This window comes from Streptobacillus felis (assembly GCF_001559775.1).
GTDB lineage: Bacteria > Fusobacteriota > Fusobacteriia > Fusobacteriales > Leptotrichiaceae > Streptobacillus > Streptobacillus felis.
This window is the reverse complement of sequence record NZ_LOHX01000287.1, coordinates 756-58,426: the sequence shown is the minus strand read 5'-3', so window position 1 is coordinate 58,426 and position 57,671 is coordinate 756. Positions and strand designations below refer to the sequence as shown.

The window sequence follows — 57,671 nt, the reverse complement described above, 5'->3', positions numbered from 1 at the left end:
GAAATCCCATCAAGTATTATAGACTTACCAGCTCCTGTTTCTCCTGTTAATACTGTAAGTCCCTTATCTAAATTTATATCTATTTCATCTATTATAGCTAAATTCTCAATCTTTAATTCCTTTAACATAATCTCCCCTAAGTCCAATGTAGTTTTTGTTTTAATATATTATAGTAATTTAAATCATCAACATAAATTAAGTCTATACCAACATTTGATAATTTTGCATCAACATATTCTTCTGGATAAAGTTTAAAATGTAGATTACCATCTATATTTAATCCAACATATTCACTTCTTCCATATGCAGAAATTGATAACTCCTTATTTCCATCTAATATTATTGATCTAGCTGTAAGACTTTGTGATGCAAGTGGAGTAATACAAATTGCATCTAACTCTGGTGAAATAATAGGGCCACCAGCTGATAAAGAATATGCAGTAGATCCTGTAGGACTAGCAATAATAATACCATCTGCTTTATATATATTTATAAGTTGTTTATTTTGTTCTACTTTAACATTAATTAATTCAGAATTTATAGCAAATTTTAATATACTTATTTCATTTAGTGCAAAATAAGTTTTATTCCTAAAATTAACTTCTAAAAATTTTCTATGATCTATTCTATATTCACCTTTTAAAAACTTATCAAAAGAAGAAATAGCATCTTTATTGCTAATTTTAGTCATATATCCTATACTTCCATAATTAATAGAGAAAACTGGAATATTATGAACTCTCAAATATTCTACAGTTGAAAGTAGGGTACCATCTCCTCCAAAAGTTATTAATATTTCTGCATCTAACATATCTTCAACTATATCTATATTTTTATTATTTAAGTATTCTAAAAAATATGATATTTCATTATTGCTTAGTGTAGCTTTTTTAATTATTTTTACCTTCATCTACATCACTCAATTCTTCTAACATGTCTTTATATATACCTTTATATGATAACAATGTAGCATAACAATCAGTAAGACTATTATGAAAATCATCTTCTTTAAACCCATAATAGCTTGAACATTCTATTAATTTTGGTCTCTTAAGTTTTGGATCATTTAATATTTTTCTATATAAATATTTAAAATAGTCTGATATATCAACTTTTCTAATATGTTCTACATTAAATCCATGCCTAATTAATAACTTATAGTCAAAATCTATTCCATATCCTATCATATAGTCTGTCATATCTAATATTTTTTGTATTTCTTCTCTAAAATCTTCTATACTAGGCTTATCATATAACATTTCTCTACTTATCTTATGTATCTTATATGCATCTTCCCATTCAGTTACGTTTATAGGTTTAAAATATTCATTTAATAAATTATTACCATCAGAATCAATAATGCTTAACTGAATAATTTCATCATTTTCTCTTATACCTGTAGTCTCTAAATCTAATACTATCTTATTACCTATGCTTTCAAATATTTTTATATATTTTTTTGCAAGTTTTACTAATTTATCTTCCTTATATTCCTTCTCTTCTATTTTTTCTTCTTGTTCTAGAAACTTCATTGCTTCATTATCATATTTAAATACTAGCTTTTCTCTTTTTTCTACTAATATACTTTTAAAACAATGCAATGTGGCTATACAATCACTAAGTGCATCATGTGCATTAAAATCAAAGTTATAGTATTTAGCTGCTTCTGATAAACTTGGTCTAATTTTTCTGTCTATTAAATTTTCATTTTCAAATAACAATGAAAAAAGATAGGCTATATCTAATACTATATTAGATTTTAATTCTATTCCTGATCTCTTTAAAAATGCAATATCAGAATTAACTTCATACCCTATTATTAACTTATGTTTTTTTTATATTTTTTCTATATCTCTTTTATAATATGATATATTTTTCTTATTTTCTACCATTTCCTTAGATATGTTGTGTATTTTAAATGCTTCATCCCATTCATTAACCTTCTTAGGTTTAGTATATTTATCAAAAACTATATTACTACCTAAATCAATAATGCTTAATTGTAATATTTCATCTTCTCTTCTAATACCTGTAGTTTCTACATCTAATATTATGGGATTTAATATGAATATATTTTTTCTAACATATTCAAATATCTCCATAAATGCATCATATCTTTCTAATTGTTGTTTTAATTTTTTAGCTTTTCTTCTAAGACTTTGTAATTCTTTTTCTTCCATTACTCTTCCTTAATTCAATTTATACATATATTATACAATATATATATAAAAAAAGGAACATTAAAGTTCCTATTTTCTTTTATTATTTTTAAATATAAAATCTAGTTTTGTTTCTGATGTTATTATTCCTAAAAAAACTAATACAGAGCCTACTAGTATAATAAAATGAAATTTATCATATCCTAAAAATATAGACAGTATAGTTGCAAAAACAACTTCTAAAGATAATATTACTGCCACCGTAGATGAACTTAATCTTTTTTGTCCTATTATTTGTAACGTATAGGCTACAAAGGTACAAAAAACACCCATGTAAATAGATGAAAGTAATCCTACAGTAGATATGCTAGTTAAATGTCCATAATAGATAGCAAGTATTAGTGATTCAATAGTTGCAACTAAAAATTGTACATAAGCTAAGACTACAGTATTAATTTTATTTACATAATATCCAGTTATAACTATGTGTAGCGCAAAAAGTACTGCACATAATATAGTATAAAAATCTCCTTTATTAAAACCATCAACTGATTCTAAAAAGTTACCTGATAACATATACATTCCTATAAATGCAAGTATAGATGCAATAAAAGTATATTTATCAACCTTAGTTTTAAATATTAAATATGACATATATGGAACAAAAATTACACTTAATCCTGTTAAAAGAGAATTTTTAGCAGGGGTTGTATAATATAGTCCAAAAGTTTGTGTTAAATATGCAAGAACTAATACAGTTCCTAAAATTGTACCTGCAATAAAAGAACTTTTATCTACTTTTATTTTTCTAAACTTTAACATTAAGTATAGTAAAATTGTTGATATTAAAAATCTTATAAACATAATATTATATGTTTGCATTCCATTATCTACAGCTACCTTAGTAGCTATAAATCCAGTACCCCAGATTATAGCTACTATAAACAGTATTAATTCAGATTTCAAATTATTTATAAACGTTTTCAAACAGTTTCAACTCACTTCACAACTATATTTACTAATTTCTTAGGTACTACTATAGTTTTAACAACTTCTTTTCCTTCAATATTTCTAATTACATTTTCATTAGATAATGCTTTTTCAATTAGTTCTTCATTACTTGCATTTATATTAGTTAAGAATTCCCCTCTAATTTTTCCATTTACTTGTATCATCATAGTAATTTCTGAAACATTAGTTAACTCTTCTATATATTCTGGCCAATTTGAATCAAATATATATCCTTCCATTCCACATAATTCCCATATTTCTTCAGATATATGAGGAGCTATAGGAGATATCATTAATATTAAGGAAATCATAGCTTCTTTAAATACTTTATTTGACTCAGTTGATTTATTATCTAAATCTAATACATTTTGCTTATATGTAGTTAATTCATTTAAAAGCTCCATAGTAGCTGCTATTGCAGTATTAAAGTGAAAGTTATCTTCCATACTATCTGTAACTCTTTTAATAGTTTGGTGAGTTTTTCTTTGAAGATTTTCATCTTCTTTATTTCTCTTATCTAATTCTATTTTTGAATAATCAGCTTTTAAAATATCTAAGCATTCTTGTGCCATTAAGAATATTCTATTAACAAATCTATAAGCTCCAACTACACCATTTGCATTCCATTCTAATTCTTTTTCAGGTGGTGCAGCAAATAAAGTGAAGACTCTTGCAGCATCTGCTCCAAATTCTTTTATTATTTTTTCAGGATCTACACCATTATTTTTTGACTTAGACATTTTTTCTAATTTAGATACTAACTCTTCTCCTGTTTTAATAGAATATGGTTTACCATCTTTTATTTCAACTTCTTCTCTAAATAAGTACTTTCTTTCATTATTTGAATAATATGAGTAATCTAATACCATACCTTGAGTTAATAATCTCTTAAATGGTTCATTAGTAGATACATATCCTAAATATCTAAATACTTTATGGAAAAATCTTGCATATAGTAAATGCATTACAGCATGTTCTATACCACCTATATATTGATCAACAGGAGTAAAGCTATCTGCATCTTCTTTTAAGAAGGCTATTTCTTCATTTTTAGGATCTAGATATCTTAAATAATACCATGATGAATCAACAAAAGTATCCATAGTATCTGTTTCTCTATATCCTTTTTTACCATTAGGTAATATTACCTCTTTGAAAGTAGGTGAAGTTTCTATAGGGTTACCTTTAACACCAAAGTCTATATCTGTTGGTAAAATTACAGGTAAGTTTTCATCTAAGTATACATTTCCTTCTTCATCATATATAACTGGTATAGGTGTTCCCCAGTATCTTTGTCTACTAATTAACCAGTCATGTAATCTATAGTTTACAGTTGATTTACCTTTAGAAATTTTTTCTAATTTTTCAACTATTTTATCCTTAGCTTCAATATTGTGTGTACCATTAAATTCTTCTGAATTTATTAATATTCCTTTACCTAAGAATGCTTTATTTCCATCAAAATCATCTTCTGGATTTTTAGCTTTAATAACAGCTTTTGCAGGTAAGTTATATTTCTTTGCAAAAGCAAAATCTCTATCATCATGAGCAGGAACAGCCATAACAGCACCTGTACCATAGTCCATTAATACATAATTTGCAATATACATAGGTATCATTTCATTAGTAAGAGGATGTTTTACATAAAATCCAGTAAATATACCATTTTTATCTTTATCTTGTGATTCCCTAGAAATTTTATCCTCATTTATCATTTCATCTACAAAAGATTTAAGTTCTGGTTTTTCTTTTAAAATTACTTCTGAAACCAATGGATATTCAGGGGCAATAGAAATATATGTTACACCATAAAGTGTATCTACTCTTGTTGTAAATACAGGTATTTCTATTTCTTTACCATTATATTCTAAAGTAAATATTACCTCAGCTCCACTAGATTTCCCTATCCAGTTTTTTTGCATAGCTAATACTTGATCTGGCCAGTATCCTTTTAATTCTTCATGTCCAGTTAATAATTCATCAGCATAATCAGTAATTTTAAAATACCATTGTGATAATTCTTTTTGTATAACTGATGTTTTTCCATGTCTCCAACATTTACCATCTTCTACTTGTTCATTAGCAAGTACAGTATTACAATCTGGACACCAGTTAACATAAGATTTTCTTTTATATACTAAACCTTTTTTATACATTTCTATAAAGAATTTTTGGTTAAATTTATAGTATTCTTTTTTATAAGTTGCAAGTTCTCTATCCCAGTCATATGAAAGTCCCATTAATTTTAATTGTCTTTTCATATTTTCAATATTTTGAGCTGTCCAAACTGCAGGATTTGCACCATTATCTATAGCTGCATTTTCTGCTGGTAATCCAAAAGAATCCCATCCAAATGGATGTAAAACATTAAATCCTTTCATCTTTTTGTATCTAGCTATAGCATCCCCTATAGTATAATTTCTTAAATGTCCAGCATGTAACTTACCTGAAGGATAAGCAAACATTTCAAGTGTATAATAGTTTTGTTTACCTTCTACTTTATTTTTAGTTTTAAAAACCTTATCATTTTCCCATTTTTCTTGCCATTTTTGTTCTATCTCTTTAGCATTATACTCTCTTGCCATATTTTCCTCCTATTTACTCATTTCAGATAATAATATACCTGCTGCAACTGAGACATTTAATGAATTAATTTCTCCTTTTAAATGTATCTTTAATATACTATCACAAGTTTCTCTTACTCTTTTTCTCATTCCCTTACCTTCACTACCTAATACTAATGCTTTTTTCTTAGGGTATTTTTCTTCGTAATAGAATTTTTCTCCATTTGCCTCTGCACCATATACAAAATATCCATATTTTTGTAATTTTTCAATAGTATCAGCAATATTAGTGACTTGAACGATATCAACATGTTCTATAGCACCAGTTGAAGATTTAACAACCGTTTCTGTAACTTTAACATTATTTCTATCTTGCATAATTATTCCACTTACACCAAAGCATTCACAAGATCTAATTATTGCTCCAAAATTTCTAGGGTCTTGTATTTGATCAAGTATAACTATAGTTGATTCTTCCTTCATTAATTCTTTTTCTAAAAATGCAACAAAGTCTACATAGTAATCATATTCTGAAATATATGCAACTACACCTTGAGAGTTATCATCTCTTTTATCAGTATAAAATATCTTTAAATTTCTTTTACTTGCAAGTTCTAGTACTTGTTTAATATGAGATTTATTAATCCCTTTATATACCTCTAATTTTTCAATAGTAGTTTGACTTTTTAAAACTTCTATTACTGGATTAATACCTTTAATTTTTTCCATTATTCTTCTCCTATAAAATCTAGCATTAAATATTCTTTCATTATATCTTGTATTTCTAAATCTGTATCATTTTCAAAATCTAAATCATCTAAAGACTTACTTATTTCTAAATTTTCTTTTTCTAATTTTTCTATTTTTTCTTCTAATTCTTTTAAAGTTTTTTCTATTTTATCCATATTTTCTCCTAATTTTCATTATACTTTAGATGATAGATATTGTCAATTTTTCAAACTATTTTTTTTGATATTCTCTAAAGCATGTTGGTGTCATATTTTTATTCTTTTTAAAGTTATTGTTAAAAGACTTAATATTGTTATATCCAACTTCAAAACATATATCTATAATTGGAGTATCAGTATTAATTAATAACTCACAAGCTTTATTTATTCTTATATGGTTTAAATATGTACTAAAGTTTCTATCTACATATGAAAGTAATAATTTATTTATTTTTATTTCACTAATTTCAAATTTCTTAGCTATAGTTTCTATTTTTAAATCTTGCATATATTCTTTATCAATATAGTTTATTAGTTCAAATACAACTTTTCTATCTTCTTCACTTATTGCTTTAAAAGATTCTTTATACGAATTTCTATATGCTGTAGGCGTCATATTTTTCTTCATATTCCATATTTTTGTAATATGAGAACCATCTACAAATCCTGATAAGTTAGCTATTTCATCTAAACTCAAATTAGTATATAGTAGTAAATCTTCAGTTTTAGATAACCTTATTTTATACAGTAATTCATTAAAAGTTAAATCAGTAAATTCTTCTATATACCTTCTAACTGTAGATTCACTCATAAAGAATGTTAGTGCAAGTTTATTAATAGTAAGTTTTTCATTTGAATGAGCATGTATGTATTTAATTAAAAGTTGAGCTTCAGAATAATTATTATCCTCAACTTTATTTTTCTTATTATTACGAGAAATTACTACAAAAAATTCTAAAAATTTTGAAATAATAAAAATTTCAGAATATGCTTCAGCAATAAAATTATCAACACATTCTAAAATATTATCATCACCTATTTCATTTCTAATTTCAAGAAGTATCTTCTTTATTTTTGTACCTTCTCTACCATCTAAATCTATTTCACCCATCTTCTCTATATTATTAAATATATCTATGTATTCTGGTCTAATATGATTTACTATTCTTGAAATATATGATTTATTATACGAAAAAATTAATACATTCATAGGCTTACTTACTTCAGTAATTTCTGTAGTACTCCAAGGACTAATACTTATTAAACTATTCTCCTTAATAATATATTCAATTTCATTTAACTTTACTTTCCCTGATCCAGAAACTATAAAAGCAAATCTATGTGTTGTATGTATGGTCTTATCTCCTACTTCATCAATTAATTTTGTAACTATACTTACAGACCTTTTTGACTGATTGAAGGTATTGTCACTAAAGTATCCCATTTTTCACCACAACTTTCTAATTTTTTTTCACTTTTATATATTATACATTTACTTTACTACATTTGCAATGTTTAGTATATATATTTTTTAAAAACTGTAGAAATTTTAATAAAAAAATGATATCATATACAAAACTAACTTAAGACTAACTATTAAAAGTCAAGTCTAAATTTAAAAATAAAAATATATATTTTAATCTTAAATTTAGGCACAACAAAATGACCTAAAAATATGGTATTTTTTAAAATTTTTATCTTTGATCTACAAATGATTCATTGTATTTTAAAATACGATAAATTACATGGCACATTTTACGAGCAACGGCATTAAGAGCAACAAGGTGATGTTTTCCTTCTTTACGTTTTTTATCGTAAAACTCTTTGAAAATATTATCATTATATGAAGCTATAAATGCAGCTTGGAACAAAGCTTTTCTTAGGTGGGAATAGCCACGTTTACTTAAATGTCCATTAAGTCCATATGAGTTACCAGATTGACTTATTGTAGAATCAAGACCAGCATAAGCAACAATTTTTTTATCGCTTGAAAATCTATTGATATCACCTAATTCAGCAAGGATTGTAGCTCCTGTTACAGGGCCTATACCTGGTATAGTAAGAATAGGTGTGTTTAATTCATTAATAATATTTTCAATTTTAGATTCAAGTAATCCTATTTGGTTATCAATAACTTTGATTTGTTCAATTAAACATTTAATTTGAATAGAATAAGAATCAAGAGCAAAGTTAATTCCAAAATAATTTTTAGATATTTCTTTTAAATTATCAATTTTAGTTTTTGCAGATTTTTTTAAAGTAATATTTTTAAGAATCTTTCTAATATCAGCTGATTTAAGTTTTCTAAAATCTTCAGCAGTATTAAAATTTAAAAGAATTTCTTTAGAAGTTTGTCCAAATACATCACTAAAACAAGATGATTATTCTGGAAATACTTGATCTAAATTAGAAATAATCTTTCTTTTTAAATTAGATGATTCTTCTATGAGATAATATCTAAATCTAGTCATATTACGAAGATTTAAATATTTTTCATCAGAAAGATAAGTAGACTCATAATTACCATAACGTATAAAATCAGCTATTAGTAAAGAATCGATAGTATTAGTTTAACGTTTTCTTATTTCAGTTGCTTTTCTCCAACCATCTGTTTGAATTGGATTAATTACGATAATGTCATATTCTTTTTCAACTAGGTAAGAATAAACAGAAATCCAGTAATGACCTGTAGATTCCAAACCTAATAGAACTTCTTTAGTTGGAAGATCTTTTAATTTATCGATTAAAGAATCAATTCCATCAATTGAATTAGAAAATGAATGAGATTTAAAAATTGTCTTTCCATCACCATCAATAAGTGATGCAACATGGGTATTTTTTGCGATATCAATACCTAAATAAAACATAAAAACCACCTACTACAAAATATTTTAGATAGAAACCCTCAAATGCTGATAAAAGTAACAACCTTGTTCTACATGCGAAGTACACTGATGTGTCAACATCCAACTAATTCGTAAACACTTTATCAGAAGAGGCATCACTCTTAAACTACGTAGTCAAGCTACAAGGAGATCACGATGTCACTCTATCTAATTAAATATATTATGTATATAAATAAATATATAATCAAATAACAATTAGTATATTATATTAAGATTATTTAAAATATAATATAACTTTATTATAAAAGGAGATGCTATGCAAAAATTAAAAGATAAAATATTAAAAGAAGGTACATTAAGAGAAAATAATATATTAAAAGTTGATTCGTTTTTAAATCATCAAATAGATATAGATTTTATGAATGAAATAGGAGTAGAATTTAAAAATAGATTTTCAAATGTTATAGTAGATAAAATAGTTACTGTTGAAGCATCTGGTATTGCAATTGCAAGTATTGTTTCACAACACTTTGGAAATGTTCCAGTTGTATTTGCTAAAAAAACAGAATCAAAAAATTTAGATAATGAAGTATATAAGTCTAAAGTATATTCGTATACTAAAGGCAGAGAATACGATATAATGATAGCTAAAAAATATATATCTGAAAATGAAAACATATTAATACTTGATGATTTTCTTGCAAATGGAGCTGCAGCACTAGGACTTATAGACTTACTAAGACAAGCAAAAGCTAATATTGTTGGAGTTGGAATAGTAATAGAAAAATCATTCCAAGTAGGAGCAGAAAGAATAATATCTGAAGGATTAAGACTAGAATCATTAGCAAGAATTAAATCATTAGATGGAAGTATAGAATTTAAGTAGAGGCAACTCTACTTTTTTAGTTAATAAACTAGGACATTTACAATTGTAGTAATATCGTTGTTAATAGCAATTTATTAAATAAGTAGTAAAATATCTAAGTACTTTTTTTAGTTAAATTATTTTGAAACTATATCTTTTAACCTTATATTATTAATATACAGTATATTTAACTTAGAAAGGATGATTTAAATGAAAAGAATGATTTTAAATGAAACATCATATTTTGGTAAAGGTGCAATAGAAGCAATAGTTCCAGAATTTAAAAACCGTGGTTTTAAAAAAGCTGCTGTAATTACAAGTGATGACCTAGTTGAATTAGGTCTTGCTGGAAAAGTTACTACTTTATTAGATGCAGCTGGGATAGATTATGAAGTATTTGGAAAAATAGTTCCAAATCCTACAGTTAAAAATGTTAAAGACGGTGTAGAATTCGTTAAAAATTGTAAAGCAGATTGTATAATTACTGTAGGTGGTGGATCACCTATGGATACAGCAAAAGCTATTGCTATAATAATAACTAACCCTGAATTTGAAGATGTGTTATCACTTGAAGGTGTTGCAGATACTAAGAAACCTTGTTTACCAATATTTGCAGTTCCAACTACTTCAGGTACTGCAGCTGAAGTTACAATTAACTATGTAATTACTGATGAAAATAAAAATAGAAAATTCGTTTGTGTTGACCTACATGACATACCTATAGTAGCATTTGTTGACAGTGATATGATGGCTAAAATGCCAGCATCACTAGCTGCAGCAACTGGTATGGATGCAATGACTCATGCTATAGAAGGATATATAACTAAAGGTGCATGGGAAATGACAGATATGATGCATATTAAAGCTATAGAAATAGTTGGAAGATCATTAAGAGACTCAGTTAAAGGTTGCGAAAAATGTAGAGAAGATATGGCATTAGCTCAATATATAGCTGGTATGGGATTCTCAAATGTAGGATTAGGACTAGTACATGCTATGGCACATCCTTTAAGTGCATGGTATGACACTCCACATGGTGTTGCTTGTGCTTCATTATTACCAACAGTTATGAAATTTAACAAAGACTTCACTGGAGAAAAATATAGAGATATAGCTAGAGTACTTGGAGTAAAAGACTGGGAAACTTTAAGCTTAGAAGATGTTAGAAATGAAGCTTGTTTAGCTGTAGATAAATTATCTAAAGATGTTGGAATACCAGCAACTATATCTGAATTAGGTGTTAAAATGGAAGATATACCTAAAATAGCACAAGATGCATTTAATGATGTATGTGCACCTGGAAACCCTAGAGAAGCTACTTTAGAAGAAATAATTGAATTATATAAATCATTAATGTAATAAAACTTCACCCTCTCAATGAGAACATGTACCTCCAAACTTTTTCACATTTCTGTGTCCAGTTTATTGGTACATGTTCTTTCTGTACTCTTAGTTTTTCAGCCTCTTTTATCTGCATCAAGCAATCTCTCCCAAATTGCACCTATAATTTCATCATCTTCAAAAGCAACTAATACTACTTCTCGATCTAAATCAATCGACTACTTCTGCCAACACGATTTTACAAAGAGCCAGTACTTACATCTCTTTTTTTCCTGTAAAACTATTGTATCTTGATACTTTAATGAGTTTCAATCATTCAATTTGTTAACCCTTATTTTTTGGATCTAAACTTAATAACATAGCATTAATGGCGACGATGACTGTTGACACAGACATTAGGATTCCTCCTAATGCAGGGCTTAATGTGATACCAATAGGAGCCAAAATTCCTGCAGCTAGAGGGATAGCTATAAAGTTATAACCAGCTCCCCAAAATAGGTTTTGTTTCATTTTACGAGTTGTTTTGTGTGCTAATTCAATGAATGATTCAATATCTCCTGGATCGGATTGAGTCAATATGACATCAGCTGAATCCAATGCAACTTGAGTTCCAGCACCTACAGCTATACCAACATCTGCCAAGGCAAGAGAAGGAGCATCATTTACACCATCACCTACCATGATAACTTTCTTTCCTTCATCTTTAAGTGTTTTAACTAACTCATATTTGTCTTGTGGAGATTGATTTGATCTATACTCAATCCCTAAAACTTCTGCCGTGCCTTGAGCCGCTTTTTCATTATCACCTGTTGCCATAATTGGTTGAATATTGTTCTTTTTAAGAGCTTTAATTAACTCTTTACTCGTTGGTTTTAATTCGTCCCCTAAAGCTACAGCACCAATGGCATCATCGTTTTCTACTAAGACACTAAGAGTTGCTCCTTTTGGAATATCCATATCAAGATTACGTCCATAGGCTTTTTGACTGATTAATTGGTAACGGTGCCCACCTGCTTTACCCTCTACTCCAGAACCGGAAATCACATCAATCGAATCAAAAGATGCTGGACGTATATCTTGCTGCTCGGCGAACCTTATAATTGATTGAGCAATCGGGTGGCTAGATCCTCCTTCAATACCTGCCAATAAGGCAATGATTTCCTCTTTATTATATTTGTTATTAAAAAGTTCAACGTTTAATACTTTAAACTCACCAGTTGTTAAAGTACCTGTTTTATCTAAAATCATCACATCTGCATCTTGAGCTATTTCTAAGGCTTGGCGGTCTTTCACTAGTAACCCACGACTGGCTCCTAAGCTTGTGCTACGGGCGGTTACCAATGGAATAGCCAGACCCAATGCGTGCGGACAAGCAATAACTAATGTAGTAATAGTGAATATAACTGCCGTTGGGATATCTCCAATAATCATCCACACTACAAAAGCAATTAGCGCGACAATAACAGCAATATAGAAGAGCCACCCTGCAACCTTTTGCGCAATATTTTCTGCCCTGGAAGGCTGGTTTTGAGCTTGGCTAATTAAAGTCTGTACTTGAGAGATAAAGGATTGATCACCTGTCTCATTCACTTTAATATAAAGAACCCCTTCTCCATTTGTTGAGCCTCCGATTACTTCATCGCCAGGGCCTTTTTTAACTGCTTTTGATTCTCCAGTCAAAAGAGCTTCATTTACACGTGATTCGCCACGCTCGATAGTTCCATCTGCTGGCACATTTTCTCCGGCTTGAACACGAATTAAATCGCCTACCTGTAAGTCAGCAACTGGACGTATTTCAATTGAATCATCTTCTAACACAACGTGAGCATCTTTTGGTACCAACTTAGCCAATGCTGCTTGTGCGTCTCCTGCTTCTCCAATAGCTTTCATCTCAATCCAGTGACCTAATAACATGATTAATAATAATGAAGCAAATTCAAAGAAAAAGTCCATCACGTGTCCACCCGTTACGTAGGTAATGATAACAGCATAAATACTGTATAAATATGAAACACTTATACCTAAAGAAACTAGAGCCATCATTCCAGGTTCTTTTTGTTTAAATTCGTCAACTGCGCCTTGATAGAATGGACGTCCACCATAAATAATTAATATAGTAGATAAAATAGCTACTACAATATCAGAATATGGAAAAGTAAACTGGAATGGTAGGTCAAACCCAGCCATAGGGGATAAGAGCATAATAATGATTCCTAGTGGCAATGATTTTAAGAAAAGTTCCTTAAAGTTACCGTGATGATGGTGTTCATGCCCTCCGTGGTGCCCACTGTGGTCATGTCCACTGTGCCCGCTGTGATCATGCTCAGCATGATGTTCTTGATGTTGATTCTTATGGTCTCCATGTTCTTCCGTGCTTACGTGCTCATGTTTTGAATGATCCATGTCGCCATGATTATGGTGACAGTGGGATAAATGTTTGTTGTTATTGTTCATTTTAAATTCCTCCTTATGTTAATGATGATATAAATGACACTCGCATTGTCCTTCTGGACAATTGCAAGCCACTTCTTCTGCTGCGAAAGATTTTTTTATCTCTAATATTTTTTCTAGTCGATCTATATCATCGAAGCTTAAGACATGATCTTCAATGATGCTTCCTATTACATTTCCAACTTTCTTTTTGCAAATACGGTTAAAAATATCTTCTACAAAATCCCTTACGGCTTCTTTCTCTACAATATTGGCAGTGTAAATAAACTTTCTACCTTCTTTCTCTGTATTTAGTACGCCTTTTTCAACTAATCGACCTAAGATTGTTTTGATAGTGGATTCTGTCCAGTCCATTTTTTCTTTCAATACAGAGATGACTGTTTTACTAGTTACTAGATCATTTGCCCAAACTACACGCATTACTTCCCATTCAGCATCTGTGATAGAAGTATTAAGTTCTATTGTGCTCATTTTCCTTTCCTCCTTGTCGTTTACAGATATAAACTAATATGTTTAAAATAAGTTTACCATTGTAAACGAAATATGTCAAGTCTTTTTTATAAATGTAAACAACGATATTATTGTAATTAATGTTAATATACAATTAAATCCTTATACGATTAATATAAAAGCCATATCACATGGATATGACTTGTTCGTTCTTGAAATGTACATCTATCTTCTCCATCTTCAGATACAGCCTTTGAATAACCGATATGACGATTATGTCTGTGCCAGTTGTTGTAGTCAGGACGATTAAATTCAACATTAATAATTTTTTTCACTCTTTCTTGAAAGTCTGAATCAGATTCTCATTCAACTATATCGATGTCATTATATTATCATTATCCGAACACAAACTTTCTCAAATCACTTAATAAGCAGTTTAGTTCAGAGTATACAGATTGTGAGAATATTAGTGATATATGGGATGATTTAATTAACAACGGAGTACTCGAAACAGCTATTGCTTCTTTTTTAATTACCAAAGGTTCTCTTAATTTAAATGCTTCAACCGCTACTAAAGAGGAAATCATTGATGCACTGGAATATGCTTGTCGAAAATGAAATAAAAAAATGCTTGGGTCCCGGTGCAATGTCAAATTTTCCAGATCGATATGATGGATTCCATACTTATAATCGTTGTTGTAGAGCTATCCAAGATAAAGGACGTTCAAAAGAAAACTTAAAGTCTTACACTAAAGATAGACGTGCATATGAATATTGGAGTGATGGTAATATTCACGCGGCTAACCAATTCATGGGAAGCAGGTTCTTTGATGGAACATCAGCTGACCACATCGGTCCAATTTCTTTAGGTTTTGTACATGCTTCAAGATATTTACAACCAATGCCTAGTGGGGATAATTCTTCAAAACGTGACCGTTTACAAATAGTGGACATAGAAGATATCATTGAAACAGAAAAATGTACAGGTATATATCCTATGTCATGGCAGTCAAAACTTATATGGGAGTTTACCAAAAACAATTACAGCAAACATCCCGATAAAGTTCCTACTTTTTACCGTGATGCACTTAAGCAAAACATGGCTAATTTCATGTACATCTTAAGAACTATACTTGAAAAATGTCCTAATAACGGAGAAGATTTCCTCGTTAATGCCTTCTTAGCTACTAACTATGATTATTTCAAGTATTCTTATACATTTAATGACAAAGTCGAAATAGTATCACAAGAACCAAGACATTATACTTATAGAAATCAGCACGAAACCGATAGATATAAACGAATTGCTATTTCTGGCTACTTTTAACCAATATCTAAACTCCCAACGTAAACACCTCTTATTCTTGACCCCCTTACAAAAATTCACACACCCCTTATTTATTCTTGACACCCCTAAACATTATCTGCAAAATAAAAAAGCCTTCAATCTATTTCAAAGTTAAAAGCTAGTCAACAAAAGCTGTATTTCAAGGATTTTCCACTATTTAATTGTATCATTTCGGATAAAATCATCTCGTATACCTTATTTATCTTCTTCTTTCCATCCATTACTATTCTTGCAAGTAATTTTGAAACTATTTGTGGAGTGAAAAATTCTCCTCCTGATTTACCTGCATTACTCGCATAATTTGATATTAAATATTCATATGCATCTCCAAATGCATCTATATCATTCTCTTTAAAATCTCCAAAATTTATTTCCGATATCCCTATTAATATATCTGAAAGCCTTTTATTCTTTTCAGATACTGTTGCTCCTAATTTATTACTTGTTGTATCTACATCTTCAAAAAGGCCCTTTATATCATTTTCTGATTCATAGCCTATTGCACTTGCTTCTATTAATTTAAAAATATTTGCTAATTCTGTATTTAAATTTTCATTTTCTCTTGCTGTTTTTACTACATTTTCAAATAATTGACTAGGTAAGATAAAGAAACCTTTATCTTCTACAGTACTTGGTCTAAAATCCCTATTTGCTTCTTCATCAGTAAGTTCTGCATAGTTAAAGTTTAAATCTCCTGCTTCATGTTCTGCCTTATTAAAAAAGTCACTCATATTTTCAGAAATAAATCTATAAAATAGTATACCTAAAATATATTGTTTAAAATCCCATCCATCTACTGCTCCTCTTACATTATCTGCAATTGACCATATCTTTCTATGTAATTCTTGTCTTTGTATACTTTCTTTATTTAACATATTTCTACCTCACACTATTTATTTTATTTAATATTATACCTTTGTTTTAGTGTTTTGTAAATTAGAAAATTCTAAATATATGTAAGGTTATTTAATTATATAAAAAAGTACCCTAATAACTTTATTTTTCCAGTTTAAAGGGTACATAAAATATATATTTATTTTGAATTATTAAGTGATTTTCCATATTTATATAGTAAAACCATCTCTTTAATAGATGCTTTATCTTGTAGTTTTAATAATAATTCTTCTTTTCTATTATTTTTATCAATAATATTAACATATGTTGTATTAGAATTAGCCATATCAAGTAACATATCTAATTTATCAGTAACGATAATATCAGGAATTTCTGCGATATCACCTTTTTGTAAATCATCTACAGGTAATAGATATTTATTATTATCTGTAATAATTTCAAAAAATTCTGTATGTCTATATTTATATAAACCATAAGCATATAATAGTCCATAATAATAAAATACTTGTAACCTAAGATTTAAGGGGTACTCTAATTTTACTAATTTGTCACCATCTTCTATTTTATTAACACCATATATTATCATTCTATGTTTTGCACCATATTCAGTATTTTTTACTGTCGTCATAAAAATTGATTCTTTATTTAAAACCCCAAAAGTACCTGGAGATTTAATATTTACACTATTTTTTTTTGCAGTTTCAATTGTTACTTCATCAATATTATTGTATTTTACATTTACTGATGTACAAGAAAACATAATCAAAAGTAGTATAATATTTAATAATTTTTTCATAATGCATCCTTTCAAAAAAAAATCGCATAAGCGATTTTTTTCTATTTATTAAACTAACTCTATAATTGCAAGTTCAGCTGAGTCCCCTCTTCTTACATCAGTTTTGATGATTCTTGTGTAACCACCATTTCTTTCTGTATATCTTGGAGCTATTTCTTTACAAACTTTTGCAGTTGCTTCTTCATTTCTTAAGAAAGCAAATACTTGTCTATATATATGTACTGCTTTTGCTTTATCGTCATTAGCTAAGTTATATTTTTTACCTAAAGTAATCATTCTTTCAACGAACTTTCTTAACTCTTTAGCACGAGTTACTGTAGTTTCGATTTGCTCAGCGTTAATTAAAGATATTGTCATATTCTTCATCATTGCTAATCTATGATCACTTCTTCTTCCTAATTTTCTATATGATTTTCTGTGATTCATAAAAAATTTGTCCTCCTATCTTACTTAAAATCCGGTATTCTATTCTTCTGATGAAGACATTTCATAACCATATTCTTTCATTTTTTCAATTATTTCTTTTGCAGATTTATTACCTAAATTCTTAATTTTCTTAAGATCTTCTTTAGTAAGTTTAATTAATTCTCCTATAGTATTAATTTCAACTTTTTTAAGACAGTTATATGAACGTATAGTTAAACCTAATTCTTCTATCTTAGTCTCTTCAACTAAAGATGGTTGATTTTCATCAATATCTTCAATTTCTTGTTCATCTTCACTTCTAAATTTAGCCATTGCAGTACCAATATTAGCAAATGGTTTTGTATGTATATTTATTAATTCAACTGCATAAGATAATGCATCATGAATATCTATACTTCCATCTGTTGTTACATTCAATGTTAATTTATCGTAATTAGTTACACGTCCTACCATAGTATCTTCAACTAAATAACTTACCTTTCTAATAGGTGTATATATCGCATCAACAGCAAGGAAATCTGCTTCCCAACCTGCAGTGTTAATTTCATCAGATACTACAAATCCTTCTCCAGAATCTACTATAAATTCCATTTCAATAGATCTTTTTGTTGTAATTGTAGCAATTACTTGTTCAGGATTTATTATAGTTATTCCTGCATCTGGAATGATGTCAGCAGCTGTAATTACTTTTGGTCCTACAACTGATAATTTCATTCTTTTTTCAACAGGTTCATCTAGTTCTACTACTATTTCTTTTATATTTAATACTATATCAGTAACAGCTTCTTTTACTCCTTCTATCATTGAAAACTCATTTAAAACACCATCTATTCTTACACCTTTAATTGCAGAACCAGGTATTGATGATAAAAGTACTCTTCTTAATGCATTACCAATAGTATTTCCATAACCTCTATATAGTGGCTCTAATGTGTACTTAGCACTGTATTGGTCAATTTTCTCTTCTGTAAGCTTAATGTTTTTTGCTATCTTCTCAATATTTAACAAGATAAACCAACTCCCTTATATAGAATTTTATCAATAATCTAATAATATCAATTATTATCTTGAATAGAACTCGATTATCATTGCTTCGTTGATTTCGAAATCAACTGCATCTCTTGTAGGATTTTCTAAAACTTTTGCAGTTAAAGTTCCTTCTTCTAATGATAACCATCCAGGAACTGATTTTTGTCCTACTGATTCTTTAATTATTGAAAGTTCTGTTGATCCTTCTTTAAGAGTAATTACATCACCTTGTTTTACTCTGTAAGAAGCTATGTCAACTCTCTTACCGTTTATTAAGATATGTCCGTGACTAACTATTTGTCTAGCTTGTCTTCTTGTTGAACCAAACCCTAATCTATATACTACGTTATCTAATCTTCTTTCTAAGTATTGAAGTAATAACTCACCTGTTACTCCTTCTTTTCTTGTTGCTTCTTCATATAATTTATAGAATTGTTTTTCCATTACACCATATACAAATCTTGCTTTTTGTTTTTCTCTTAATTGAGTTCCATACTCAGTTAATTTTTTATTTGCATTTGGTCTTATATTTCTTTTTGATTTTTTATTTACACCTAAAATGCTTGGATCTAATCCAAGAGTTCTACATTTCTTTAAAATAGGCTGTCTATCTCTTGCCATTTGTTAATTTCCTCCTTTGCCTTGTTAATTATAATTTTTTCTTAGGCGGTCTAGCCCCGTTATGAGGAACTGGAGTAATGTCTACTATTCTAGTTACCTCTAACTCTGTTGCTTGGATTGATCTTATTGAAGCTTCTCTTCCTGATCCAGGCCCTTTAATTTTGATTTCGATTTTTTTCATTCCATTTTCAATTGCAACTTGTGCAGCTTGTTCTGCAGCTATTTGTGCAGCAAATGGAGTTCCTTTTTTAGTACCTTTGAAACCAGATGTACCACCTGATTTCCATATAACTACTTTACCTTCACTATCAGTGATAGTAACAACTGTGTTGTTAAAAGTAGAATGTATATAAGCAATACCATTAGGTATATTTTTTAATTTTTTCTTCTTAACTACTTGTTTTTTAGCCACTTATATGGTCCTCCTATCTAAAATTTTTACTTCTTCTTAGCCACAGCCATTTTTGCTGGACCTTTTCTAGTTCTTGCATTTGTCTTAGTTTTTTGACCTCTTACTGGTAATCCCATTCTATGTCTTAAACCTCTGTAACATTTAATATCAGTTAATCTCTTGATATTAAGTCTAATTTCTTTTCTTAATTCTCCTTCTATCTTATATTCTTCTACGATAGTTCTGATTTTTCCTACTTCTTCTTCAGTTAAATCTTTAACCTTAGTATCTTTGTTTATACCAGCTTTTACTAAGATTTCATTTGAAATGCTTCTTCCTATTCCGTAGATATAAGTTAATGAGATTTCAACTCTTTTGTTTCTTGGAATGTCAACTCCTGCGATTCTAGCCAAATCCTTTCCTCCTTAAATAATTTTTTTTTACCTTCTTCAATATGCCTTTACCCAAACATAAAGTACAAGCTCTACAGCTAAACATATTTTTACAATTTTTACATAATTTAAGTAAATATATATAAAAATTTTAGATGTTTATCCTTGTACTTGTTTGTGTTTAGGGTTTTCGCATATTACTCTTACTTTTCCGTGTCTTTTGATAATTTTACATTTATCACAGATACGTTTTACAGATGCTTTTACTTTCATTTATAAAAACCCTCCTATATTATTTTTTTCTATAAACGATTCTACCTCTAGAAAGGTCATATGGTGATACTTCAACAGTAACCTTATCTCCTGGTAAAATTTTGATATAATTCATCCTCATTTTTCCTGAGATATGACCTAATAACACATGTCCATTTTCTAAACGAACTTGAAACATTGCATTTGGTAATGCTTCTAATATTTCTCCTTCTAATTCAAGAACATCCTGTTTTGCCATATTTTCACCTCAAATCTTTCTAAAAATTAAACAATAAAATGTGATGAGTAGTTTAATCCTCATCAAACCAAAATCGTTTATACTGAATAAGTATATCATAAGTTGATATATTTTTCAATAGTTTTAACACATTTTTTTACTTTTTTTTACTTTTTTTATTTACAACATTTACAGTTATTTTTTTCATAGTTTTTTTCAACTATAGCTGCATTGTATAGTTCTGTTTTTCCACAACAAACACATACCCTTAAATAATAACATTCGTTTTTTAATAAGTTAAAAAATTTTTTAGTGAAGTCATTTTCATCTTTAACATCTTTTACTGGAAGATTTAGTTTTTTTAAAATGAATTCTTCTTTTCCACAATTAATACAACACTTTTGCATTTTTTTCTCCTATTTTTCACTTAAATTTTTCAAAAAACTTAATCTATGTATATCACAAACTCCTTTTTCTTTAATACATTCATAATGCATTTTTGTTCCATAACCTTTATGTTTTGCAAAACCATATCCAGGATATTTCTTATCATATTCTTCCATAAGTATATCTCTTGTAACTTTAGCAATAATAGAAGCAGCTGCTATAGATAAAGACTTACTATCACCTTTTACTACAGCTTCTTGATTACCCAAATAACCTTTTATTTCCTTATTACCATCAACAAGTACCATTTTATCTCCTACTTCTATTTCATTTAAAGCATTATTCATAGCTAAGAAAGTTGCATTTAAAATATTAATTTCATCTATAACTTCTTCATCAACTATTCCTACTCCATAGATAATATTTTTACTATAAGTTAAAAAGTTATATAATTCTCTTCTTTTTTTATCACTTAATTTTTTTGAATCATTTAATTCTTCAAGTTCTTTACTATATCTTTTAATATATACACAAGCTGCAACTACAGGTCCTGCGAGTGGTCCACGTCCAGCTTCATCTACTCCTACAACCTTTTTCTTATATCCTTTATCAAAATCCCTAAGTTCCACTTTATCATCTCCTATTTACATTATACCCTAAGGATGATTAAAAGTAAATAAAAATGGCACCAATGTGCCATTTATTTATTACATTTTATCTACTGTTCTAATTCCAAGTAAGCTTAAAGCTTTCTTAATTACAACTGCTGTTTTTTCACATAAAGCAAGTCTTGCTTTAGTTAATTCTAAGTTATCTTGATCTATAACTTGGTTTGAATTATAGAAAGAATTAAATTCTTTAGTTAATGAATATATATATTCAGCTATTAAGTTAGGTCTATTTGTTTCATATGCTTTAATAACTGCCGTAGGTAATTTATGTAATGAAACTGCTAAGTTTCTATCTGCAAGTCCGCTACCTTCAACTAAGAATTTAGATCCTTCAAATCCTATTCCTAATTCTTTTGCTTTTCTTAATATAGACATAATTCTTACATAAGAATATTGTAAGTAAGGTCCTGTATTTCCTTCAAAGCTTAAAACTTTATCCCAAGTAAATGTTATTCCAGATGCTCTGTTTTGACTTAGATCAAAGTATTTAATTGCTCCAACACCTACAGTTTCTGCAATATACTCTCTTTCTTCTTGAGATAACTCTGGATTTTTTTCATCCACTATTTCTTGAACTTTTTCTTTAGCTTTATTTAAAATATCTTCAAGTCTAATTACATCTCCACCACGAGTTGAGAATATAGTTCCATCACCAAATCTCATTATTCCAAATTTTGTATGGAATTTATCATAATCATATGGCGCTCCTAACATTTCAGCTATTCTAAATACTTGTTTAAAGTGATCTGATTGTCTTTCATCAACAACATAAATAGCTATATCAACATTTAATTCATCTTTTCTATAAACTATAGTTGCTAAATCTGAAGTTGAATATAGGAAAGAGTTATCTTTCTTTTGAACTATACAAGGTGGTAATTCATCATTAGGGAAGAATACAACTAATGCACCTTGATCTTGTTTAGCTATACCTTTTTCTTTTAATTTTTCTAAAACTTCAGGCATCATATCATTATAGAAAGATTCTCCATTGAATAATTCAAATTCAATATCTAATCTCTTATATACTTTATCATATTCTCTTAATGAAGAAGTAATAAATTCCTTCCATAATGCATAGTTAACAGGATCTCCTGCTTGAACTTTTCTTAATTCTTCTCTTGCTTGTTCTTCTAGAACAGGATTTTCTTTTGCTTTTTGAGAAAATAGTACATATATTCTTTCTAATTCTTCAATTGCATTAGCTTCATAAGCCTCTTTATCTAACCAGTTATTGTAAGCAACTATTAATTTACCAAATTGTGTTCCCCAATCTCCTATATGGTTATCTCCATATACTGTAAATCCTAATTCTCTATATATTCTCTTTAAAGCATCTCCTATTATAGTACTTCTTAAGTGACCTGCGTGCATTCTTTTTGCAATATTTGGTGATGAATAATCTATCGCAACTATTTTATCATTAGCTACTCCATATTCATAAGCTTCTTTACCTAATTTTTCTGTCTCTTTATTTAATAATTCAGTATTGATAAAGAAATTAATAAATCCAGGCCCTGCAACTTCTACTTTTGAAATTACACCTTTACCATCAAAATTTTCTACTATAGAATTTGCGATTTCCCTTGGATTTTTACCTAACATTTTAGATTTTTGCATAGCAAAATTTGTTTGATAATCTCCAAATTCTTTTTTTGTCGCATTTTGGATATCTAATTCAGTTAATTCAAAATCATATAATTTTTTTATATTTTCATTTAAAACATCTAAAACTTGATTAATAAGTATTTTCATTCTGTCCTCCTTTATTTTTCTTTATTATTTCGCTTTATTATACTCTTATTTAACTTTGTTGTCAATGTCAAAAAAGAGTTAATTGATTAGATTCTGGAATAGATGAATCTATACAACCAAAAGTTTTTAACATTTCAAGTACTGTTTTTGAAATTTTACACCTTTTACTAAGGTCTTCAATAGAGGTAAACTCTTTTATTTCTCTTTCTTCAGCTATAGTTTTTGCAACTACTTCACCTAATTGATCCATAGCTATAAGTGGTATTCTTATTTTACCATCTTCTATAGTAAATTTCATAGCATCAGATTTATATATGTCTATAGGTAATAATTCTATTCCTCTATAATACATTTCTATAAGTATTTCAAAAAGTATTATTTGTTTTTTATCCAGTACTTTAAGATCTCTAGTTTCTAAATCTTTTCTTTTTTGTAAATTAATTTTTATTTCTTCTATAGTACCATACATTTCTTTAAATGAAAAATCATCATATTTTCTATTTAAAAAGGCATTGTAGAACTCTAGTGGATAATATACTTTAAAATATGCTATTCTAACGGCCATCATAACATAGGCTACAGCATGTCCTTTAGGGAACATATATTTAATCTTTTCACATGATTCTATATACCATTCATCTATATTATTTGCCATCATACTATTTTTGTATTCTGCCCATTTTTCCTTATTTTTAGAAGGCTGTCCTTTACGAACAAATTCCATAATATTGAAAGCTTCTGATTTATCCATACCCTTATCTATAAGTCTATTCATAATGTCATCCCTAACAGTAATAACTTCACTTAATGTAGCAACTCCATCTCTAACATATTCTTGAGCATTATTTAACCAAACATCTGTTCCATGTGAAAGTCCTGATATTCTTACAAGCTCAGCAAAAGTTGTAGGTAAAGTATCTTCTAACATTTTCTTAACAAAGTCTGTACCAAATTCTGGTATACCATTAGTACCCATTTTACATCCTATTTGTTCTTCAGTCACTCCTAAAGCTTCAGTACTATTAAATATACTTATTACTTTTTTATCAGTTAAAGGTATGTTATATATATCAACATCTGTTAAATCTTGTAACATTCTTAATGTAGTAGGATCATCATGACCTAGTATATCTAATTTAACTAACTGTTGATCCATAACGTGATAATCAAAATGTGTTGTAACTGAGCCTGAAGTTTCATCATTAGCTGGATATTGAACTGGAGTAAAATCATATATAGACTTATAATTTGGAACTACTATCATACCTCCTGGATGCTGACCTGTTGTTTTTCTTGCACCAGTACATTTAGTAGCCACTCTATATATTTCAGCCTTATTCCTATTACAATAATCATTTATTTTTTCATCTAATCTTTTTTCTTCACTAGCCTTAGTTATAGGGTCTAATTTTTTTAAACTCATATTATATTTCGAATATATTTCATTTTCAAATTCTTTCTTTATACTTTCTTCAAAGTATTTTTTCGCTGTAGTATATGCATTTTTTTCTGCAAGTCCTGATATAGTACCTGCCCTAAATACATAATCATCACCAAAAAGTTCCTTAGTATATTTATGTATTTCACTTTGATATTCTCCAGAGAAATTAAGATCTATATCAGGAGTCTTATCCCCCTTAAATCCCATAAATACTTCAAAAGGTATAGAATGTCCATCTCTTATTAAATCACAATTACAATTTGGACATTTTTTCTCTTCTAAATCAACACCTGAACCTTCAAAATCCTTCATTTCAAAATATTTACATTTTTCACATCTATAATGAGGGTAAAGTGCATTAACCTCAGTAATTCCCATAAAATATGCAACTATAGATGATCCAACAGATCCCCTTGAACCTACTAAATATCCATTATCAACTGATTTTTTAACAAGTTTTTGTGCTATTAAGTATAAAACAGCAAATCCATTACCTATAATTGAATCTAGTTCTCTTTTAACACGACTTTCTACAGCTTCAGGTAGAGGATTTCCATAAAGTTCATATGCCCTAGTATATGTCATATTCCTTACTTCATCTTCTGCACCTTCCATTACCGGTTTGTAGTCTCCATCAGGTATAGGTTTGATTTTTTCAATTTGATCATTTATTTTATGCGTATTATATATTACTACATCTTTAATATCTTCATCATTTAAATAACTAAATTCATCTAACATTTCTTCTGTAGTTCTAAAATAATTACCTGTATCTATTTGATAAGTTCTAAAAGCTCTATCTGATCCTAATAAAAGGGCAGCCTTTGATTTTCTATCCTTATCATCTAAATAATATACATTACCTGTTGCAACAGCTAACTTATTCTTATTTTTAGCCATTTCAACAAAATCTCTATTCATTTTTTCTATGAAATCATAATTTGAAATCTCTTCCATTTCTATAGCATCATTATATATACTCTTAGGATAAATTTGAACATAATCATAGAAGTCTAATTCTTTCATAATTTCATCATTAGATATTCCTCTTACATAAAGACTTACAAGTTTACCCTTATTAAATCTACCAGAATAAATAGGACTAGAAGAAATTAAAAAATTATCTCTATCTTTTTCTAAATCAGTTTTTAATATTCTAGGTTTCTTTTCACCATAATATTTTAAATGTGATATAGATACAAGTTCATATAGTCTTTTTAAACCTGCTAAATTTTTTACTAAAATAGTAATATTTTCTGTATCAGCTATTTTTGGTTTCTTCACCAACTTCTCAGTTACATCTATTAATCTTTCAACTCCTTTTGCAGAAACTAAAGCTAATAATTCTCTGAAAAGTTCTGCTGTAGCATTTGCATCATCAACAGCTCTATGGTGATTATCTAATTTAATATTAAATCTCTTAGTTAATGCATCTAAACTAAATCTTTTAACATCATCTACTAATATTTTGGCCCATTCTAATGTATCTATATATGAAAAATCTGAATCAAGATTTAAAACTTCACATTTTTTAGATATGAAACCTACGTCAAATTTTGCATTGTGGGCTACTAAAGTTGTACCTTTAACAAAATCTAAAAATCTTGGCATAACCTTATCTATAGTATCACTATTTTTAACCATAGTATCATTAATACCAGTAAGTTCTACTATTTTTTTAGGTATTATCCTTTCTGGATTAATAAATTCTGAAAATCTATCTAATACTTTTCCATTCTTTATTTTTACAGCACCTATTTCTATTATTTTATCATTTACTGGTGAAAATCCCGTAGTCTCTATATCAAATACTACGAATTCTTCCTCTTCTATAAACACATCTTTTGCATTTACTATTAAAGGTGCGCTATCATCTACCATATATGCTTCTATACCATATATTACTTTAAATTCTTCATCATCTTTAACACCCATGGCTACAAATGGAAATGCATGAACTACTCCATAATCTGTAACTGCTACAGCTTTATGCCCAAACTTTCTTGCTCTACTAACCAAAGAACCTTCTTTTCCAGATTTAGGTTCTATAGTTGATAGCATATCACTCATATTAGTATGAGCAGCAAGCTCTATTCTTTTTTCTTCTGCATTATCATTTCTTTCCCTATTTTCTACCTCAACTATATTAATACTTCTAATAATTATAGAATAATCGTCATAAAATTTTTCATATTTACCAGCTATTTCAACAACATCTCCAACTTTAAAAGCAATTTCTTCTTTATCATTTACAAACTTTGTACATGCTACTGAATTTTCGTTATCAGTAATATATATTACTATTTTTAATTTACCACTTTTAGTTGCAGCTATATCTAGGTAAAATATTTCACCTTTTAGGGCTATTTCTTGACCTATCATTAATTCTTCTACATCAGTAAACTTACTTAAACTTAATTTTGATTTTGCAAATTTTTTATTATTTACTATACCTGGTTTTTTAACTTCTTTTTGAATAGTGATTTTAGGAAAGGTAATTTCTTCTTTTTTAGTCTCCTTTATTACTGGAGCTTCTTTTTCATTAAATTCGTGTGTTATTTCTATATTAAAATCTTGAGAAAATACTTGATTTATCATTTCATTAAAAAACTTTTTCAATTTCTTATTTGTCTTTTCACCTAAATTTGAAAGTGTTATTAATTTTATAGTTAGGTCTTTTTCAGTTTGAACATATGTATGGCCTATAATATTTGAAGATAAAATTTTATTTCCATACTTTACAAACGAAATAGTATATTTTATTATTTCTTCTATACTAAATTTTTCTTTTTCACATTTATTTGTATTAAATTTAACGTGAAGAATGTCGGAAACTTGTTCTTCCAACACTCTTCTAATTACGTCTAAATTTGTAAATACATTTTCTATGTTAATAATATCAAAATTTATTATAACTTCTTCTAATCTTGATCTAAGTAATACTATTTCAGTTACCTTTATATCATTAATATTTAGGGTATCTTCTTTAACTGTAAGTATAGTATAACCTTTTTTCATTATTTATCTATCTCCGTATGTGATTTGATTATCTCTTCTTTATACTTATCTAAAACAGGATAGATATCATTATTTAAGAACTCTTCTACCTGTTCTTTTGAATATCCTATAAATCTTTCTGCTTCAAGTATGCTATCTATTTCATCTTTAATAATATCTAATCTACCATCTTTTTTAATTAATTCTATTAAATTATTATCAAGTCCTTCAAGTTTAACATTCTTAGCAGCTTCCATAGATAATTCTCTAATAATTTCATGTACATCTTGTCTATCCATACCATTTTCAACGGCTTTCATTATTATATTTTCAGTAGCCATAAACGGTAATTCTTTATCAAGATTTCTTTTTATAATTTTTTCATATACTACAGTATTTTCAAAAATATTTAACAATAGTATTAATATACCATCTATAGCTAAAAAGCTTTGTGGTACAGATAATCTTTTGTCAGCAGAATCATCTAAAGTTCTTTCAAACCATTGAGTAGATGCAACTAATTCTCCATTATGACCATTAGCCATAACAAATTTTGCAAGTGAAGCTACTCTTTCACTTCTCATAGGATTTCTTTTATATGCCATAGCTGATGATCCTATTTGTTTTTTACCAAATGGTTCTTCTATCTCTTTTAAATGTTGTAATATTCTAAAATCATTAGTTATTTTATGAGCACTTTGTGCAATATTAGATAAAAGTTGTAAGATTTGTGAATCTTGTTTTCTATCATAAGTTTGAGAAGATAAAGTCTGTTTAACTTTAAATCCTGCTTTTTCTGTAACTAATTCATCTAATTTTTTTACTTTTTCAAAATCATTAAATAGTTCTTTATAGCTTGCTTGTGTACCAGTAGTACCTTTAGCTCCTCTAAATTTTAAATTATCTAATCTAAATTCTAATTCTTCTAAATCATAAAGTAGTGATTGTATCCAAAGTGAAGCTCTTTTACCTACTGTAGTAAGTTGTGCTGCTTGAAAGTGTGTAAATCCTAAAGTAGGTAACCCTTTATACATTTCTGCAAATTTTGCCATTCTTTCTATTACAGATACTAATTTTTTTCTAACAAGTAATAAACCTTCTTTTATTTGTATAATATCTGTATTATCTCCAACATATGCACTAGTTGCACCTAAATGAATAATCTTTCTAGCATTAGGAACTAAATCACCAAAAGTATGTACATGAGCCATAACATCATGTTTTAAATCCTTTTCATATTTAGCGGCTAAACTATAGTCTATATTATGAATATTTTCTTCCATTTCTTTAATCATATCATCTGTAATGAAATCTAAACCTAATTCTTGTTCAGATTTAGCTAAATTTACCCATAGTTTTCTCCAAGTAGAAAATTTAAAATCTGGAGAGAAAATGTATTGCATTTCTTCACTTGCATATCTTTCGCATAATGGATTCACGTATTTATTCATTAAAATTCACCTCTATAAATATTTTGTTCTCTACTTGGTCCTACTGAAATTAAACTTACTGGAGTTTCTAAATAACCTTCAATAAATTCAACATATCTCTTACAGTTTTCAGGTAATTCTTCATAATTTTTAATTTTAGATATATCTTCTGTCCATCCTGGGAATTCTTTATATATTATCTCTATTTCTTGTGATTTTCTTAAGTTAGCAGAATAAGTTTGATGTATCTTACCATTAATATCATAAGCTATAGCTACTTTGATAGTTTCAAGCCCTGTTAATACATCTAATTTTGTTAATACTATATCTGTTAATCCATTAATTAATGTTGCATATTTACCAACAACTAAATCTAACCATCCACATCTTCTTGGTCTACCTGTTGTAGCTCCAAATTCATGTCCTACAGCTCTTAAATTTTCACCAATTTCATTATTTAATTCTGTAGGGAAAGGTCCTTCACCAACACGAGTTGTATATGCTTTCATTACTCCTAATACTCTATTTATTTTATTAGGTGAAACTCCACTTCCAACACAAGCTCCTCCAGCTGTAGGAGATGATGTTGTAACATATGGATAAGTTCCATAATCTATATCTAACATTAATGCTTGAGCTCCTTCAAATAGAACTTTTTTACCTTCCACAACAGCTTGGTTAATTTCAAATACTGAATCTATTATTCTATCTTTCATTTTTTCAGCTAAAACTTTATATTTTTCTAATAATTCTTCAAAAGAGAATGTTGGATATCCATATTTTTCTAAAATATCATTTTTTTCTTTAATATTCCATTCTAATTTATCTTTGAATCTATCAAAGTCTAATAAATCTCCCATTCTAATTCCATTTCTTGAAATTTTATCATTATAGCAAGGACCTATTCCTCTTTGAGTAGTCCCTATTTTATTTTCTCCAAGTGCCTCTTCTTTAGCTTTATCAATAGAAATATGATATGGCATAATAACATGTGTTCTTTCATCTACATATAGGTTACTTAAATCCTTACCCCTAGACTCAAGTTTAGAAATTTCATCTAATAATACATCTATGTCAACTACTACTCCTGAACCTATAATACATTTACCTTTATTATTAATTACACCTGATGGTAATAAATGTAATATGAACTTATCTTCTCCTACTATTACAGTATGACCTGCATTATTTCCACCTTGATATCTAACTACATAATCTGCATCTGGAGATAATACATCTATAATTTTTCCTTTACCTTCATCTCCCCATTGTGTTCCTACTACAACATAAGTATTATATTTTTTCATATTTTCTACCTTCTCTCCTATTTTATTTCTACAACTTTTCCAACAAATGGAAGTGTTCTATGTTTTTGTGCATAATCTATACCATAACCTACTACAAAGAAATCTGGTATTTTAAATCCTATATAATCTACATCAATTTCTACTTCTCTTCTTTCAGGTTTATCAAGTAAAGTACAAATTCTTAAAGTTTCAGGATTTCTTGTTAAAAGTATTTTTTTTACCTCACTTAAAGTTCTTCCAGTATCAACTATATCTTCTATAATCAATATATGTCTTCCATTAACATCTTCTTCAAGATCTTTTAAAATTCTTACTTCTCTTGAACTTTCCATAGAATTTCCATAACTTGAAACATCCATAAAATCAATAGTTAAGTCAACTTTGTTATAGTCAATTTTTCTAGCAATATCTGCCAAGAACATTGCTGAACCTCTTAGTAAACCAACTAAAAGTAAACTTTGATTTTCATACATTTTAGTAATTTCATCAGCAATTTCTTTTACTCTTTTTGCAATTTCATCTTCCTTAATTGCAACTTCTACCTTGTATTTCATTTCCTTTCAACCTACCTTATCTTTAAGTATTCATCTATAAATGCATTAATGTCTCCATCCATAACCTTATCAACATTACCTTCTTCATAATTAGTTCTATGATCTTTAACTAATTTATATGGTTGGAATACATAAGATCTAATTTGTGAACCCCATTCAATTTTAGATTCAGTACCTTTTAAATCTTTTAATTCATTTTCTCTATTTTTCATTTCTATTTCAAATAGTTTTGCTCTTAATACCTTCATAGCTGAATTTAAATTTTTGTTCTGTGATCTTTCATTTTGACAAGTAACTACTATTCCTGTGGGTAAATGAGTAATTCTAACTGCTGAATCTGTAGTATTAACATGTTGACCTCCAGCACCACTTGCCCTATATGTATCTATTTTTAAATCTTCTTTTTTTAGATTAACCTCAACATCATCTTCTATTTCAGGAGTTACATTAACTGCAGCAAATGAAGTATGACGTCTTGCATTAGAGTCAAAAGGTGAAATTCTAACTAATCTATGAACTCCCTTTTCACAATCTAAATATCCATATGCATAATCACCTTTAATAGAAAGGGTAACACTTTTAATACCAGCTTCATCACCAGGTAAAATATCTAATACTTCAATTTTAAAATTATTTTGCATAGCCCATCTATCGTACATTCTATAAAGCATAGATACCCAATCACAACTTTCTGTACCACCAGCTCCTGCATTTATAGTAAGTATAGCTGAATTTTTGTCATATTTACCATTTAACAATAATTTTACTTTAAATTTATCAAGCTCTTCAACAAATTCCTTAGTTTCTACTTCTAATTCTTCTAAACTAATTTCTTCTTGTTTGTAGAACTCTAATAATATTTGAACATTATCATTTAAAGTAATTAATTTAGTAATATCTCCAATTCTTTCTTTAAGAAAAGAAATATCTTTTAGTACTACTTGTGATTTATTTTGATCTTTATAGAATCCTTCCTCTAGAGTAAGTTTTTCTTTTTCTTCTAATTCTTGTTTTAATTTATCTAAGTCAAAGATGCTCCTTTATATCATTAAAATCACTATTCTTTTCCTCTATAATTTTTTTTAATTCGTATTCTTCCATACACTCTCCTAAGCAAATATTTTGGTTAGTATTAAATTAAGTATGACTACAGTAAATACTGTTATCATCATAATTTTACCTAAATCAACATTTTTTATAGTCATAATAACTATTAAGATAGACGCAAAAATTGCTATTGCTATTTCATGCATTTTCATACCTATAGAAACAAAAATATCTGGAAAAAATAATATAACTAATACAGAAATAGGGATAGCCTCTAAAAATCTATCCATAAACTTATTTCTAGGTATAGGTATATATTCTCCAGAAATTCTAAAAAGTTGAGTAACGATACCAGCAAGTATAACTACTAACCACATTTTCATTTTACGTCCCTCCTTACTGATATTATTGCATATATTAAACTAGTAAGTGTTAATATTAACACTATTTGTAAACTTTGTGGAATAAGATTAAATGGATATATAAACATAAATATTAATTTTAAACCTAAAGCAATCAATACTATCTTTAAGTTTTTAATATCCATTATTAAACTTGATATTAATAAAGACAAGAATGTTCCATAAAGTACAAATTTCATAGAGTTAATTATAATAAGTGGTACATAGTTTCCTAAAAGTACTCCAAAAACTGAACTTAATGAAAAACTTAAATAACCTAGTAAATTAACCCCAAAAGCAAAAGACAGACTTTTATTTTTTTTAAGAGCTAAAAAGGCTACAGTTTCATCAGTAAACATTACACCAACTAAAGATTTTGATTTTCTATCATAACCATTTAATGCCTTGTACATAGGTATATTTATTAATACATATCTAAAATTTAACATAGCCGCTGCAAATACTGCAGAAAAAATATCAAAATTAGAACTTTCAAATATCTTATACAAAAGAACTTGTGAAGCTCCAGAATAGATTATAAAAGTCATGGCTGATGATATTACTGCATTTACATTATAGCTATTTGCTATTAAACCAAGGGCAAAACCAAAAGGTATGAAAGCTATAGCAATACCTTTTGCCGCTTTCAATCCTTCAATAAATTCTTGTTTATTAAATTTTTTAATTAAGTCCATAATTTTACTCCAAATAATTATCCATTTATACACATATTATATCAAAAAATCTCCTAAATTTAAAGGTAATTTATTTATGTAAATCATTATCAACAATATTTTTAAGTAGTTGTGCACGTAAAAGCACAAGTTCTGGATAATTATAGAAAAATTTAATTTTTTCCTCATATGCTTTACCTTCTTCTGGAAATTGATTAAGAACAAAGAACATAAAACTATCAGAAAAATCTTCATATATATTATTTACTGCATATGATGAAACAAAATTATCCTTATTTATTTCATAAAATTTTTGAAAATCAATTTCAGATTTATTACTATTTTCTCTCCAATCTCTAGAAACGTTTAAGTAAAAAGTTTTATAGAATTTATTTAAATATGAATCATCAAGAAAACATTCTAATTCATTCCCAAATTCTACTTCTTCACAATCAAGTATTTTATACTGAGATTTATTTAAGGAAAATACATGGCCTAGTTCATGTATAAGGACACTAATAATACCATCTTTACTATCATTTACATCATCAACATTTATACCAAGCATTTGTTCTTCTAAACTATCTTCTGTAGTGCTTACATATGCTGCTGAAAAACTATTAGAATAAGCTTCAACCAAAGTAATATCTTCTCTCCATTTTTTAGGTGTCATTTTAACAAATATATTAAATATTTCTCTAAAGTTTTTTTCTTGATTTGCTTTCATTTTAAAATCTATTTTATCTAATTTATCATCTTTAACTTCAACTAGTCCTAAAACTTTTCTAGCATCCATATCACCTATTTTATCACTCTCAGTTTCAAATTCTTCAAATTCTTCTTCCCCAAAGTCAAAATAGTATTCATCTAAGTATAAATCTCCTAAAAGTGCACATTTTTCTACATTTTCACATATTTCATTTTTAGGCACTTCTAATGATAAATCTACGTCAATTTTATCTATAGAAAATTTTTTAGGTTTAGAATATATAACTTCTTTAAAATTTTCTTCTTTTTTTGCTTCAAAATATACAAATATACTCATTATTAAAATGATTAATAATATTAGTCTTCTAAATTTTTTATTCACTTTTCTCCCTTCAAAAAAAGGTGCCAAAATGACACCTAAATTAATTTTTTTCAAATTCTTTAATATATGTTATTACATCTTCTATTTTAATTTCTCCAGAATAGCTTCCATCTCTATGTTTAACTTCAACTAATCCATCTGCAGCACCTTTTCCAACTATTATCTTTAAAGGAATTCCTATTAAGTCTGCATCTTTAAATTTAAATCCAGCTTTTTCATTTCTATCATCATATATTACATCTATATTATTAGCTACCATATCAGCATATATTTTTTCTGAAACTTCTTTAGCAACTTCATCTTTAGTATTAAGTAAAATTAGGTCTACTAAATATGGAGCTATTGATTTAGGCCATATAATTCCAAAATCATCAAAGTTTTGTTCTATAGCTGCAGCTGCAACTCTTGATATACCTATTCCATAGCATCCCATAATTACAGTTTCTGCAACTCCCTTATCATTTAACACTTTAGTATTCATAGCTGTAGAATATTTTTTACCTAATTTAAATATATGCCCTACCTCTATTCCTCTAGCTATATCTAAAGTTCCACCATCAAGAGCTTTATCTCCTTTTTGTGCTTTTCTAATATCTCCAGATAAATCAAAATGTATATCTGATAAATTCATATTTTTGTAGTGATGTCCTTCAATATTTGCTCCACCTACAAAATTTTTCATATATTTAACTGACTCATCTATAACTACTTTAACTTTTCCTAAACAAGGTATATCTTTTAACGGCGAGAAATATCCACCAACAAATCCTAATTTTTCTAAGTCTTTATCTGTCATCATTTCAAGATCTATTTTAGCTCCAAAAATGTTTTTTACTTTTACATCATTAATTTCTAAATCTCCTCTAATTACAGCAACATAATATACAAAAGATTTATCTTCTTGTTCTTCTTTTAATAGAACTGATTTAATAGTTTTTGAAGGATCTACATTTAAGAAACTTGAAACTTCTTCTATAGTTTTCATATCAGGAGTTGCAACTAATTCTTTTTCAAGCTCTGTTGATTCATCCATAACAAAGTCTAAAACTGAAACTGCTTTTTCAACATTAGCTGCATAATCTGATTTATCTGAATAAAGTATATCATCTTCTCCACTTGAAGCAAGAACCATAAATTCATGACTTTCTGATCCACCTATACTTCCAGTATCAGCATCAACTGCTCTAAAGTCTAATCCACAACGTTCAAATATTCTACAATAAGCTTCTTTAACATTATTGTATTCTTTATCTAAACATTCTTGTGTTAAGTGAAAACTATATGCATCCTTCATTATGAATTCTCTTCCACGCATTAATCCGAATCTAGGTCTTCTTTCATCTCTAAATTTAGTTTGAATTTGATATATATTTAATGGAAGATCTTTATATGATGTAACTGTATTTCTAAATAGGTCAACTATTACTTCCTCATGTGTTGGTCCTAATACAAAATCTCTATTATTTCTATCATGTAATCTCATTAATTCTGCACCATATGAGAACCATCTTCCAGATTCTTGCCATAAATCAGCTGGTTGTAATACTGGCATTAGTATTTCTTGTGCATCTATTCTATTTAATTCTTCTCTAACAATATTTTCTATTTTCTTTAAAACTTTAAGCCCTAAAGGTAAATATGTATATACTCCTCTTGTTAATTGTCTTATCATAGATGCTCTAAGCATTAATTGATGTGATATTGTTTCTGCCTCTTTTGGCACTTCTTTATATGTTTTTATAAAAGATTTTGAAAATCTCATAATTTCTCCTTTCAAATTACTTTTTTACAACACATTATACTATTTTTAATAATTTTATTCAATAAAAAAGATTTTTTTCAATTTACCTATTGACTTTTCATAAAATCAAGGTACAATATATTGAATCAACAAGGATTGATTCACTCACCCGGTAGGGTGGCCTCTATAATACTCGCACCCCCCTCGCGAGTATTTTTTTTATTTAACTATTGACTTTTTAAATTTTCGAGGTACAATATCAATGTAAACAAAAATTCACATTATTCAAGTTTACTTAAGATTCTGTGTTAAGATGCAAAATCGTAAGATTGGCTGCCTTAAGCAGCTTTTTTTATTTCAATAATTTTCTAATTATATCAAATTCTTTTTCTTTTTTTATTTCATTTACTTTTCTTTCTATTTCTTCTTCTGAATAAAGATATATTTCATCAATATAGTTAGTATAATTAGGTAAATTAACCAATTTAAATTTCTCAATAAACATTACTTTATCCCCTTTATTTACTAGTTCATATACTAGATTTTCATCTTTTACAAAAAAAATACATTTTGTATTAACAGAAGAAATTTTAGAAAATATCCAAGATAATTTTTCATAAAATCTTTCTCTAGTATATATTGTGTCAAAATCATCAATAATCAAGAAAGTATTATCATTAACATTTACTAATCTATTAATATACATTTCAATCTGTAAATCCATTTTCTCACTTGTTGATAACATTGAAAATTCATTTTCACCTAATTTATACTCTATAGCTTTAAAAATGCTATTATTAACTTTTTCAAAATCAAAATATAAATTAAAGTTATCTAAAGTTAATATTTCCTCTTTAATCAAATCTTCTATTGATTTAAAATATTCTTGTACTGTTTCTCTCAATTTAGATGAATCTACATATTCTCTAAATGTTTCAAGTCTAGACATCAAATATGTTTTAGATGTTAATTTTATTTCATCATCTAACGTATTATCCCTTGAAATACCTAAAAATACATATTGATTTTTTTTAACCTGAGAACCATCTATTAAAAAATTTTCTTTTTCTTTACCTTCTAATCCAGAAAGAATAAAATTATACATCAATGTTTTACCCCTAGAATTCCCACCAGCTATAAATATATGATCATCAAAAGAAAAATTAGAATACTCATTCATAAAATACATCAAAACATTCATAAAATTCCTCCAAAAAAATATATATAAATATTCACATTATTCAAATTTACTAAGAGACTGTATCTTAGATAAGGTGCACAGCAAAGGAGCTAATCATTCACATTATTCAAATTTACTAAGAGACTGTATCTACTTTTCTACAAATAAATCTAAAGGTTTTCATTCACATTATTCAAATTTACTAAGAGACTGTATCATCTTGAGACATCCCACCTTTTAAATGAATCATTCACATTATTCAAATTTACTAAGAGACTGTATCATAAGCTTTTCGATTTGCTGTGTATTGCAACATTCACATTATTCAAATTTACTAAGAGACTGTATCACCTAATGGAATAGAAATATATAAAAGTCGCATTCACATTATTCAAATTTACTAAGAGACTGTATCATATATTACTAGGTTTATTCTTTATTTTTACATTCACATTATTCAAATTTACTAAGAGACTGTATCTCATTTTCCTTATCATAGTATACCACAATCCATTCACATTATTCAAATTTACTAAGAGACTGTATCAGCAATGACTGGAATTTAGGGACTAAATTACATTCACATTATTCAAATTTACTAAGAGACTGTATCCATTATCAACACAGTAACCATTAGAAAGTACATTCACATTATTCAAATTTACTAAGAGACTGTATCGTGTTATATTATAGAGATTATTTAAAGGAACATTCACATTATTCAAATTTACTAAGAGACTGTATCACATTGGGGGATACAAAAATACTTACTCTCATTCACATTATTCAAATTTACTAAGAGACTGTATCAGTTTAAATACTATATCTACAGCTTTTTTTCATTCACATTATTCAAATTTACTAAGAGACTGTATCTTTCAGGACAATATCTATCTTTGATTATTTCATTCACATTATTCAAATTTACTAAGAGACTGTATCCTATTGATTTCAAGAGCTGTAGAAAAAGGCCATTCACATTATTCAAATTTACTAAGAGACTGTATCCAGGAACATTAGGGTTATAAATAGCTATATCATTCACATTATTCAAATTTACTAAGAGACTGTATCTGTAAATACTAGCATTTAGGTTCTCTTTTTCATTCACATTATTCAAATTTACTAAGAGACTGTATCTATTTTCTTGATTTTGCCATATTCTTTCATCATTCACATTATTCAAATTTACTAAGAGACTGTATCATTAAGTATAATCTTAATGAAATTAAATTACATTCACATTATTCAAATTTACTAAGAGACTGTATCATTTAAGTACACAAGCAACTAACTTATGTACATTCACATTATTCAAATTTACTAAGAGACTGTATCATACGCTAAAGAATATGAAAAATATTTAAACATTCACATTATTCAAATTTACTAAGAGACTGTATCATTAGGAATAATATTAAGGATAATTACAACATTCACATTATTCAAATTTACTAAGAGACTGTATCTTAAAGGAAAAAGAAAAGAAAGGTAAAAAGCATTCACATTATTCAAATTTACTAAGAGACTGTATCACATATTAGCTAAAAAACTAGGATTTGAAGCATTCACATTATTCAAATTTACTAAGAGACTGTATCTGGGAGGACTTAAAAGATATTGAACCCGAACATTCACATTATTCAAATTTACTAAGAGACTGTATCAATAAAATTCCTCAATCGTTTCAATTTTTTCATTCACATTATTCAAATTTACTAAGAGACTGTATCTTCATTTGTTTTATATCTTTATTTGTCAAACATTCACATTATTCAAATTTACTAAGAGACTGTATCTTCCACTTATAACATAAGTATCAGTAACTACATTCACATTATTCAAATTTACTAAGAGACTGTATCTGATTATAGTGATATTTTAAGAGAAATAACATTCACATTATTCAAATTTACTAAGAGACTGTATCAAGTTAAGTTAGATGTTAGTGAAGGTCTAGCATTCACATTATTCAAATTTACTAAGAGACTGTATCTTACTAGATGAGGATAGGAACTTAAATGTACATTCACATTATTCAAATTTACTAAGAGACTGTATCATATGTAGTTGTCTAGCTTTTTTGTTAAATCATTCACATTATTCAAATTTACTAAGAGACTGTATCCTCTAGCAATGAAATTACATTAATTCCATTACTAGAAGACACAGTTAAAATTTGAAAATGTAACCCATTAGCAAAAAATTCACATTAAAAAAATACTAGTGGATTTTTATTTACTTTTATTTCTGTTACCTTTGGTTCTTTCAATAATACCATCATATTCTCATATTGTCTATTGGTAATCTTTAATATTCTAACTTCACCACCACATAATCTATCACTTAACTTTTTTACTCTACCTATATATTTAGAACTTTCGGCTTCATTTCTACAAAATCTTGAATAACAAGAATATTGCATCATAATAAATCCTTCAGATAATAAATTTTTTCTAAAATCTTGAGCTTGCTTTCTTTCAAATTTTGTTAAAACTGGCAAATCAAAATAAACAAGTAATCTCATTTCTTTATAACTCTTTAAAGAGATCATAAAAATCAATTTTTATTATTTCAGGTATTGCCAGTTTTTCATCACCTTCTTCTAAAAATCCTAAATAACTTTTAACTAATAACTCCATAGAATAGAGTACAGTATATTCTTTTTTATTAACTTTTACAGTTGCATTTAATAAAGAAATCAATTCTTTTCTAGTATTAATACTAAGTTCATCATCATTAACAAAATGATGCATATAATTAAAAACATAATAATCTATAATAGGTCTATACGGCTCAATAAAATCATATGTTAGATTGAAGGCATTCATCATAGAATCATGATGAACACCTATATATGTTGTAAATCCAAAACTACATAATATTCTTGTAATTGCACTTCTAAATACTCCATAACCGTAATCTAAAGCCATATTAATTGAATCTTTCTCATTTTTTCTTGTAAATCCTGTTCCATATAGATAATTAAAGAAAACTTTTGCTGCTGTTCCCTCTCTATTTTGTTCATCACTTCCAACTACTTCTTCTTCATATTTTTTCATTAAATCAATAACATCACTAGAAGCATTTTCAATTTCCATAACTTTTCTAGAATTACCTATCTTTGCTTTCAATAATTTTTCCCAAATCATTTCATTCGATTTAGATGTTTGTTGCATTTGTAAATTATGAACATATGGTAATCTATAATGTTGATTAATAGGTAAACTATATGCTACAGGCATATGCTTATAGTCACAAAAAAGCATAGTAATGTTTTTTAAAGATAATTCTGAAATTAATCTTAAGCTAATTGTACTATCTAATGATTCGAATACTATAATCGCTATATCATTTATAGGAACTGATAATTTTTGTTCATCCTTTTCTATTATTAAATTATCATTTTCAAAATGAATGTATGATTTTTGTGTAATCAGTACTTGTCTAAAAGACATTTTAATCACCTAAAATATTTCTATTTACTTTCTTAATTGATTTAATAGTTGATATTGTTATCTGATATTGTTTAAGTATTGTTTTTATAATTGATGAATCCATTAAATCTAAGTCATCCCCTAAAATACTAGCAACTTCAAATTTACCTGAAGTAAACCCAACAACTAAACATTCAGATTTTGCTCCATTATTTAATTCTAACTCTATACATTCATTTGAAACTAATTCTTGTATCAACTTATATCCATTTTGATTTAGTTTACTAAACTTAACCATATGAGAATTCTTTTCTCCCTGACCCTTCCAGATCAGTATTTCAAAATCATTACCTTTCTTCATTTGGTTATAGTTATATCTTCCTAGTGATGCAAATCTTAGACCATTTTCTCCTTCTTTTTCAAACACTAGTATTTTAACTATAGTTTGTCCCATTTCTGCATATCTTTTTTCACCTAATTTTATTAATTTATCTTTATTACCATCAACTAACTTAACTTTTTTAATAATATTTCCATTTTTTAATTTTGGATAATCCTTGCTTTTAGTTTTTATCCATTTAGCTAATGTTTCATATATTTCTTTTTGACTTCCATCTTTATCAAATATTTTTTCTAATTTCTTTTCATCTAATGTAAATACTGATACTCTCTTAGTTATTTCTCCTTTACTTTCACCTAATATTGTTTCAGCGTGTAATGCTCCATTTACTTTTGATTTAACTACATGATAAGGTAACTTAGGATTTTCTCTTTTATCAAAAATTTTAAATTTAATATCATTCAAGAAATTATCATAAGGTTTTGTTATCCCAAGTTTAAATTCCTTACCTTCTATATTTACTTTTATTCCTTTTTCATTTCCATCAAGATCTATTATTCTATCTTTACTCAGTTCTTCAGCAAATTCTTTTGAACTTACATATTCACCTTTTTCTTCAATAAATATTTCATCTTCTCTATTTTTTAAACTAGAAATCAATTGATTAAATTTAGTAAGTTTTATTTGCATAGATTTATTCATTATACTTAATAAGAATGCATCAAGTGCATGGTGTAAATGATTATCCCTATTTTTTCTATATACTTGTTCTTTTAAATTAGTTATCATTTTATATATTACTTGACTTATTTCTATATCAAGATTTTCTAGATTTTCAAAATCTACTATTTTTAAATCAAATAAAACTTTATCTTTAAATGTTTCAGATAATTTTTCTAAATTAACCTTTTTCGTTAATTCTTTTTGTAAAATTTCATCTTTAAGAGTCTTATACTCCCCTGACTTATTTTTTTCAACCTTTGTTTCAGTGCTTATCTCAAATCCTGTTTCTATATTATATGCATTAATTTTTATACTTTCTTTACCTAATTCGAATTCTTTTAAATAATATAACTTATTATTTATCTCCAAATTACCAGATTCAAAATTATGAGTAAGTCTATTTAAACCATATAAACTTCTAAGTTTTGAAGTCATCTTACCATTAAAAGCTACAACATTTCTGTTATAAATATATTTAACCTTTTCATTTCCATTTTCATCATATTTATCCTCTTCACTAACAGGAATAAGTCTTTGGAATATATTTAAAGCAAGTCTTGATGAATAACTTGTAGCATGTAATTCTCTTTCTAAAAAGTCATCTTTTACAACTTCATCTCTAAATAATAGGTTATCTTTTTTCTTATTACTGATATTAATATTTAATTCAACTCTTCTTTTAAATTCATCCCACTTTGAAGTACCCTTTAGCCATTGATAAGGTGTTCTTTCTTTTTTATCTTGATTTTCCTTACTTAGAACTAAAACCTTATTTGAATAAGAATTATCATATGACTTAGAATAAGGTAGTATGTGATCTACTTGTACTTCAGCACTAATTAATTGACGTCTTTCTATAGGTTTACCTGAGTACATACATACCTTATTTTGTTCTTCCCATAATTTAATTCTTACAAAATCTTCTTGAGATAATTTATCCTTACCTAAAACTATATCTCTATTTTCTCCATACATTTCAAATGCAGCAACTTCTTTTCTTACTCTATTATCCAATTGTTCTCTCTTAATAGAATTTCTTGTAGAAAAATCATTAGAAAAATCTCTAGCTAACTCTAAATGTACCTTTTCAGGTCTTCCATATTTAAATAAAAGTGTATTGTATAATTTTCTTAAAATTACTAATATATGTTTTACATTAGGATTAGTAACTTTTGTATTTAACACATCTTCAATCTGAGATACTGTAGGGAATTTCTTCCAATCTGTATTTGTATTAATATAGTAATTTAATGAAGATAATGAAGATTCATAATCTAGACCTTCCAACATTTTTTCATTTAGTTTTTTTACTAAACTTAAAGATAAATTTCCATTTTTTGTATAATTGGGCAACCCTTTCATAACCTCTACTACATCTTTTGCATTTTTAAATATACTATATCTATCTACTTCATTTACATAATAGTCAACTTTAGAGTCAGTTTTAGCATAAGTTAATATTTCAGCAACTAAATCTAAAAAGTCTATTCCGCCTAACTCTTCTATTCTTTCTCCTGATATATTATTTTTCTTGAAATCATTTTTTAATTTTTTATATGATGCAAGATTGTTTTTTACTAATTCCTGTTTCATTCTTTCTTTATTAAGTTTATCGTTAAAATTAGTAATTTCATCCTCTGTAATATCTTCTTTTCTTGTTTCACCAAAAGTTGATTTTCTTAGTTTTGTATAGTCATTTTTTGAAAGTTGAGGAACATCTAATATTCTTATATTTTTTGCTTCAATATTTTCTTCAATCAATGAAAATGTAAGTTTTTTATCTTTATTAAATACCAAATCGAATATTTTTTTAATTTCTTCAGAATTTAATCTTCTTTTCTCTCTTTTATTTTCAGAATCTAAATTTAAATATCTTAAATCATTTAATTTTTGAAGCATAATAAATATCTCGTAAGATGGAGAAGCTTTAACAGCTCTTACTTCACCAGTATACTTACATTTACCTGCAAGTTTACTATAATCTATCTTATATTTACTTTCTCCTCCAGGCCCATCAGAAAAGTCTCTTTGAGATGACAATATTTCAATATATGAATCTATTATATCTTTATTAAGTATTTTTTGATTTTCAAGTATCTTTCTAGCCTCATCTATAATTTGATTTCTCTTAAATCCAAATTTATAGTGTCCTTCCTTATTCTTAAATCCTAAAATACTTTTATCTTCTTCTCTTGTCATATATATTATTTCAATTGGAGTTAAACCCTTACTTTCAATTAGCTCTGTATTTTTAGCAATTATAGGTTTTAATTTCTTTTCATCTGAATCATTGTCACTAACTTTTTTCTTTAAACTTTCTAAAAGTTCTAATTCATCAGTTTTTCTATTAGATTTAAATCCTCTATTTTTACAATAAAATATCATTAGTCTTGCTATTTCATATTTACTTAATTGTTCTGTTAATCCCTTTATTCTTATACTATATATATCTTCTATTTTTCCTTCATATATATTATTAAGTTCATTTTCATTTAATAAACCTTTTTCTAATAAAAGAGTTTTAGTTCTTTCTATTCTATATTGTTTTCTTCTTAAGATTCTTCTTGCTCCTCTTTTATTTCTTCTTTCTTCATTATATAATTTACCTTTATCATTATCTAAAGGTTTAAATATAACAGAGTTTGCATCTATTAATTCTAAAGGTTCACCACTTTCATTTACTCTTGTAACTGCCCATCCAATTGATGCAACTCCTAAATCTAGTCCTAAATTATATTTCATTTTTTACACCTCCCGAATTTCTTGCAATAAAAGTATACCCTGGTTTTTATAAAAATCAATAATTAAAATCAAAAAATATTACAACTTTTTTTATATGTAAAAAGGAAGGATCTCTCCTTCCCTTTCTACCAGTTATATCCTGTTCCTAATTTGAATATATATTTACCATATGATTTTTGATATACATTTGCATCAAAGTCTAAGTTTATATATACTTTTTCTGTTGGTTTGAATTCAAATCCAGTCTTAACATTTATACGCCAATCATCTTTGAAGTCATTACTTATCTTCTTATCACGGCTTGAAATATCATAACTAGATAAGTTATATTCCATATTAGCTTTTGTAAAGAAATCAACATATTTATGTTCTAACTTAATACCTGTTTCATAGAACACGCTAAATGGACTATTATGTGATATCTTATATTTATTACCTGAATTTTTAGATATAGTTTCACTTAACATAGGTGTCGCCTTATATCCAACCTTATTTAAATATCTAATTGATAAATCATCTGTAACTTTAAATACAGGATTAATTCCAACATTCAATGAATTGTTTAAATAAACTAAAGTATCTTTATTTTTTTCATTATTAATTAGAACTGTATTTGCTCCTAATCCAAAGTTAACATCAAAGAACTTATACTTAACTCCAATTGTTGGAACTGCAGAAATACTTACAAAATTACTTGAAACATCATCCTTACCTTTAATGCTTGTAGTTAAATTACTTCCTAAAACATTAAAGTTTAATCCACCTGATAATTTAACATTTTTAACATCATGTGCTGTTTCAAAATTAACCTCTAAACCATTAGTAGCAGTCTTATTCTTGTATTCAGTATTATTCATATTTAAATAATTCTTATCAATTTTGTTATAGTTTACAAAATTTGCTTCTATAAGGTTTCTATATTTAAGTTCATTATTTATTCCATTTACTAAATCTAATTCATTAAATACATAAAGATTATTTAACACATCTGGTTTTATTAATGAGTATAGTTTTACTATATTATCTGCATCTTTTTCTAAGTTTAATTCATAAACACTATCATAGTCTTTAATATTAACTAAATTAATATTATTTGGAACTTTAGCAATGTTTAACTTCTTATGATTATCTACTATATCATTAATAATACTATTTCCAACATTAAGTGAAGCATTAACATCACCGCTTGTATTTTCAATTTCTAATAATTTTTTATTCATTTCATTTAATGTAATATCAAATTTACCACCATTAGATGTATAGTTATTAATCTTAAGATCTTTATTATCAAGTACAATATTTCCAGCATTTTCTACTTCATTTATATATGTACCATCAACAAAATCAACATTAGCATTTTCTTTAATATTTAGGCTTCCGTTTATTTTATCACCATTCTTATTATCTACTAATGATAATGTTCCTTCATCTACTGAAACCTTCTTAATATTTTCAATAGAGTTAGAACTTAAACTTAATTTAGCATCTCCTAATTTAACTAAAGATTTATCCCCATTATTTTCAAATCTCTTATTACTTAAATTAAGATCAACAGTATTATTTATTTTAATATCTCCATTACCTATAACATATTTAGAAACTTTAATATCCTCATCTACATTTAATTTAATATCTCCATTTCTTGATTCTACAGTACCAGAGAATTTTTCAATATTATTTAAAGTTAATTCGCTTTCATTTTTATTGTAAACTGGCATATCTCCAGTTATCTTAGTATCAACTACAGCATCTTGAATATTTAATGCAAGATTTGCATTTACAAGATTTATAGTTCCTTTAAATTTAGATAAGTCCTTATTAATTTCTAATTCTGAAGTGTCTCCACCTAAATCCGCTAACGAATCAATAACATTTAATTTACCATTTTCATTACCTACTAAGTTTTGATTTAAAACCGTATTTGTGTCCAGCATATTTAATAATTTTAAATCTAATTCACTATTTAATTCAATATTTCCAGTATGTTTTAACAAAGTAGAGTTAATAGAAACTTTAGAACCATTTTGAACAAAGTCCCCTTCACCTGTGATATTTGAATTAATATTACCATCATTAGCAAAGTCAGCAATAAGTTTAGTATTTTCACTTAAGTTATATGAACTTCCATATTTACTAAATATATCTTTAGCTATAGTTAAAGTACCTTCAGTTATATCTGTAGTAGATATATTTTTAGTTGTAATATCATTAACTCTTAAATCAAAATTACCTTGTTTAATAATTTTTGAATTTCCATTAGCTACTCCTTCAACATTCATATTAGACATAACTGAATCTTCACTAATTCTCATTATTACATTCTTATCTTGACTTAATAATATTTTACCATTAGTTGTTATAGCATCTTTATCAATTAATAATATGTCTCCCATATTACCATGAATTTCACCAGTAAAGTCTTTAATATTTTTAAATCCTAAAGCCTTATCTGATTTATTTACATATTTACCATCAATGAATTTATATCCTAATACTCTATCTTCTTCATTTTCTGCATTTATATTAAACTTAAATTGTCTATCTTTAGATCCAGCAGCTGCTTCCATAGTTCCAGTAAATTCTTTAAAGTTATCCGTAATATTTATAGTACCTGAACTAGTTTGTTCAAGTTTAATCTTACCTTCACCTTTAATTTTAGAATCTATAGTGAAGTCATTACCAAATTGATTATTTACAGATAATGTTAAAGTTGCATCTTCTTTAATAGTTATAGGGTTATTAAAGTCACTCTTAGCTCCTCCACCATTATCTACATTTCTAATACCATTACGTATAACAGAATTTCCACTAATTTCTATATTAGTTAATTTATCGCTGTTTTTATCTTTAACTTCATTATTATAGTCTCTAACTCTAATTTCAGAATCATTTAACTTAATCTTACTTACATTAGGATTCGATAATCCCTTATGATTTCCACCATTTAAATAGTAAGTAGAATTATTAAATTCTGCTTCACCTTTATTATTTCCATCACCAGTAAAGTTAGCCCAGCTTACAAATTGATTATTAAATGTAATATTATTACCATTTAATGCAACATCATTATATATTACCTTCTTAGTAATATCATTAGCTGCACCATCTACTACTAAATTCTTTTGCATAACTATTTTAGCAAAAGTAGTATTTTTATCTCCAACTGCAGGTGTTAAAGGTGTATCCACTTTAATTTTTCCACCATTAGCTGTAATTTCTGAAGTAACTTGTTCAGTTCTTGTATTTAATATAGTATTATCTTCTATTTTAATTTTAGTATTTCTATATGCATTTGAATTATAGTAATTCAATTTACCTTCTTTAACTAAAATATCACCTTTAGTATCTTTGTTAAATTCATTTTCTTCATTAGTTAATTCTAAACTAGAAGATCCAAGTTTAACTAAGTTTATATTCCCTACTAATTTATTATTTAATGCTAAATCAGTAGTATCAGTATTTATAGTTAAAGTTGAATAAGGATTTTGACTATTTTTAATAGTCCCATATTGATTATTATTAGCATCTATTTTAACTGTTAAGTTTTTAGAATTTAAATCAACTATTCCACCATCTTTAACTAACAATTTATTATTTTCACCTAAAGGTTTTTCACTACCTAATACTAGAGTAATATTCCCTTTATTTTCTCCATTTTTATTACCCATAACTGTAATATTTCCAGTATATGTATCTGAATTTCTCTTTAATTCAACTACTCCACCTTCAAAATATTGTCCATCTACTACTAAGTCCTTATTATCTAAGACCATATCAATATTTAACTTACCTTCACCAGAAAAATGATAATTATTATTTCCTCCGTTATAGTTATATAGTCTTACTTCATTACCTTTTGCAGTACCTAAGGCAGTATATCTATTATTCTCACCTAAAGATGCATTAGGATCAACATAAAGTACACCTTCTGATTCATCTTTTAAGTTAAATCTATATATTTGATCTAAACTAGAACCATATCCTAATTTAATATTTTTAGCATTATTATCATGATGGTTTATTATTAAATTAACACCATTTTTAACATCTATATCAAGATTAGTATTATTAGCTCCTATTCTATCTACTATTACTGTACCTCTATTAACACCATCTCCAATATTTAACTTAGTAACTGTAGTTGAGTTATTTAATCCCTTTAAAGTTAGAGTTCCATTATCTCCACCTAAATTCAAAGTATTAATATTTGCATTTATAGCTGTATTTTCATCCCCTATAGTAATATTTTTGCTACTTCCTAAAAATAGTGAAGAATACCCATTTAATTTAGTAGATATATTATTAATATTTTGACCTAAGCTAAGTACACCTTCTGAACTTTTATCAATTCTATCTAATAAAGTATCTAAATCTTCGTTATTTTCTACTTCTAATATAGAATGATTATTTAATTTAGTAATAGTATTCCCTAGAGTTCCTTCAGTGCTCGCTTTTATCTTACCACCATTTACTTCAAAATTACCATTTAAACTGGAATTTTGATTATTTTTTAAATGAAGTAATCCTGACCCTTCTTTTACAGCTTTAATATTACCTTTTATCTCAGCTTCTATTCTAGCTTCATTATTATTTTCTACATTAGATTTAAAATTATTTGTTGCAGAAGAATTAAAGTTAATTATACCCTTAACAACAACATCATTAATTTCTTTTTCTGTTCTAGCTCCATCATAAGGTGTCGGCATGTCTTTGACTGTTCCTAAAGCATTTACCTCTAAAACTGAATTGTCTTTAACATTAATTGTGGTTTCAACCTTAGCAGCTCTATTTATTTCTAATTTAGAAGTATTTTTTATGTCAATATTAGCAGCTTTAAATTTAGCTTCTTCAAACTCATCTTCATATACTGTATTTTTATAACCATGTACAACAGTATCTCCTTCAATTTTAACACTACCCTTTTCTATATCAAAATTACCCTTAATATCAGTATCTTTACTTCTTACTGACCAAATTGAATTATTTTCTCCCGGATTATATTTTATATCTAAATTATTTTTAAAACTACCTAAGAATACTCTTTCACCACTAGATGGATTAAATGTAACCGTAGATTTACTTGTCGATTCATTTGCTATTTTTGCATCCTTATCCATATGGTAAATATCTCTAAATCCTAAATTAACACCATTTACATTTAAAGTTCCTCCTCTATGTCCAAAGATCACATTATCACCATTTAATTGATCAGCTCTATTTATAGTTAGTTTCGCACCTTGAGCTAATCTAATATTTGCAGCAGCATATCCTCCTGTATTTTCTAATACAGTTTCTCCACCACCTAAATTTAAATCTCCACCATTATTACCAGTGCTTTTAATTACTAATTTACCTTCTCCAATTTTTCTTACTATATTATTTTTACGAAAATTTAATTCATAATTCAACACAGCATTTTTATGTACCAATAATCCTGCTGTAAGTAAATTACCATTTCCTTTTAATGTCGTATTATTTTTAAATTCTAATCTCGCAGAACCTGTATCTGTATTACCTATTACATTTACTGATAAATTCGGACTATTAAATATCTGATTTTTTACTTTAAACATTTTTTCATTTATAGTACCATCTTGAGTTATAACATGAGAAGTTATTCTATTGTTTTCTATCCTTCTTTCTTCTCTATCATCAAAACTTCTGTTTTGATTACCCACTCTTAATACACCATTTTCAAAAAATACATTATTTCCAGTTATTTCATCATCATTAATTAAATTTTTCCATTTTTCAAATATAGGGGCATTACTTAAAAGTTGAGAACTCTTAGTATACCCGGCATTACTTCCACCTGTATTACTTGAAGCAATTAGCCATTTTTTATTAACAGAATCCCACCAAAATAATGGTGACCCACTATCCCCTGGTTTAGTCCCTGAATCAAGTGGAGTTTTAGGTGTCTTTTCTATCATTAAATAAATTACTTTATCAATTCCTTGATTTCCTGTTTGCCATTTACTTTTTACCTTATTTAAACCACCTGCTATATGACCATAAGGCACTGCCCACTCCTCTTTTTTATTATCAACCGCTATTACATTTACTCCTCCACCAATTCTAGCGAGTAAATCATTATCCTTTATTCTATTCCAATCATTTTGTGTAATAGCTTCATGAGCATGAGCATCAAATGCTACTTTATTTGTTCTTACAAGTGAATAGTCTCTTCCAATGTTTAACCTATAATATGCACCAATATTTTCAGAAAATTTTTCATATTTTTTATCTTTACTTAATAACTTGTACCCAGAATAAAGTTCAACATCATCTCTAATATGTCTTTTAGAAAAAGTAAAATTATCTGGATGCCCAACATGGGTTACTCCTGTTAATATTTGGCTATCTCCCCATAAAGCAAAATACCCCGGATCAACAACTCCATCAAAATTTGGTATTGGTTGTTCTATTTTTCCTGAAACAGTACCATCTTTTCTATAAACTATAACATTTTCTTTTCCTATAGAATACTTACCTTTATTCATTGCGAAGTCCTCATAATTAGTAAACCATTCTATATCATGTCTACCAACATTAGATAGCCCTATACTCCCTGTTAGAAATAAAATTAAAAAGAGTTTTTGTTTGTATTTCATTTTTATCCTTTCGTTTTTCATAATAAAACTGGTCTATAGACCAGTTTTATTCTATAATTATTTTTTTTAATCTTAAATCATTTTCAAGTTGATTATGATCAACATCTGCAGGTGCTCCTGTTAATAGATCTTGTCCTTTATTTGTCTTAGGGAATGGTATTACTTCTTTTATTGAATTTTCTTTAAGCATAGCCATTAACCATCTATCTAAACCAAATGCTAATCCTCCATGTGGTGGAACTCCATAACTTAATGTTTCTAGGAAAAATCCAAATTTATCTAATTGTTCTTCTTTTGATAATCCTAATTCATCAAATACTTTAGATTGAAGTTCAGAATCATGTATTCTTATCGAACCTCCACCTATTTCATATCCATTTAACACTAAATCATATGATTCAGAAAGTATTTTATCATATTCTTTAGTTTCTAAATATTTAATATGTTCTTTTTTAATTGATGTAAATGGATGATGTGCTGCTTGATATCTTTCTTCTTCTTCTGAATATTCAAACATAGGGAAATCAAGAACCCAAACAAATTTAAATTTATCTTTGTCTATTAATCCTAACTCTTCTCCTAGTTTTAATCTTAAAGCACCTAATCCATCAAGTACTACCTTATTCTTATCTGCAAGTATAAATACTATTTCATTATTCTTTAATTCAAGTCTTTCTACTAAAGCATTTAAAGTTTCTTCATCAAAGAATTTAGCTATAGGTGAATTAATACTTCCATCTTCTAATTTTTTAATATACGCTAAACCTTTCGCTTTATAATATACTTTAACAAAATCTTCTAAGTCTTTAATTTTCTTTCTTGAAAATTCTCTATCTTCAGATACTATAGCTCTTACACTACCTCCATTTGATATTGCATCATCAAATACTGAAAATCCTTTACCATTAACTATATCTGAAATATCTTGTATCTTCATATCAAATCTTAAATCAGGTTTATCAGAACCATAATTATTCATTGCATAATCATAGCTAATTCTTTCAAAAGGTGCTTCTTGAGTTTCACCTGTAACATCCTTAAATACTTTTTTAGCTAATCTTTCAACTAGATTTAATATATCTTCTTGATGTATAAATGACATTTCTAAATCAAGTTGTGTAAATTCAGGTTGTCTATCAGCTCTTAAATCTTCATCTCTAAAACATTTAGCTAGTTGGTAATATTTATCTACACCAGCAACCATTAATGTTTGTTTGAATAATTGAGGTGATTGTGGAAGTGCATAAAAGTCACCTTTTTGTATTCTACTTGGAACTATGAAATCACGAGCACCTTCTGGTGTTGCTTTACCAAGTATAGGTGTATCTATATCTAAGAATCCTTCATTATTCATAAATTCTCTTATAGAGAATAACATTTCATTTCTTTTCTTAATATTTTCTAATACTTTTCTTCTTCTAATATCTAAGTATCTATATGTTAATCTTAAGTTTTCATTTACATTACCTTCACTTAATTCAAAAGGTAATTGTTTTGAAGCTGAAAGTATATTTAACTCTTCAGCTAATACTTCTATATCTCCAGTATCAATATTTTTATTCTTTGAACTTCTTTCTAATACTTTTCCTTTTACTTGTATTACAAACTCATTTTTTATTTTCTTTACTAATTCTTGAACTTCTTTTGGTGAATTTTCATTAATTAAGATTTGTGTAATTCCATATCTATCTCTTAAATCTATAAAAGTAAAATGTCCTAAATCTCTTACTTTATCAACCCATCCTGATAAAGTTACTACTTCATTAACATTTTCTATTCTTAATTCATTTAACTTATGACTTCTATACATTATTTTACCCTTTCTATTACTTCTGTAATACTAATCTCTTCTTGATTTCCTGTATTAAAATCTTTAAAAGTAACTTTTCCATTTTTAATTTCATTTTCACCTAATATTATAACATAATTTACACCAATTTTATTAGCTTTTTTCATTTGAGCTGAAAATCCTTTTAAACTATATTCAAATTCAACATTTAAATCATGTTTTCTAAGCTCTTTTAATACTTCTAATAAGTAATCTTTTGTTTCTTCAAAATATGCTATATATATTTTTTTATCATTTTTTTCTAACAAGCTTTCATCCATTATCATAGATAATCTTTCTATACCTGCAGCAAAACCTATTCCAGGAACTTTAACTCCTCCAAGTATTTCAGTTAGCTTATCATATCTTCCTCCACCTAGTACTGTAGATTGAGAACCAAGCTTACTTGATTTAATTTCAAATACAGTATCACAGTAGTAATCAAGTCCTCTTACTAATGCTGGATTAATTACATATTTTACATTAAATTTATAAAGAGTTGATTTTAATTCTTCAAAATATTTTGTACTTTCTTCATCAAAAAAGTCGTGTAATTTTGGTGCACTTTCTAATACTTTTTGATCTCCTTCATCTTTTGAATCAAATACTCTTAATGGATTTTTTTCTGCTCTAATTTTTGAATCATTACTTAATTTATCTATATTAGATAATAGGTAGTTTTGTAATTCTTTAATATATACTATTCTAGATTCTACTGAACCAAGTGAATTTAATTCAACTACTAAATCATTAATTCCTAATTGATTTAAGAATTCACATGCCATAGTTATTAATTCTGCATCTAAGAAAGGGCTTCTAATCCCAAATGATTCTACTCCAAATTGATGAAATTCTCTATATCTTCCTTTTTGTGGAGCTTCATATCTATACATAGGACCATAATAGTACCATTTTACATTAGGACTAGATTTATGAAATCCTGCATTTAAATATGCTCTAACTACACCTGCAGTTCCTTCTGGACGCATAGTTACACTTCTATCTCCTTTGTCCATAAATGTATACATTTCCTTAGATACTACATCTGTTTCATCTCCTACAGCTCTTTTAAAAAGATCTGTTTCCTCTAATATTGGTGTTATTATATTAGAATAACCATATTTATCAAAAGTTTTCTTAGCTGTATTAACAATAAAGTTATACTTATCAACATCTATAGAAAACATATCTTTCATTCCTCTTAGTGTTTCAAATTTCATAAAATCTCCTTTACATTTGCATATATTAATTCATGTATTTCTTCTATACTAAGCATCCTATTATTTACTACACAATCTATTACCTTCCAACCTTTTTGTTTAGCAATATCTAAGGCGTTGTAGTATGATTTTCTTAAATAGTCTTTATCACTTTCATGTATATCTTTCTTACTTTCACCAGTAAATTTATTATCTCTATTTTCCATCAAACTAAAAGTATAGTCTATAGGAACATTTAAAAATATTGTAACATCAGGTCTAGGTATACCAAATTTATCAAATTCTAAATCTTCTAGCCAACAAAGATATTTTTCCTTTTCTTTTTCATCATCAAATTTAGAACCATGGTGTATCATATTAGAACCTGTATATCTATCACTGATTATTATAGTTCCAGAAATATATTCTTTTCCCCAATCTGTTTTGTAAGATGCATATCTATCTATACCATAAAAAGTAGAAGCTGCATATGCATTAACATCTGTTGGTTTTGATCCAAATTCTCCTGATAAATACATCTTAACCAAAGCTGATGAATTAGAATCATAGTTAGGAAAAGAAATTTTCTTTACTTTATTCCCATCATCAACTAATCTACTGTATAACTTTTCTGTTTGTGTTTGTTTTCCACTTCCATCAGTACCTTCAATAATTATTAATTTTCCCATAATATTCTCCTAATATTTTTCTAAAATGACCTTTAAACTATGCCAAGCTAGAGTTGAACATTTAATTCTAGCAGGCATATCTTTAGTTACTTCTAAAAGCATAGCTTCTCCTAGTATATCACTATTTTCTACTTCTTCACCTTTCATAACTTTAAAGAATACATTTATTATTTCTTTTGCCTCACTAATGCTTTTACCTTTTATTAATTCTACAAGCATAGCTGCAGAAGCAGTAGAAATAGCACATCCATTTCCTAAAAACGAAGCATTTTCTATTTTATCTCCTACTACTTTTAATACAACAGAAAGATCATCACCACAAGATGGATTATGTCCTCTTTCAACATCTGTTGCATCTTCTATTTCTCCTCTTAAGTCGTCTCTTTTATTATATTCCAATATTGTCAATTGGTAAAGTCTGTCTAAACTCATATTTGCTCCTTTCTCCACTACAAATAATTTTATAATGAGAAATTCATGTGATTATGAATAATCTTTATCAGGCGTTATATTTATCAATTCTTTTGAATCTATATTATGATTATACCCAAATATATTTCGCGATACATTTCTATCTTCACATACTCTTATATATTTATTTTTTTAACACTTATACGTACTAATTTTATGGATTGTACTCTATTAGTATTTATATAGTCATGTATATGTGGAAATTTAGAATAATAAATTTATCTTTTATCAATTCTTGTTGCTTAAAAATATATTGTATTTCCAATTAGTGTAGATTCTTAAAAATTTCCCCCTCTTAATTCAGGTGTGAATGTTTTATAAAATTATTGTTGTATAAATAGTAAACTCCTTTGTAAGATTTTTTTCAAAACTATATTACAAAATATTTGCAAATTATACAACCTTTATTTTATACAATTTTATTTCCTAACTTTTATCATCTCCTCATTAATAAAAAGAACCTCTTTTTAAAAAATTATAGTATGAATTAGCACGTATTTTCATCCTACTAAATCGCCACCTTAATCCAAATTTTTTTTATTTTCTTCTATAAATCGATAAGACTTTAATCGTGCTCCTTTGCAAAGAATGCCGATGATTTTTTATGAATATATTTTTTCCCATTTATTTCAATTCTATTTTTAAACGTAGTTTTTCTTTCATTAATTCTGCTTTATTTAAATTATTTGAATTATTTTTGGCTTTTATTTGGAATTCTTTATTAAAATATTTCCACCATTTTGCTATTGTTACTTTTGATACTTCATATTCTTTATGATAGTATATTGTATATTCTTCCTTCTTGTAGATGTAAATTAATAAGTTTATTTTTTAATTCTTCTGAGTGTTTTTTCATCATATTCTTTTTCATTATTTTCTTAATTATATTATATATAACTTTACTATTCTGTTACAAGTTCATCATACAACTACAACTTTTAAAAATTTTATAATAGCTTTATTTATCTATCGCATATGTTATCGTACAGATACTATAAACCTTTTTATTACAATATGTTTTATCTGTATCAAATATCTCTATAATATGTGTATAATCTAATTCTAATTCGTATGCTAAATTTTGAAAAAAACATAATAACTCCGAATAATATATTTCCTTCTTATTAATTGCATTGTATTTAATATATTTATTATATGTCACATCCCTAGACATCAATTCCTTCATATAGAAATATTCATAAAACTCAAAATAAACTTCTGATTCATTTATTAATATTTGATCAGTAAAATAAGGATATAAATCTTTTAACCTTTCTTTCACTTCTTCAACAGTTTGTGTTTTTTCATATTCATCACAATTTAAAAAATATGGATATTTACAAAAAACATTATTTTCATGTTTTTTATATACAAGTCTTTCTTTATATTTACTAAAAACATCTTTTTTATTTACCTCAATATATTCAATATAATTTTCATAACTCAAATAATAGTTCTCTAAAAAATATTCTATAAAATCATCACTACCAAATGCAATAGCAAATTCACTAAAATAATCTAAAATAATAAAAGCTTCTGATTTTTCTGGCAAGTATAAATGTAAATTACTTGAATACATAGGTAAATTTTCATAACTATTATATATGCCATATTCTAATTCACTATTTATTTCATAATAGTTATAATCAGTTTCACTATATTTTATTGGTGTATATTTTTCAATATTTTCAAATTCCAAATTTACTATATTTATTTTCTCCTTTTTTTTAAAATAATCCATATAAACCTTATATGTATATGAACTTAAATAAGAAACCCCTTCATTTATAATAATCATCTTATTGTATTTACTGTTAATTTCAAAATCATACCAACCTTTATATTCCATTATTTTTTTTATTTTTACAACTATATCTTCCACATCACACCTATTTCTTTATAAATTTTATTTTATTATTTGAAAAACCATTTCCATTTATATCAATTGTTACAGGTTGATCACCCATTTTAGAATAGTCTCTAATTGTATATGTTTCGCCATTATATCCAACACCTGTAATTGCTCCATTTTCCATTTTGTTTATTGTTTCAGGTCTAACTCTTTCTAAAAAAAATTTTTTAGCAGATTCCAATGAATCTACACTTTCAATTTTTCTTATTTTTGTCTTATTATCTAATTTCTGTAGTTTATTAAATTCATTTTTACTATATTTTATTTTAACTTCTTTC

Annotated in this window: 48 protein-coding genes, 1 pseudogene and 1 CRISPR repeat array (1 of these 50 only partly in view); of the genes and pseudogenes, 4 read left to right on the top strand and 45 right to left on the bottom strand. The window is 27.1% G+C overall.

What is annotated here, in order from left to right; translation table 11 throughout:
• The 10 genes from recN to AYC60_RS09615 form a co-directional block, all read right to left on the bottom strand.
• Positions 1 to 128: the beginning of a DNA repair protein RecN gene (gene recN / locus AYC60_RS05105; RefSeq protein WP_067321989.1), read on the bottom strand. The gene continues 1,501 nt to the left of window position 1, outside the view; 128 of the gene's 1,629 nt are visible here — the first part of the coding sequence; it begins with the start codon at positions 126 to 128; the stop codon falls past the left edge of the window.
• A gap of 8 nt (positions 129 to 136) precedes the next feature.
• On the bottom strand, positions 137 to 910 hold the full coding sequence (locus tag AYC60_RS05100) for an NAD(+)/NADH kinase (protein ID WP_067321986.1): 774 nt from the start codon (positions 908 to 910) through the stop codon (positions 137 to 139).
• Positions 891 to 1,721 (bottom strand): 3'-5' exonuclease, encoded by an 831-nt coding sequence (locus tag AYC60_RS05095; protein WP_067321984.1) that lies wholly within the window; start codon positions 1,719 to 1,721, stop codon positions 891 to 893. Before AYC60_RS05095 ends, AYC60_RS05100 begins: the two co-directional genes overlap by 20 nt.
• A gap of 114 nt (positions 1,722 to 1,835) precedes the next feature.
• A complete protein-coding gene (locus tag AYC60_RS05090; protein WP_067321981.1) occupies positions 1,836 to 2,180 on the bottom strand; it encodes an exonuclease domain-containing protein in 345 nt (114 codons plus the stop codon).
• 69 nt (positions 2,181 to 2,249) lie between these two features.
• A complete protein-coding gene (locus AYC60_RS05085; protein WP_082762573.1) occupies positions 2,250 to 3,146 on the bottom strand; it encodes a DMT family transporter in 897 nt (298 codons plus the stop codon).
• Positions 3,147 to 3,157: 11 nt separating this feature from the next.
• Positions 3,158 to 5,755: a leucine--tRNA ligase gene (gene leuS / locus AYC60_RS05080; RefSeq protein WP_067321978.1), complete on the bottom strand. Its 2,598-nt coding sequence runs from the start codon at positions 5,753 to 5,755 to the stop codon at positions 3,158 to 3,160.
• 9 nt (positions 5,756 to 5,764) lie between these two features.
• On the bottom strand, positions 5,765 to 6,463 hold the full coding sequence (rlmB, locus tag AYC60_RS05075) for a 23S rRNA (guanosine(2251)-2'-O)-methyltransferase RlmB (protein ID WP_067321975.1): 699 nt from the start codon (positions 6,461 to 6,463) through the stop codon (positions 5,765 to 5,767).
• The gene (locus AYC60_RS08660; RefSeq protein WP_156447682.1) at positions 6,463 to 6,639 is read right to left on the bottom strand and encodes a hypothetical protein; all 177 of its coding nucleotides are present in this window, start codon (positions 6,637 to 6,639) and stop codon (positions 6,463 to 6,465) included. Before AYC60_RS08660 ends, rlmB begins: the two co-directional genes overlap by 1 nt.
• Positions 6,640 to 6,694: 55 nt before the next feature.
• A complete protein-coding gene (locus AYC60_RS05070) occupies positions 6,695 to 7,906 on the bottom strand; it encodes a helix-turn-helix transcriptional regulator (protein ID WP_067321972.1) in 1,212 nt (403 codons plus the stop codon).
• Between the two features lie 250 nt (positions 7,907 to 8,156).
• A complete protein-coding gene (locus AYC60_RS09615) occupies positions 8,157 to 8,486 on the bottom strand; it encodes a transposase (protein WP_414162583.1) in 330 nt (109 codons plus the stop codon).
• On the opposite strand from AYC60_RS09615, the gene AYC60_RS09380 reads away from it, so the two are divergent.
• Complete coding sequence (locus AYC60_RS09380; RefSeq protein ID WP_231724636.1) at positions 8,461 to 8,628, top strand: hypothetical protein; 168 nt, start codon at positions 8,461 to 8,463, stop codon at positions 8,626 to 8,628. The two genes, AYC60_RS09615 and AYC60_RS09380, sit on opposite strands and share 26 nt — an antisense overlap.
• A 215-nt stretch (positions 8,629 to 8,843) precedes the next feature.
• On the opposite strand, the pseudogene AYC60_RS09375 reads toward AYC60_RS09380, so the two are convergent.
• Positions 8,844 to 9,329: pseudogene (locus AYC60_RS09375) on the bottom strand (IS110 family transposase).
• A 295-nt stretch (positions 9,330 to 9,624) separates the two neighbouring features.
• Here AYC60_RS09375 and AYC60_RS05060 point away from each other — a divergent pair.
• Positions 9,625 to 10,194, top strand: a complete 570-nt coding sequence (locus AYC60_RS05060) for a xanthine phosphoribosyltransferase (protein ID WP_067321969.1) — start codon at positions 9,625 to 9,627, stop codon at positions 10,192 to 10,194.
• 189 nt (positions 10,195 to 10,383) lie between these two features.
• Complete coding sequence (gene fucO / locus AYC60_RS05055) at positions 10,384 to 11,532, top strand: lactaldehyde reductase (protein ID WP_067321966.1); 1,149 nt, start codon at positions 10,384 to 10,386, stop codon at positions 11,530 to 11,532.
• 306 nt (positions 11,533 to 11,838) lie between these two features.
• Here the strand turns inward: fucO and AYC60_RS05050 are convergent, their stop codons facing one another.
• Together AYC60_RS05050 and AYC60_RS05045 are read right to left on the bottom strand one after the other, a co-directional pair.
• Positions 11,839 to 13,968 (bottom strand): heavy metal translocating P-type ATPase, encoded by a 2,130-nt coding sequence (locus AYC60_RS05050; protein ID WP_067321963.1) that lies wholly within the window; start codon positions 13,966 to 13,968, stop codon positions 11,839 to 11,841.
• Between the two features lie 18 nt (positions 13,969 to 13,986).
• Positions 13,987 to 14,436 carry a CopY/TcrY family copper transport repressor gene (locus AYC60_RS05045; RefSeq protein WP_067321958.1) on the bottom strand — a complete coding sequence of 150 codons (450 nt, stop codon included), beginning with the start codon at positions 14,434 to 14,436 and terminating at the stop codon, positions 13,987 to 13,989.
• Positions 14,437 to 15,004: 568 nt separating this feature from the next.
• Here AYC60_RS05045 and AYC60_RS05040 point away from each other — a divergent pair.
• On the top strand, positions 15,005 to 15,742 hold the full coding sequence (locus AYC60_RS05040; RefSeq protein WP_067321955.1) for a hypothetical protein: 738 nt from the start codon (positions 15,005 to 15,007) through the stop codon (positions 15,740 to 15,742).
• Positions 15,743 to 15,885: 143 nt separating this feature from the next.
• Here AYC60_RS05040 and AYC60_RS05035 read toward each other — a convergent pair whose 3' ends face one another.
• The 32 genes from AYC60_RS05035 to AYC60_RS04880 form a co-directional block, all read right to left on the bottom strand.
• Positions 15,886 to 16,638: a type I restriction-modification system subunit M gene (locus AYC60_RS05035; protein WP_082762572.1), complete on the bottom strand. Its 753-nt coding sequence runs from the start codon at positions 16,636 to 16,638 to the stop codon at positions 15,886 to 15,888.
• 158 nt (positions 16,639 to 16,796) lie between these two features.
• Positions 16,797 to 17,414, bottom strand: a complete 618-nt coding sequence (locus AYC60_RS05030) for a hypothetical protein (protein WP_067321953.1) — start codon at positions 17,412 to 17,414, stop codon at positions 16,797 to 16,799.
• A gap of 48 nt (positions 17,415 to 17,462) precedes the next feature.
• Positions 17,463 to 17,840 carry a 50S ribosomal protein L17 gene (gene rplQ, locus AYC60_RS05025; RefSeq protein WP_012858383.1) on the bottom strand — a complete coding sequence of 126 codons (378 nt, stop codon included), beginning with the start codon at positions 17,838 to 17,840 and terminating at the stop codon, positions 17,463 to 17,465.
• A gap of 39 nt (positions 17,841 to 17,879) precedes the next feature.
• Complete coding sequence (locus AYC60_RS05020; RefSeq protein ID WP_067321951.1) at positions 17,880 to 18,848, bottom strand: DNA-directed RNA polymerase subunit alpha; 969 nt, start codon at positions 18,846 to 18,848, stop codon at positions 17,880 to 17,882.
• A gap of 54 nt (positions 18,849 to 18,902) precedes the next feature.
• A complete protein-coding gene (gene rpsD, locus AYC60_RS05015) occupies positions 18,903 to 19,490 on the bottom strand; it encodes a 30S ribosomal protein S4 (protein WP_067321949.1) in 588 nt (195 codons plus the stop codon).
• A 28-nt stretch (positions 19,491 to 19,518) separates the two neighbouring features.
• Positions 19,519 to 19,902: a 30S ribosomal protein S11 gene (gene rpsK, locus AYC60_RS05010; RefSeq protein ID WP_066900371.1), complete on the bottom strand. Its 384-nt coding sequence runs from the start codon at positions 19,900 to 19,902 to the stop codon at positions 19,519 to 19,521.
• 26 nt (positions 19,903 to 19,928) lie between these two features.
• Positions 19,929 to 20,294: a 30S ribosomal protein S13 gene (gene rpsM / locus AYC60_RS05005; RefSeq protein ID WP_067321947.1), complete on the bottom strand. Its 366-nt coding sequence runs from the start codon at positions 20,292 to 20,294 to the stop codon at positions 19,929 to 19,931.
• Between the two features lie 138 nt (positions 20,295 to 20,432).
• A complete protein-coding gene (gene rpmJ, locus AYC60_RS05000; protein WP_012858378.1) occupies positions 20,433 to 20,546 on the bottom strand; it encodes a 50S ribosomal protein L36 in 114 nt (37 codons plus the stop codon).
• A 19-nt stretch (positions 20,547 to 20,565) separates the two neighbouring features.
• Complete coding sequence (gene infA / locus AYC60_RS04995; RefSeq protein ID WP_012858377.1) at positions 20,566 to 20,784, bottom strand: translation initiation factor IF-1; 219 nt, start codon at positions 20,782 to 20,784, stop codon at positions 20,566 to 20,568.
• Between the two features lie 155 nt (positions 20,785 to 20,939).
• On the bottom strand, positions 20,940 to 21,170 hold the full coding sequence (locus tag AYC60_RS04990) for a hypothetical protein (RefSeq protein ID WP_067321945.1): 231 nt from the start codon (positions 21,168 to 21,170) through the stop codon (positions 20,940 to 20,942).
• A gap of 9 nt (positions 21,171 to 21,179) precedes the next feature.
• The gene (locus tag AYC60_RS04985; protein ID WP_156447681.1) at positions 21,180 to 21,779 is read right to left on the bottom strand and encodes a ribonuclease HII; all 600 of its coding nucleotides are present in this window, start codon (positions 21,777 to 21,779) and stop codon (positions 21,180 to 21,182) included.
• Between the two features lie 78 nt (positions 21,780 to 21,857).
• Positions 21,858 to 23,576 (bottom strand): arginine--tRNA ligase, encoded by a 1,719-nt coding sequence (gene argS, locus AYC60_RS04980; RefSeq protein ID WP_067321942.1) that lies wholly within the window; start codon positions 23,574 to 23,576, stop codon positions 21,858 to 21,860.
• A 67-nt stretch (positions 23,577 to 23,643) separates the two neighbouring features.
• Complete coding sequence (locus AYC60_RS04975) at positions 23,644 to 28,035, bottom strand: PolC-type DNA polymerase III (protein ID WP_067321940.1); 4,392 nt, start codon at positions 28,033 to 28,035, stop codon at positions 23,644 to 23,646.
• Entirely contained in the window at positions 28,035 to 29,465 is a 1,431-nt protein-coding gene (gene purB, locus AYC60_RS04970; RefSeq protein WP_067321938.1) for an adenylosuccinate lyase, read from the bottom strand. Before purB ends, AYC60_RS04975 begins: the two co-directional genes overlap by 1 nt.
• Positions 29,465 to 30,751 carry an adenylosuccinate synthase gene (locus AYC60_RS04965; protein WP_067321935.1) on the bottom strand — a complete coding sequence of 429 codons (1,287 nt, stop codon included), beginning with the start codon at positions 30,749 to 30,751 and terminating at the stop codon, positions 29,465 to 29,467. Before AYC60_RS04965 ends, purB begins: the two co-directional genes overlap by 1 nt.
• Positions 30,752 to 30,768: 17 nt before the next feature.
• On the bottom strand, positions 30,769 to 31,305 hold the full coding sequence (hpt, locus tag AYC60_RS04960; protein WP_067321932.1) for a hypoxanthine phosphoribosyltransferase: 537 nt from the start codon (positions 31,303 to 31,305) through the stop codon (positions 30,769 to 30,771).
• 11 nt (positions 31,306 to 31,316) lie between these two features.
• Positions 31,317 to 32,406 (bottom strand): peptide chain release factor 2 gene (gene prfB / locus AYC60_RS04955; RefSeq protein ID WP_156447680.1). Its coding sequence is split into 2 segments (ribosomal slippage): positions 31,317 to 32,333 and positions 32,335 to 32,406, totalling 1,089 coding nucleotides; the frame shifts between segments, so codons are not numbered across the junction.
• Between the two features lie 8 nt (positions 32,407 to 32,414).
• Complete coding sequence (locus tag AYC60_RS04950; protein WP_067321914.1) at positions 32,415 to 32,735, bottom strand: AzlD domain-containing protein; 321 nt, start codon at positions 32,733 to 32,735, stop codon at positions 32,415 to 32,417.
• The gene (locus AYC60_RS04945; RefSeq protein WP_067321912.1) at positions 32,732 to 33,448 is read right to left on the bottom strand and encodes an AzlC family ABC transporter permease; all 717 of its coding nucleotides are present in this window, start codon (positions 33,446 to 33,448) and stop codon (positions 32,732 to 32,734) included. Before AYC60_RS04945 ends, AYC60_RS04950 begins: the two co-directional genes overlap by 4 nt.
• A gap of 70 nt (positions 33,449 to 33,518) precedes the next feature.
• Complete coding sequence (locus AYC60_RS04940; protein WP_156447679.1) at positions 33,519 to 34,517, bottom strand: hypothetical protein; 999 nt, start codon at positions 34,515 to 34,517, stop codon at positions 33,519 to 33,521.
• A gap of 40 nt (positions 34,518 to 34,557) precedes the next feature.
• Positions 34,558 to 36,279: a proline--tRNA ligase gene (locus AYC60_RS04935; RefSeq protein WP_067321906.1), complete on the bottom strand. Its 1,722-nt coding sequence runs from the start codon at positions 36,277 to 36,279 to the stop codon at positions 34,558 to 34,560.
• A gap of 331 nt (positions 36,280 to 36,610) precedes the next feature.
• On the bottom strand, positions 36,611 to 37,459 hold the full coding sequence (locus AYC60_RS04930; protein WP_067321904.1) for a hypothetical protein: 849 nt from the start codon (positions 37,457 to 37,459) through the stop codon (positions 36,611 to 36,613).
• A gap of 28 nt (positions 37,460 to 37,487) precedes the next feature.
• Positions 37,488 to 39,566: direct repeats of the CRISPR family, unit length 36 nt; unit sequence CATTCACATTATTCAAATTTACTAAGAGACTGTATC.
• An 84-nt stretch (positions 39,567 to 39,650) separates the two neighbouring features.
• Positions 39,651 to 39,965 (bottom strand): CRISPR-associated endonuclease Cas2, encoded by a 315-nt coding sequence (cas2, locus tag AYC60_RS04925; protein WP_197416978.1) that lies wholly within the window; start codon positions 39,963 to 39,965, stop codon positions 39,651 to 39,653.
• A gap of 4 nt (positions 39,966 to 39,969) precedes the next feature.
• Positions 39,970 to 40,896, bottom strand: coding sequence for a type II CRISPR-associated endonuclease Cas1 (gene cas1 / locus AYC60_RS04920; protein WP_067321897.1), 927 nt, complete (start codon positions 40,894 to 40,896; stop codon positions 39,970 to 39,972).
• Position 40,897: 1 nt separating this feature from the next.
• Positions 40,898 to 44,680: a type II CRISPR RNA-guided endonuclease Cas9 gene (gene cas9 / locus AYC60_RS04915; protein WP_067321893.1), complete on the bottom strand. Its 3,783-nt coding sequence runs from the start codon at positions 44,678 to 44,680 to the stop codon at positions 40,898 to 40,900.
• Positions 44,681 to 44,805: 125 nt separating this feature from the next.
• Positions 44,806 to 51,294, bottom strand: coding sequence for a S6 family peptidase (locus tag AYC60_RS04910; protein WP_067321890.1), 6,489 nt, complete (start codon positions 51,292 to 51,294; stop codon positions 44,806 to 44,808).
• A 46-nt stretch (positions 51,295 to 51,340) separates the two neighbouring features.
• The gene (aspS, locus tag AYC60_RS04905) at positions 51,341 to 53,104 is read right to left on the bottom strand and encodes an aspartate--tRNA ligase (RefSeq protein WP_067321887.1); all 1,764 of its coding nucleotides are present in this window, start codon (positions 53,102 to 53,104) and stop codon (positions 51,341 to 51,343) included.
• Positions 53,104 to 54,342: a histidine--tRNA ligase gene (gene hisS, locus AYC60_RS04900; protein ID WP_067321884.1), complete on the bottom strand. Its 1,239-nt coding sequence runs from the start codon at positions 54,340 to 54,342 to the stop codon at positions 53,104 to 53,106. The genes aspS and hisS overlap by 1 nt, the downstream gene beginning before the upstream one ends.
• Positions 54,339 to 55,010, bottom strand: a complete 672-nt coding sequence (locus AYC60_RS04895; protein WP_067321882.1) for a dTMP kinase — start codon at positions 55,008 to 55,010, stop codon at positions 54,339 to 54,341. The genes hisS and AYC60_RS04895 overlap by 4 nt, the downstream gene beginning before the upstream one ends.
• A 9-nt stretch (positions 55,011 to 55,019) precedes the next feature.
• Positions 55,020 to 55,442: a Fe-S cluster assembly sulfur transfer protein SufU gene (sufU, locus tag AYC60_RS04890; protein WP_067321881.1), complete on the bottom strand. Its 423-nt coding sequence runs from the start codon at positions 55,440 to 55,442 to the stop codon at positions 55,020 to 55,022.
• Positions 55,443 to 56,439: 997 nt separating this feature from the next.
• Entirely contained in the window at positions 56,440 to 57,363 is a 924-nt protein-coding gene (locus AYC60_RS04885; protein ID WP_067321879.1) for a hypothetical protein, read from the bottom strand.
• A 7-nt stretch (positions 57,364 to 57,370) separates the two neighbouring features.
• Positions 57,371 to 57,671 (bottom strand): hypothetical protein (locus tag AYC60_RS04880; RefSeq protein WP_197416977.1); only part of this gene is annotated, 301 nt, incomplete at its 5' end.

What these genes read in the sequence shown, in the direction of transcription:
- sufU (WP_067321881.1), bottom strand. Translation starts at nt 55,442, where the DNA reads ATGAGTTTAGACAGACTTTACCAATTGACAATATTGGAATATAATAAA.
- cas2 (WP_197416978.1), bottom strand. Translation starts at nt 39,965, where the DNA reads ATGAGATTACTTGTTTATTTTGATTTGCCAGTTTTAACAAAATTTGAA.
- AYC60_RS05040 (WP_067321955.1), top strand. Translation starts at nt 15,005, where the DNA reads ATGCACTGGAATATGCTTGTCGAAAATGAAATAAAAAAATGCTTGGGT.
- cas9 (WP_067321893.1), bottom strand. Translation starts at nt 44,680, where the DNA reads ATGAAATATAATTTAGGACTAGATTTAGGAGTTGCATCAATTGGATGG.
- AYC60_RS04965 (WP_067321935.1), bottom strand. Translation starts at nt 30,751, where the DNA reads ATGAAAAAATATAATACTTATGTTGTAGTAGGAACACAATGGGGAGAT.
- rlmB (WP_067321975.1), bottom strand. Translation starts at nt 6,463, where the DNA reads ATGGAAAAAATTAAAGGTATTAATCCAGTAATAGAAGTTTTAAAAAGT.
- cas1 (WP_067321897.1), bottom strand. Translation starts at nt 40,896, where the DNA reads ATGTCTTTTAGACAAGTACTGATTACACAAAAATCATACATTCATTTT.
- hisS (WP_067321884.1), bottom strand. Translation starts at nt 54,342, where the DNA reads ATGAAATTTGAAACACTAAGAGGAATGAAAGATATGTTTTCTATAGAT.
- leuS (WP_067321978.1), bottom strand. Translation starts at nt 5,755, where the DNA reads ATGGCAAGAGAGTATAATGCTAAAGAGATAGAACAAAAATGGCAAGAA.
- AYC60_RS05030 (WP_067321953.1), bottom strand. Translation starts at nt 17,414, where the DNA reads ATGAAAAAATTATTAAATATTATACTACTTTTGATTATGTTTTCTTGT.
- rplQ (WP_012858383.1), bottom strand. Translation starts at nt 17,840, where the DNA reads ATGAATCACAGAAAATCATATAGAAAATTAGGAAGAAGAAGTGATCAT.
- AYC60_RS04945 (WP_067321912.1), bottom strand. Translation starts at nt 33,448, where the DNA reads ATGGACTTAATTAAAAAATTTAATAAACAAGAATTTATTGAAGGATTG.
- AYC60_RS05090 (WP_067321981.1), bottom strand. Translation starts at nt 2,180, where the DNA reads ATGGAAGAAAAAGAATTACAAAGTCTTAGAAGAAAAGCTAAAAAATTA.
- AYC60_RS05070 (WP_067321972.1), bottom strand. Translation starts at nt 7,906, where the DNA reads ATGGGATACTTTAGTGACAATACCTTCAATCAGTCAAAAAGGTCTGTA.
- AYC60_RS04975 (WP_067321940.1), bottom strand. Translation starts at nt 28,035, where the DNA reads ATGAAAAAAGGTTATACTATACTTACAGTTAAAGAAGATACCCTAAAT.
- AYC60_RS04930 (WP_067321904.1), bottom strand. Translation starts at nt 37,459, where the DNA reads ATGAATGTTTTGATGTATTTTATGAATGAGTATTCTAATTTTTCTTTT.
- AYC60_RS04935 (WP_067321906.1), bottom strand. Translation starts at nt 36,279, where the DNA reads ATGAGATTTTCAAAATCTTTTATAAAAACATATAAAGAAGTGCCAAAA.
- argS (WP_067321942.1), bottom strand. Translation starts at nt 23,576, where the DNA reads ATGAAAATACTTATTAATCAAGTTTTAGATGTTTTAAATGAAAATATA.
- infA (WP_012858377.1), bottom strand. Translation starts at nt 20,784, where the DNA reads ATGGCAAAACAGGATGTTCTTGAATTAGAAGGAGAAATATTAGAAGCA.
- AYC60_RS05050 (WP_067321963.1), bottom strand. Translation starts at nt 13,968, where the DNA reads ATGAACAATAACAACAAACATTTATCCCACTGTCACCATAATCATGGC.
- AYC60_RS05060 (WP_067321969.1), top strand. Translation starts at nt 9,625, where the DNA reads ATGCAAAAATTAAAAGATAAAATATTAAAAGAAGGTACATTAAGAGAA.
- AYC60_RS05100 (WP_067321986.1), bottom strand. Translation starts at nt 910, where the DNA reads ATGAAGGTAAAAATAATTAAAAAAGCTACACTAAGCAATAATGAAATA.
- hpt (WP_067321932.1), bottom strand. Translation starts at nt 31,305, where the DNA reads ATGAAATACAAGGTAGAAGTTGCAATTAAGGAAGATGAAATTGCAAAA.
- aspS (WP_067321887.1), bottom strand. Translation starts at nt 53,104, where the DNA reads ATGTATAGAAGTCATAAGTTAAATGAATTAAGAATAGAAAATGTTAAT.
- AYC60_RS05045 (WP_067321958.1), bottom strand. Translation starts at nt 14,436, where the DNA reads ATGAGCACAATAGAACTTAATACTTCTATCACAGATGCTGAATGGGAA.
- AYC60_RS04950 (WP_067321914.1), bottom strand. Translation starts at nt 32,735, where the DNA reads ATGAAAATGTGGTTAGTAGTTATACTTGCTGGTATCGTTACTCAACTT.
- rpsD (WP_067321949.1), bottom strand. Translation starts at nt 19,490, where the DNA reads ATGGCAAGAGATAGACAGCCTATTTTAAAGAAATGTAGAACTCTTGGA.
- AYC60_RS04895 (WP_067321882.1), bottom strand. Translation starts at nt 55,010, where the DNA reads ATGGGAAAATTAATAATTATTGAAGGTACTGATGGAAGTGGAAAACAA.
- fucO (WP_067321966.1), top strand. Translation starts at nt 10,384, where the DNA reads ATGAAAAGAATGATTTTAAATGAAACATCATATTTTGGTAAAGGTGCA.
- AYC60_RS08660 (WP_156447682.1), bottom strand. Translation starts at nt 6,639, where the DNA reads ATGGATAAAATAGAAAAAACTTTAAAAGAATTAGAAGAAAAAATAGAA.
- AYC60_RS05035 (WP_082762572.1), bottom strand. Translation starts at nt 16,638, where the DNA reads ATGTTAAATAAAGAAAGTATACAAAGACAAGAATTACATAGAAAGATA.
- purB (WP_067321938.1), bottom strand. Translation starts at nt 29,465, where the DNA reads ATGAATAAATACGTGAATCCATTATGCGAAAGATATGCAAGTGAAGAA.
- rpmJ (WP_012858378.1), bottom strand. Translation starts at nt 20,546, where the DNA reads ATGAAAGTAAAAGCATCTGTAAAACGTATCTGTGATAAATGTAAAATT.
- AYC60_RS04990 (WP_067321945.1), bottom strand. Translation starts at nt 21,170, where the DNA reads ATGCAAAAGTGTTGTATTAATTGTGGAAAAGAAGAATTCATTTTAAAA.
- AYC60_RS04910 (WP_067321890.1), bottom strand. Translation starts at nt 51,294, where the DNA reads ATGAAATACAAACAAAAACTCTTTTTAATTTTATTTCTAACAGGGAGT.